Origin of the sequence: Nocardioides turkmenicus (assembly GCF_011045035.1) — a bacterium.
Taxonomy (GTDB): Bacteria; Actinomycetota; Actinomycetes; order Propionibacteriales; family Nocardioidaceae; genus Nocardioides; species Nocardioides turkmenicus.
This window is the reverse complement of the sequence record NZ_JAALAA010000031.1, coordinates 1-48,640: the sequence shown is the minus strand read 5'-3', so window position 1 is coordinate 48,640 and position 48,640 is coordinate 1. Positions and strand designations below refer to the sequence as shown.

Sequence of the window (48,640 nt, the reverse complement as noted above, 5' to 3'; positions counted from 1 at the left end):
GCTCCGCCCCCTGCCCACGAGCCCCTCCCCCGGCCTCTCGATCACCCACCTACGCCAGGAGAACCTGCTGGTGGCGATGCCGCAGGACCACCGGTTCGCCGGCCGTCGCCGCGTACGCATCCCCGACCTCGACGGCGAGGGCCTCGTCATCCACGCCGGCAGCGGGCGCTCGGCGATGAACACGATGATCCAGGACCTCTTCGACTCCGCCGGGATCCGCACCCACATCGCCCACGAGGTCGCCGAGACCTCGACTCTGGTCACCTTCGTCGCCGCCGGCCTGGGGGTCGCCATCGTCCCCGAGCCCACCGCTGCCCTCGCCGTCCCGGGTGTCGTGTACGTCCCGCTCTCGGGAACCCCCGGCGTCGAGCTGGTCGCTGCCACCCGGGCCGGTGACGACAGCCCTCTGCTCACCCGGGCGCTGGCCATCCTCGCCGAGTCGGCGCGAACTGACGAGAACTGACGCCGAGTCGGCCCGTCTTGACGGGCCGACTCGGCAGGTCGAGGTCAGCGGCAGCGCAGCGTCTGCGACGGCGTGACGCCGTACGCCTGCCGGTAGGCGGCGGCGAAGCGGCCGAGGTGGGTGAAACCCCAGCGGTAGGCGATCTCGGCGACCGTGTCGCCACGGCTGGCGAGCAGGTCGGCGTGGACGCGTTCGAGGCGGATCTCCTGCAGCTTCTGGGTCGGGGTGCGGCCGAGGTAGCGCTGGAAGCCCTGCTGGAGGCGGCGGATGCCGACGTCGGCCTCGCGGGCCAGGTCTGAGACGGCCCACTCGCGCGCCGGGTCGGCCTCCATGGCTTCCACGACACGCGAGACGATGCGGGGCTGGACGCTCCCGACGGCCGGCTCGGAGGGAAAACAGGCGGCGACGAAGGCGGCGGTCAACGTCCCTGCCAGCCGGTGACGTACCCGTTCGTCGCCCACCAGGGCCGGGTTGCGCATGGCCTCGGTGCCGAGGGAGCCGAGCAGGCCGATCCAGGCGCGGGCGCCGTCAGCGCGCAGGTCGAGCTGGGCGGGCAGCCGGTCGGTGTGCAGGCCGACCAGGGCAGCGACCTCGTCGACCAGGTAGTCGCGGTCGACCCGCATGCCGACGATCGAGCAGTCGGCCGACCAGCGGGTCATCTTCGTCGGCCGGTCGGGAGGGCACACGGTCGCCTGACCGTCGAGCGAGAGCACATGGGCGCCGCCGACGTTGGCCTCGAGCACACCGCTGCGCGGGACGTTCACGGCCCAGGCGCCGGGATGGTCGGACTCCACCGACACCTCCGCACCCCAGCCGATCCGGGTCAGCCGGACAGGGCCGAGGTCGACCGCTCGTAGCTCGGCGGGGCGGGCGGGCCGGCCACGCATGGTCAGGGCATGCGGGAAGTAGGCCCGGGAGACCTGGTCGGAGAAGGTCTCCATGTCGCCGGACGATCCGGACGACCCCGACGAAACGGTGAGAGTGCCGGTCACGCTCATCTGCCACCCCCTAGTGACGTCCTTCACATTAACAGCGCATCCGCGCGTCGCCGAGAGCCTCCGAGAATCGTCCACAAACCGGGTGCGCAATCCGGACAGCCCCTTCGCCCAGCGGATCGCCGCCCTCGCGATCCGGATCTAGCGTCGTCCTCCGACGTGACCGCCGCCACACCACCCGCGGCCCCGACGAAGGAGGAGCTCCATGGACCCACGCACCCTGCGGTCGACCTTCGGCCGCTTCGCGACCGGCGTCACCGTGATCACCTGCCGCACCCCGGACGGCGCCCACCACGGCGCCACGGTGACGGCGTTCACCCCGATCTCGCTCGACCCGCCGCTGGTGCAGGTGGCCCTGACGCGTACGTCCAAGGCGGCTGCCTATCTCGACGGCGCCGCCTTCGCGGTCAACGTGCTCGCGGCCGACCAGAGCGACGTCGCCATGCACTTCGCCGGCCGCCCGTGCGGCGACCCGCTCCCCTGGCGCGAGGGCGCGACGGCACCGCGTCTCGGAGGGACGGCCGCGACGCTGGTGTGCCGCCCGTGGCGTACCGACGACGGCGGCGACCACCTGCTGTTCCTCGGCGAGGTCGTCGAGGTGATCACCACCGACCGCAAGCCGCTGCTCTTCCACGACAGCGCCTTCCACCAGATCGGCAACCCGTCCTCGGAGGTCGTCTGGCTCGGCTGCCAGGACGACCCGCACACCGGCTGGTTCGACGCGACCGCGTCGTTCACCGCCGTCGAGACTCCCGCGATCCCGCGATCCACCCACTACTGATCAGACCAAGGAGAGACACCATGACCGACACCCTCGCCCCCGAGTCCCAGACCGACGGCCCGCCGACCGTCAACCCGGCGGCCGAGTCGCCCGCCAACAGGCAGACCAACTTCGCCTCTCGGCCGATGACCGGCGACGAGTACATCGAGAGCCTGCGCGACGGCCGCGAGATCTACCTGCACGGCGAGCGGGTCGAGGACGTCACCACCCACCCGGCCTTCCGCAACCCGGTGCGGATGACCGCGCGCCTCTACGACGCCCTGCACACCGGCCCGCACGTCGACGAGCTCACCGTGCCGACGGACACCGGCAACGGCGGCGTCACGATGCCGTTCTTCAAGACCCCGACCTCCTCGGCCGACCTGCTCAAGGAGCGCGACGCGATCGCGCGCTGGGCGAAGATGACGTACGGCTGGATGGGCCGCTCCCCCGACTACAAGGCCAGCTTCCTCGGCACCCTGCACGCCAACAAGGAGCTGTACGCCCCGTTCCAGGACAACGCCGAGCGCTGGTATCGCGAGTCCCAGGAGAAGGTCCTCTACTGGAACCACGCGATCATCAACCCGCCGGTCGACCGCCAGCTGCCGCCGGACGAGGTCGGCGACGTCTACATGAAGGTCGAGAAGGAGACCGACGCCGGCCTGATCGTCTCCGGGGCCAAGGTCGTCGCGACGGGTTCGGCGATCACCAACTACAACTTCATCGCCCACTACGGCCTGCCGATCCGCAAGAAGCAGTTCGCGCTGATCTGCACGGTCCCGATGGACGCCCCCGGCATCAAGCTGATCTGCCGCTCCTCCTACACCGAGCAGGCTGCCCGGAACGGCGAGCCGTTCGACTACCCGCTGTCGAGCCGGATGGACGAGAACGACACCATCTTCATCTTCGACAAGGTGCTGGTGCCCTGGGAGAACGTCTTCATGTACGGCGACGTCGACCGGATCAACGCGTTCTTCCCCCAGTCGGGGTTCCTGCCCCGGTTCACCTTCCAGGGCTGCACCCGTCTGGCGGTCAAGCTCGACTTCATCGCCGGTCTGCTGATGAAGGCGCTCGACGCCACCGGCTCGGGCGGCTTCCGCGGCGTACAGACGCGGGTCGGCGAGGTCATCGGCTGGCGCAACCTGTTCTGGTCGCTGACCGAGTCGATGGCCCGTGACCCCGAGCCGTGGGTCGGCGACGCGGTCATCCCGAAGCTGGAGTACGGCCTGACGTACCGGATGTTCATGATCCACGGCTACCCGCGGGTCAAGGAGATCATCGAGCAGGACGTCGCCTCCGGGCTGATCTACCTGCCCTCCGGCGCCGCCGACTTCAAGAGCCCCGAGGTGCGGCCGTACCTGGACAAGTACGTCCGTGGCTCCAACGGCATCACCGCCGTCGACCGGGTGAAGGTCATGAAGGCACTGTGGGACTCGATCGGCTCCGAGTTCGGCGGCCGTCACGAGCTCTACGAGCGCAACTACTCCGGCAACCACGAGAACGTGAAGGCCGAGCTCCTCTTCGCCGCCCAGAACCGCGGCGGCGCCGACGCGATGAAGGGGCTCGCCGACGAGTTCCTGGCCGAGTACGACCTCGACGGCTGGACCGTGCCGGACCTGTTCTGACCTGCCGTGTCAGCTGACAGGGCGGTGCGTCGATCCGGGCACCGCCCTGTCAGCGAAGGATGAGCCAGAGCCCCACCGCGGAGGGCACGAGGCCGAAGATCAGCCACGGCGTGAACGGCCTACGCCGATGGATGATGAAGCCGCCGGCCAGGCCCAGCACGCCGAATCCCGCGGCGATGACACACAGCCCGATCCGCGAACTCTGGTAGACGGGGTCGATCGCCACCGCCCCGATGACCAGCCCGACCACCAGGTGGGCGACGGTGAAGACGACGAGAACGGACGCGACCCACTGCTTCACGTGGGTGAGCGACTTGTCGTTGACCGGCCGGATCGGGTTGTCCGGGTCCATCAGGTGGCGCGGTCGTCGCGGTTGCTCGTTCACGGGCTCATACTTACCAGAGTAATTGTTTGTGCACAAATTATTGGTACGCTAACCAGCATGCCGACGAAGAAGGATCCTCTCGCGGAGATCGAGAACCCGCTGGCGCTCGATCAACAGGTCTGCTTCGGCCTCGCTGTCGCCGCGCGCAGCGTCATCGCCCTCTACCGCCCGCTCCTCGAGCCCATGGGCCTGACCCACCCGCAGTATCTGGTCATGCTCGCGCTCTGGGAGGAGGAGCCGCTCCGCGTCTCCGAGCTGAGCCGGAAGGTCCAGCTCGACCCCGGCACCCTCTCCCCCCTGCTCAAGCGGCTCGAGGCCCAGGACTACATCCGGCGCGAGCGCAACAAGCACGACGAGCGCTCGCTCGCCGTCGTACTGACCGAGCGCGGCCGCGCCCTCCGCGACGACGCCGAGAAGATCCCGCCCGCGATCGTCGAGCGCCTCGACATGAGCCTCGACGAGCTGATGGAGCTCCACCGCCGGCTGCTGGAGGTCATCGCCGCGGCGACCCGGTAGCCGTCAGGTGACGTCTCTGCCCACGGAGACGCGCGCGCCGACGATGACGAGAAGCAGGCCGTATCCCGTGAGCACGAGACCACCCAGCCATGGATCGAGGTAGTTCTGGGTGCTGAGCGACACCTGGGTGAGCGCTGCAGACGCGGAGCCAGGGAGGTAGGCCGTCCAGTCGGACAACGCCGGCACCGCAGTGACCATCGGCTCAGCCACGAAGCGGTAGACGAGAAGGCCGACCACGGTGGCGACCTGATTGCGGACCAACGCGCCCAGACCCACGCCCACCATCGCGAAGAGTGTCACGTCGGCGACAACACCCGCATAGGTGGAAGGAAGGCCTTCCCCGAGAAGTCCCAGGTCGATGCCCTTTGCACTCAGCCACGGCCAGGCGATCGATGCGACGACCACCAGGCACGCGATCGCATATCCAACCCCCGCCGCGACGTAGACCAGCAGCTTGGCAAGGACGACTCTTCGGCGGCGAGGCGTCGCGAGGAAGGTCGCGGTTGCCGTCCGGTGGCGGAACTCGCCGGTGACCCCGATCGCCGCCAGGACAGCCACGAGGGTGTTGGCACCGCCGGACGCGACAGCGAAGAGGGTCTGCTGACCAGCAGGGCTGTCCAGCGGCGCGGTCATGGTGTCGGGGTCGTCGCTGAATCCGATCAGCAGCGACGCATAGAGTGCGGCCAAAGCCATCGAGGCCAGAAGCAGCCAGAGCCAGAGTCGCGTGGAGAACAGCTTGTGGACCTCGGAGATGATGAGCGGCCTCATGGTCGGATCTCCTGGTTCGTGGTCAGCTCGAAGAAGGCGGTCTCGAGGTCGCCGTGGTCACCGGAGAGCTCCGCGAGTGTCGCCTCTCGGATCAGTCGGCCACGGTGGAGAATCACGACACGGTCGACCAGCTGCTGCATCTCGGTCAGCACATGGCTGGAGACGAGCACGCTCCGTCCCGCCTCGGCGTACTCCTTGAGGAACCGTCGCAACCAGACGATGCCTTCAGGATCGAGTCCGTTGGCCGGCTCATCGAGGATCAGTACGGCAGGGTCGCCGAGAAGCGCGGTTGCGAGGGCGAGACGCTGCCGCATGCCGAGCGAGTAGCCGCCGACCTTTCGGTTCCCGGCGTCACCGAGACCGACCACACCCAGCACCGTGGCGGCACGCGAGGACGGCAGAGCCGCCGCCGCGGCATAGATCCGCAGATGGTCGAGGCCGGTCCGCCCTGGGTGGAACCCGGTCGAGTCCAGCGCAGCCCCGACGATCTCGAGCGGCCTCGCCAGGTCGGCGTACCCGGCTCCACCGATGGTTGCCCGGCCTCGATCAGGACGGACGAGACCGAGGATCATCCGTAGCGTCGTGGTCTTGCCGGCGCCGTTGGGGCCGAGGAATCCGGTGACGGACCCGGGCTCGACGGTGAAGCTGACGTCATCGACGGCCGCGACCCCTCCGTAATGCTTGGTCAGTCCACGGACCTCGACGCGCGCATCGGCCGCACACGCCAACTCTCGGAATAAGTTAACTCGCATGTATACAACCGTAGATGTAAACTTCGAGATATACAAGAGAGGAGAGCGGCATGCCCCAGCCCGCAACCAAGACCCGGTTGCCCCGCGCAGAACGGCGGGCCCAGATCCTGACGGCCGCGACCCGCGCGTTCGCCAGACACGGGTTCGCCGACACCGGCCTGGACGAGATCGCCGAAGAAGCCGGCGTCACGCGTGTCGTGCTCTATCGCCACTTCGACTCCAAGGCCGAGCTCTATCGGACGATCCTGGACCAAGCGTGCGCGCGCCTGGCGGAACGCGTGGGCACCGACGACTTCGAGGACGATGCGATCCCGGCACTCCTCGCCGCAGCCAGCGAGGATCCCGATGCGTTTCGACTGCTCTTCCGCTTCGCCACTCGGGAGCGCGAGTTCAAAAACCTCACGGACAGCCTCTCCACGGCCGCGATCACGGTGGCACGTTCCAACCTCGCCAAGCAGATCCCGGACGGCCCCTGGTTGGACTGGGCCTCCCGGCTGATCCCGACCATGACGACCGACGCAGTGATCGCCTGGCTCGACAGCGGGCAGCCCGACCCGGAGACGGCAGCAGAACGGATCCGCACCGCGATCCACGGCATCAGCCAAGCCGCCGCGCAACCCCCGGATCACACCTGATCCGCGCCGCCATGACGGTAGACCCGGCAGAATCGGAGGCGTGGCCCCCGCCCCCGACACCCACTGGAACACCGTCTATGCGACCAAGGCCGCCGACGAGGTGAGCTGGTACGAGCCGGTTCCGACGGTCTCTCGTCGGCTCATCACACTGGCTGCAGCCTCAGGGCGAGTGATCGATGTCGGCGCGGGCGCCTCGAACCTCGCGGACGTGCTGGTGTCAGCAGGCTATGACGTGACTGTGCTGGACATCTCCTCGAACGCACTCGCACAGGTCCGCGAACGGCTGGGCCGGCAAGCGGCGTACGTCCTCGCCGATGTGCTGAGCTGGACACCCGCCGCCAGCTACGACGTCTGGCACGATCGTGCGGTCTTCCACTTCCTCACCGATCCGGACGATCAGGCTCGATACGTGGACCTGGCGGCGACAGCCGTCGGGACCGGCGGCGGGCTGGTGATGGGCACATTCGCACCCGCCGGCCCCGAGTCGTGCTCCGGCCTGCCCACCGCCCGCCATGACGCCGGCTCGCTCGCTCGGCTTTTTGCCGAGTCCTTCACGTTGGAACACTCGGAGACCGAGGAGCACGTGACCCCGTGGGGAGCGGTACAGCCGTTCACCTGGGCCGTGCTGCGACGCAGCTAGGGCCTGAGGACCGCCTTCATCGGGGCGACAGCGCGCCCGCGAGCGAGTCCAGGACACCGGGGACGATGGAGAAGTAGGCCCAGCGACCCCGCTGCTCGCGGGCGACCAGCCCTGCCTCGACCAGCAGCTTCATGTGATGGGAGACCGTCGGCTGGGTGAGCCCGACCGGCTCGGTGAGGTCGCAGACGCAGGCCTCCTGACCCTCGGAGGCCGCGATGATCGAGAGCAGCTTGACCCGGTTGGGATCACCGAGCGCCTTGAACATCCGCGCCAGCGCCTCGGCCTGACTGTCGTCGAGAACGCCCGCGGTGACCGGCGAGCAGCACGCGACAGCGGCGGACGGGAGCACAGGAAGAACGGTCATGAGGAGCAGTCTACCGAATGATATTGACGAACGTCGATGCGTCACCTAGGGTCGCCGACATATCGACGTTCTTGAATCTGAGGAGCATCATGACCGACCTTCCTGTTGCCGTCATCGGCGCCGGGCCCCAGGGCCTCGCAGCCGCAGCCCATCTCCTCGAGCGTGGTCTCACCCCGCTCGTCCTCGAGCAAGGAGCCGAACCAGCCGCGGCGGTCGCCGAGTGGGGCCACGTACGTCTCTTCTCGGCCTGGCCCGAGCTCGTCGACAAGGCCGCCGCCCGACTCCTCGAGCCGACCGGCTGGACCGCGCCGGAGAAGGGATATCCCACCGGAGCGCAGTGGCGGGAGCGCTATCTCGTCCCGCTCGCCGCCGCCCTCGGCGACCACGTCCGCTACGGCGCCGCCGTCACCGGTGTCTCCCGCAAGGGCCGTGACCGGCTGGTCGACGCCGGCCGCGCCGAGCAGCCCTTCGTGCTCCACGTGACCAGCGCCGACGGCACCGAGGCGCGCATCGAGGCGCGTGCCGTCATCGACGCCTCCGGCACCTGGCGCCGGCCCAACCCGGCCGGGGCCGACGGGCTCCCGGCCCTCGGCGAGCGCGCCGCCCACGCCGCCGGCAAGGTCGCGTACGCGGTGCCCGACCGGGGCGACGCCACGACCTACGCCGGCAAGCACACGGTCGTGATCGGCGCCGGCGACTCCGCCTTCAACGCCGTCAACGAGCTCACCGCCATCGCCAAGGACCACCCGGGAACGAGGATCACCTGGGCGATCCGCCGCGCGGTCTCGACGAACACCTTCGGCGGCGGCGAGGCCGACGAGCTCCCGGAGCGGGGCGCCCTCGGCATACGCGCGAAGAAGGCCGTCCAGGACGGCACGGTCGAGCTGGTGACCGGGTTTCGCACGGAGCGCGTGGACGGCGCCACGGTGACGGCCGAGGACGGCCGCGTCGTCGAGGCCGACCAGGTGGTGGTGCTGACCGGCTACCGCCCCGACCTGGGCTTCCTGAGCGAGATGCGGCTCGACCTCGACCCGACGCTGGAGGCGCCGCGCAACATCGCGGTCCAGATCGACCCCAACATCCACTCCTGCGGCTCGGTCAGCGCGACCGGGGCCAAGGACCTCGCCCAGCCCGAGCCCGACCTCTACCTGGTCGGGATGAAGTCCTACGGGCGAGCCCCGACGTTCCTGGCGATGACCGGCTACGAGCAGGTACGCAGCGTGGTGGCCGAGGTCGCCGGCGACCACGACGCGGCCGCCCGGGTCGAGCTGGAGCTCCCCGACACCGGCGTGTGCGGCGGCGCGGGAGTCTTCGACGACCCGGACAGCACCAAGAGCGGCGGCGGCTGCTGCGGTCCGGCAGCTCCGAGCGAGGAGCTGTTCACGATCAGCCGGGCGCCGATCACTCTCTCGTGATCGAGTTGACCGGGGTCACGCCGAGCTCATCGAGGAGGCCGAGCACGCGCTGCTCGATCTCGTCGCGGATGCCGCGTACGTGCTCGATGCCGCCGCCCTTCGGGTCGGTGACCTTCCAGTCCTCGTAGCGCTTGCCGGGGTAGAACGGGCAGGAGTCGCCGCAGCCCATGGTGATGACGACGTCGGCGCTGCGTACGACCTCGTCGGTCCACGGCTTCGGGAACTCGCCGGAGATGTCGATGCCGAGCTCGGCCATGGCCTCGACGGCGACCGGGTTGATGGCGGCGGCCGGCGCGGAGCCGCCGGACCAGCCGACGGCCCGGTCGCCGGCGTAGTGCTGGAAGAAGCCGAGCGCCATCTGGGAGCGGCCGGCGTTCTCGATGCAGAGGAACAGCACGGCCGGGGTGTCGTCGGCGGGGGTCGTGTCCATCAGGGTCTCTCCTTGCGCGGAACTTTTGTGAGGGTCAGGAGTCGAAGCGCGAGGCGAGCGCCCGGACGCGGTGCTCGAGCTCGACGTACGCAGCGTCGAAGGCCCCGGGGCCTTTGTCGACGGGGTCGGGGATCGACCAGTGCAGCTCACCGGGGACCTTCGGGGTCTCGTGAGCACGGTCGCAGACGGTGACGACCAGATCGTCCGGATCGAGGACGTCGTCGAGGTTGCGCGGCTCGACGACGGGGAGATCCAGGTCGTGGCGGGCGGCGGCGTCGATCGTCCCCGGATTGATGCGGTCGGCGGGGTGGGTGCCGGCCGAGGCGGCCGGAATCGTGCTGACCTGACGCCACAGCGCCGCGGCCAGGTGGGAGCGCGCGGAGTTGCCCGTGCAGACGAACAGGACACGCCTGGGCACCGCCACGGGGGACGCGGTGCCCAGGCTTTCGAGCGTGTCCTGCTCGAGGTGCAGGTACGTGCGCCTCCCGTCGCCCTCGGAATGATGACGGGACACGACGCCTGCGCTCACCAGAGCCTGAACGTGGTGAGCAAACAAGTTCGACGGGACAGACAGCATCCCGGCGAGCTCGGTGGGGGAGGCATCAGTGATCTGGAGGCTTTCGACGATGCGCAGCCGCACCGGATCGCCGAGCGCAGCGTGTATCTTGGCCCGACGTTCCAACCCGGCCTGTCTTTCAACCTCCATTGAGTCAATAATGACTGAGTAATCTCCGAAGGTCAAGACTCCGCACACCCGAACGGACACCCCGATGACCCCCGAGAAGACTCCCGCCCGCGACGTGATCCCGCTGCGGGAAGCGACGCGCGCCTGGTTCTCGATCTCCCTGCAGACCTTCGGCGGGCCCGCGGGCCAGATCGCGGTCATGCAGCACAAGCTGGTCGACGAGAAGCGCTGGATCGGCCAGCAGCGGTTCCTGCACGCCCTGAACTACTGCATGCTGCTCCCTGGCCCGGAGGCCCAGCAGCTGGCCATCTACGTCGGCTGGCTGCTCAACGGCACCCTCGGCGGGCTCATCGCCGGCATCCTGTTCGTGCTTCCCGGCGTCCTCGCCCTTCTCGCCCTCTCGGCGCTGTACGTCGGCGCCGGATCCACCGCCGTCGTGGCCGGGCTCTTCGCCGGCCTCGCGCCGGCCGTCATCGCGATCGTCGTCCAGGCCGTGCAGCGCGTCGGCAAGCGCGCCCTGCACCATCCGATCCTGGTGGCGATGGCAATCGCCTCGTTCCTCGCGCTGACCGTCTTCAAGGTCCCGTTCCCCGTCGTGATCCTCGTCGCGGGTCTGCTCGGCTGGCTGATCGGCACCCGGGTCCCTGCCTTCGCCCAGAGCAAGGACCACGGCAGCGCCGACGACGGTCCGGCACCGCTGATCAGCGACGACGCCCTCCATCACGACGCCCCCTCGAAGGTTCGCGGTCTGAAGATCCTCGTGCTCGGACTGGTGCTCTGGTTCGCTCCGGTGGCGCTGGCCGCGGTCGTGTTCAGCCGTGACAGCGTCTTCGTCGACATGGGTCTGTTCTTCTCCGGCGCCGCCGTGGTCACGTTCGGCGGTGCGTACGCGGTGCTGGCCTACGTCGCCCATCAGGCCGTCAACGTCTTCGGCTGGTTGAAGGCGGGCGAGATGGTCCGCGGCCTCGCGCTCGCCGAGACCACGCCCGGGCCGCTGATCATGGTGGTGCAGTTCGTCGCGTTCGTGGGTGCCTACCGCAACCCCGGCTCGCTCGACCCCTGGGTGGCCGCGGTGCTCGCGTCGCTGCTGGTGACCTGGGTGACCTTCGTGCCCTGCTTCCTGTTCATCTTCCTGGGCGCGCCCTACGTCGAGCGGCTGCGGAACAACCACCACCTCACCGCGGCGCTCACCGGGATCACCGCGGCGGTGGTCGGTGTGATCGCCAACCTTGCGCTGTTCTTCACGCTGCACACCCTCTTCGACCGCTCCCGCACCCTGGCCTGGGGCCCGGTCGACCTCGACCTCCCCGTCCTGTCCTCGTGGGATCCGGTCGCGTTCGCGATCACCGCGGTGGCGATCACGCTCGTGTTCTGGCGGCAGTGGTCCACGCTGCGCACCCTCGGCGTCTGCGCGGTGCTCGGGCTGGCCTCGACCCTCCTACCTCTCTGACCCCCGCAGCACTCCAGAAACAACGCGGAAACGTCGCCGCTCTATGGTGGAGCAGCCCGAGTTCAACGGACAGCAAGGCCTCTCGGCCGGGAAAGCGGACACCTCCGGGCACGACCGCCGTCTGCCCCGAGCAAGGAGAGCACCCCCGTGAGCGAGCACCAGCGAGCGAACCGTCCGAACATCACCTTCCACGTCCCCGCCGTCGACATCGCTGCGTACGTCCAGGGCGGAACGCCCGAGGAGAAGGCGGCGGTGGCCGCCGCGATCGACGCCGCGTGCCGTGAGGTCGGCTTCATCCAGATCCTCGGCCATGGCGTCCCGCCAGAGCTGGCCGAGGGGCTCGCCTCGGCGATGGACGACTTCTTCGCGCTGCCGCTGGAGGAGAAGTCCCGGTGGCGCCGTCCGGCCGCCGAGAACCGCGGCTACACCCCGCCCAAGTCGGAGACGCTCGCGCTCAGCGCCGGCGTGCAGTCCGAGACCCGGATGAAGGACTTCTTCGAGGCCTTCAACGTCGGCTCCTCGGTCTCCGACCACCCCGATGCCGCCCTCGTCGAGGGGCACTACGCGGAGAACACCTGGCCCGCGGTCGCCGGGTTCCAGGAGCGTGTCGACGCCTGGCGCGCCGAGTCCGCCCGGGTCGCGCGGACCATGGTCACCATCTTCGAGGACGCGCTCGACCTCGAGCGCGGCGCGATCTCGCGCCTCGCGACGCACCCGATCGAGGTCCTCCGGATGAACAACTACGCCCTGCCCGAGGGCACCCGCGTCGAGGTGGACGAGGACATGATCGGCATGGGCGAGCACACCGACTACGGCATCGTCACGATCCTGTGGGCCGACCGGGTCAAGGGCCTCCAGGTCCTCCACAGCGGACAGTGGCACGACGTCAGCCCGGCCGACGGGGCGCTGCTGATCAACCTCGGCGACCTCACGACCAGGCTCACCAACGAGCAGTGGCTCTCGACCCTGCACCGGGTCAAGCCACCGATCGTCGACGGCACCATCCAGCGGCGCCGGTCGGCTGCGTACTTCTTCGACGGTGACGCCGAGGCTCTGGTCGGCCCGTTGCCGGGGTTCGTCGACGACCAGCACCCTCGTCTCTACACCGACGTCACGGTGGATGCGCACATCGCCGCCAAGCTCGCCGGCTCGCGTGCGGGAGTGCTCAACGCCGCCGCCGACCGCGAGGCCGCCCGGGTCCTCACCGCCGGTTCCTGACCTCGTCGGCCGTTCCCTCCCCGGACTCGAGCCGCTCGGTCTGGGCCCTGTGTCCTGGCGCGTAACCTCGGTCCGGTGGCACTGAACAAGGCTCGACGCCCCCGCGTCGTGATGATGTGCGGGCCAGGCGGTGCGGGCAAGACCACCTACGCCAAGCGGCTGGAGCGCGAGGGTTGGACGCGGCTGTCGTTCGAGGTGGAGTTCTGGGATCGCGGAGTCACCACGATGCCCTCCGCCGAACTGGTCGCCGAGGTCGCAGCGGACCTGAAGGCGCGCTTGCTGCGCCATGTCGCGGCGGGGAACGATGTCGTGCTCGACTTCGGATTCTGGTTCCGGCGACAACGCGATGAGTACCGCGCGCTGCTCGCACCGCAGGGCATCGTGCCGGAGACCGTCTACATCGCGACGAGCCTCGAGACCATCCTGGCCCGGGTCGGTGACCGACACGGCAGGCGGGCGGACGACTGGCCGCTCACCGAGCAGACGGCGACGGAGTACTTCGAGCAGTTCGAGCCGCCGACACCCGACGAGGGGCCGCTCGAGGTGGTCCGCCAGACCGTGTGACTCAGCGCCCGAGCACCGCGCGGAGCCGGTCCACCTGGGCGGTGCGCTCGGCGAGGCGCTGCTCGTCGAGACTCCGGCTCGACGCGGCCGACAGGAGCTCGTGCGTACGCCGCACCGCGGTCGCATCGTGGGCGACGAGCGAGGAGACCAGTCCGCTGAGCGTGACGTCCAGGTCGACAGCCGGCACCACGCTCTGCGCGAGGCCGATCCGCTCCGCCTCGGCGGCGCCCACCTTGCGCGCGGTGGCACAGATCTCGAGCGCGCGGGCGTAGCCCACGGCCTCGACCAACGGCTTGGTGCCGGCCAGGTCGGGAACCAGCCCCAGCGCGGGCTCCTTCATGCAGACCCAGGCGTCCTCGGCCATGATCCGCAGATCGCACGCCAGCGCCATCTGGAAACCTGCGCCGATCGCGTACCCGTCGACGACGGCGATCGAGATGAACCTCGGGTCGGCGAGCGCCACGAACGGCCGCTGATACTCGCCGATCAGGTCGACGACCTCCTGGTCGCTACGCCCCAGCGTCGCGACCAGACTGCCGTCCACGTCCGTCTGCCCCGGGTCGACCAGGGACAGGTCCAGCCCGGCGGAGAACGTCCCGCCGGCCCCGCGCACCACCACGACCCGGACCTCCTCCGGCAACGACTCGAGGAACGACGCGATCGCCGCCCACATCGCCGGATGCTGGGCGTTGCGTACGTCGGGACGGTCCAGCAGCACGGTCGCCACCACACCGTCGATGCTCAGCGTGACACCCGGCTCGTTCGAGTTCATGTCCTCATCCCTTCAGGCAGGAGCGCCGACCGACGCGTCAGGCCAACGTAGAGGACACCTGGCCGGGTCCGCCTCCCGCGGGGCGGTCTTGAAGGAGCCCATGGGCGACGACGTCGGTCGCGACCCGCAGGAGCTCCCTGAGCCCGTCGAGGTCCCGCCCGAGCGCGTCGTTGCGCCAGCCGAGGCTGATGATGCCGTTCCAGGCGGCCCACAGCACCGTGGCGACGTCGTCGGGATCGATCGCCCGGAAGGAGCCGTCGGCGACGCCGCGCCGCAGCTCAGCCACCATCCGGGCGTTCTGCTCGCGGACCGAGGTCGCGAGTCGGTCCGCGAGCTCGCGACCGGCAGGGTAGGCGGTCGAACCGCTCGGGAAGGCCAGGGTGCGGAAGTAGTCGGGGTTGGCGGCGTAGAAGTCGAGGTAGGCGTCGGCGGCGGCGTAGAGCCGCTCCACGGCCGATCCGTCCTGGGTGTAGGCCCGGTCCATGAACCGGCGGTCGGCGTCGACGGCGCGCTGCACGACTGCGGCGTGCAGCCCGGCCTTGGAGCCGAAGTGGTTGTAGACCGACCCGACCGCCACGCCGGCGGCGGTAGCGATCTCGTCGAGGGTGACATCGTCGACCGATCGCCGCGCGAACAGCTGCTCGGCCGCGGTGAGCAGCGCCTCGATGGTGCGGCGCGCACGAGGATCCACGGCCCTCCTCCGACTTCTTGTGATCGTTGCAACAGTTTCGTGGCAAAGCTACCGTGACCTCATGACAGTTCTTGCAATGGTTACAACAGTGCGCTGATGGATGCCACCGACTGGGACTCCGTCCATCGCCGCACCGTCGACAGCTTTCGCACCGGATGGGACGAGGCGGGGCCGTCGGCGTGGGACGACTTCATCGGCGAGCGGAGCGAGATGGTGCAGCCGATGCTCGAGAACGGCGTCGGCGCACGGTTCTGGGCCGGCGAGATCAGCCGAGCCCTCCGAGTGATGCCGGACCTGCGCGCCGACGTGCTCGACTGGAGCGGTCGCGACGACCGCCTCTTCATCCACCTGAGGTTTCAGGCGACCGTCGGCGGCCGAGACCTGACCTGGGACGCCGTCGACCTCCTGCACCTGCGCCCCGACGGGAGCCTGGTCCGCCGGGAGTCGTTCTTCGACTCCGCGCCCGTCGCCGGTGCGCTCGCGACCCGCCCGCGCACCTGGTGGGCCTGGTGGTGGTCCGGTCTGTGGCCGTTGGCCGGACGCCGGAGGCTGCTCGACCGCCTCTCCCCCGGACGTCGACCGTGACGGCGCCGACCGACGCCTTCTGGCGCGACCCCCGGCTCGGGACGCCCGAGCGTGTCGACCTGTCGGCGGGCACCCTCGACTACCACTCCCACGGCTACGGCCCCACCCTGCTCTTCGTCCACGGCTACCTCGTCAACGCCAACATCTGGCGCACGCTCGTCCCCCTGCTGGGCGACCGCTACCGGTGCATCACCCCCGACTGGCCGCTCGGCTCCCACCGCACCGCACTGAACCCCGGCGCCGACCTGTCCCCGCGGGGCATGGGCGACCTCATCGCCGAGTTCGTCGAACGTACGGGTCTGGACGACGTCACCCTGATCGGCAACGACTCGGGCGGTGCCTATGCCCAGGTCGCCGCCGCGCAGCATCCGGACCGATTCGTACGCCTCGTCCTCAACAGCTGCGAGACACCCCGGTGCTCCTGGCCGCCGAACCCCGGCGGATTCGGTCTGCTCAAGCGCGCCGCCGCGCACCCCGTCACCCACCGGGCGCTCTACCAGCCGCTGCGCCTGCCGCAGACCTGGCGCTGGCCCAACACCTACGGCTGGCTCGCGAAGAATCCCATCGAGCATGCGGTCATGAGGACGTACGTCGGTCCCGTGCTCGCCGACCGGGCCATCCGTCGCGACGGCCGCGCCGCGATCAGCACCGTGAGCGCCGACCACGTCCGCCGCGCGGCCGACCTGCTGGCCCGACGAGACACCCTCCCCATCCACCTGCTCTGGGCCGAGGACGACCGCGTCTTCCCGCTCGAGCACGCCGTCGCGTACGCCGAACGCCTGGGTGCCGAGCTCGCGACCATCCCCGAGAGTTACACCTACACCGCCGAGGACCAGCCCGAACGGATGGCCGAGGCACTCGACAGGTGGCTTTCGTCCAGCGCCTGAGCGCAGAGGGCACGGCTCACAAGACGATCTCGGGCCTCACCCGTTTAGGAGTCCAGACCCGCTGCCGACGGGCACCGTAGGCGGTCAGCAGCAGGGCTCCGACGAGGAAGGCGGCGAGGACCAGGACGTCCGAGACGACCCGGCCGGACAGCCCGCCGTACATCAGCTGCCGGAGCCCGTCGACGGCGTAGCTCATCGGCAGTACGTGGTGGAGCGGGTGCAACGGCTCGGGGATCGTCTGCCAGGGGAACGTGCCGCCCGCGGTGACCAGCTGGACCACCATCAGGACCAGACCGAGGAACTGGCCCGGCGCCCCGAGGAGCGCGTTGAGCATGTGCACGATCGCGATGAAGGTCGCGGAGGTGAGCAGCAGGAACCCCAACGTACCCAGCCAGTTCACCGGGGTGATGTCGACGGCGAGACCGACGACGACGAGCACGACGACCATCTGCGCGGCGCCGATGAGCGCCGGAGTGAGCCAGCCACCGAGGGCAATCCGCACGGGCGTCTGGTTGGCCGCCAGCGCGCGGGTCGAGATCGGACGCACGAGCAGGAAGAGGACGTACCCGCCGATCCACGCGCCCAGGGCGAGGAAGAACGGTGCCAGACCGGCGCCGTAGGAGGACGCCTTCGCCTCGGAGACGGAGTCGATCGCGACCGGGTCGGCGATCGTCGAGGCGATCTGGTCACGGAGCTCCTCGTTGGTGGCCGGCGCCTGCTCGACGCCGTTCTGCAGTCCCTTCTTCAGGTCGCCGGCTCCGGTGGCGAGCTTTCCGGCACCCGCACCGAGCTTCGCCGCGCCGGCGCGAAGCTCGCCGGCACCGTCGGCGGCCTGGGAGATCCCGGCCACCAGACCGGGCATCGCGGTGGCCAGCTGCTCGTTGCCGTCGGCGACCTGGTCCGCACCGGTGGCGAGCTCGTTCAGCTGGCCGGAGACGTCCCCGACGCGCTGGTCGACCCGGTCGAGCGGTGCGGACCCGCGGTCATAGATGGCCAGCACCTCGGCTCTCTGCTGCTCGTCCAGCCCCTGCGCCTCGAGCCGGGCGTCGAGGTCCGCACGGTTCGACTCGTAGGCGGCGACCGCGTCGTCGACGGCGGCCGATGCCCGTTGCCCCACCGCGGCGATCTCACCGTTCGCGTCGGCGACCTTGCGGGCGCCGGTGGCGAGCTCACGCGTCTTGCCGGGCAGGTCGGCGACCTTGTCCTCGATCGTGTCCAGGCCCTCCTCGAGATCGCCCGCTCCGGCGGCCAGCTTCCCGGCGCCGTCGCGGACCGTGACCGCTCCCTTCTCCAGCTTCGCTGCGCCGTCGGCCGCCTTCACCAGCCCCGAGCGGAGGTCGGAGATGCCGAGCAGGAAGCTGGCCGCGGCCTGCTCCGAGACCTCGCTGGCGATGGCGTCGCGCACCTTGTCGGTGACGTTGGTCGCGATCGTCGTCGACAGGTAGGAGTTGGCGTCGTTGGTGATGACCTGGATCTGCGCCTGCTTCGGGTCGAGCCGCTCCGCGCCGGTCAGCGTCCGGGAGAACCCCTCCGGGATCCGCAGCGCGAAGTAGTAGTGGCCCTCGCGGATGTCCTCCTCGGCTTCGGCCGCCGAGGTCTCCGACCAGTCGAAGTCGCCCGACTTCAGGAGCTTGTCGGCGACATCGCGCCCGGCGTCGATCCTCGTGCCGTCGGTCGTGGTGGCACCGGTGTCCTCGACGACGAGAGCCGCCGGAAGCTCGTCGAAGTGCGCGTAGGGATCGTGGTTGGCGTACAGGTAGAGCCCGGCGTAGAGCGTGGGCACGATCACGAGCGCCACGATGACGAGCTTCGCCAGCCGTCCGGCCGTGATCCGGCGCAGCTCGGTCAAGGCGATACGCAGCGAGTTCATGCTTCCTCCGTCGGGCCGATGGTGAACGTAGGAACCCCGGTCGGGATCACCGCAGCGCGGCTGGCGGTGACCAGGACGCCGGGTCGCGGCCCGGCCCCGGCGAGGTCGTACGCGACCTTCAGCCAGTCCCCGACGGGCAGGCCGAGCCGCTCCGGGTAGGTGAGCACGAGGAAGCGGGTGCCGGGCCGCAGCGACGCCATCCGCCCGAGGATCTCCAGGCGCGGCCGGGGCGGGACGGCCTCCGTGGTGAGGTCGGGCGCGAGGTCGTACTCCCCCAGCCAGCGGTCGATCGCCGCGGCGCGCGGCTTGTGCTTCGCCATCGCGAGCTCCTCGCCGAGGATCGTACGGAACGGCACCATCTCGTCCGGTTCGGAGACCCCTGGCACGTCGACGAGCGCCACCGCGGCCTGCAGGGCGCGCGGCGACGCGTCCCCGTCCAGATCGATCCGACCCGCGTCGAGCCGGAGCCGCCCGGCCAGCGCGAGGGCCAACGACGTGTGCCCGCCTCCGGGCGGCCCGACGGCCACGGCGACCTCTCCCCCACGCAGCGTCAGCGACGTGGTGGGCAGCAGATCCCGAGCCCGCTGCCGAGCACGTACGCCGAGCGCCCGTAACGTCGGGGCCTCCTCTTCGACCGCGTCTTCACTCATGGCCGAAACCTTGTCACCAAATGCGCCCGATCACGGTCAGACACAGCGATCCAGAGGCATCCGGACGCGTCACCGGCTCAGGCCTCGAGGATCTCCTTGAGCCTGGCGAGGTCCTTGGTCGTCGCCCGCCGCATCGCGCGCTCCATCGCCGGCCCGGCGATCCGGGCGAAGCCGGACGGGTTGCCGCGGTTGCGCAGCGTCATCCGGGTCCCTTCACCGTCCTCCGGCTCCCAGGTGTAGCTGGTCTCCATCGGAAACGGCCCGTCCGCCGTACGCATCACCAGCCGCTCCCCCGGCACCCACTCGACCACCTCGTAGGTGTAGGCCAGCCGGCGCCCGAGGAACTGAGCCACGAAGTCCATCTGCGACCCCACCCGCATCGGAGGCTCCGTACGCCACTCGACGGAGCGGATGTTGGCGTACCAGGTCGGAGCGTTACTGGGGTCTCCGGCGTACGCGGACACCTCGGCAGGCGAACGCCGGATCGTCGTCTCCACCAGCACGTCGACACCCATGTCGCCATCCTCCCCCCGCGCCGCCGGCGTCCGCCACCGGCGCTTGCGCGTCGGGCACTGTTCGCCCCGAAGACGCCTCGACGGAGGCCCTGATCCCTAGCGTATGTCGCGCACATTTCCATCTGCCGAGACTCCAGAAGGGCTCCATCATGGATCGTCGCAACTTCCTCCGTGCCGCCGTCGCCGGCGCTGGAACCGTCGCCTTCGGGTTCAGCGTCACCCGCCCCGCCATCGCCTACCCCGCCAAGACCGGACCGAGCCCGTACGGCGCTCTCCAGGCCGCCGACGCCAACGGCATCATGCTGCCCGCCGGGTTCACCAGCCGGGTGATCGCCCGCTCGACCAGGACGGTCGCGAGCACCGGCTACACCTGGCACAGCGCTCCCGACGGCGGAGTGTGCTTCGCCGACGGAACCGGCTGGATCTACGTCTCCAACTCGGAGATGAGCAGCGGCGCCGGCGGCGTGAGCGCCATCAAGTTCGACAGCAACGCCAACATCACCAGCGCCTACCGCATCCTCGGCAACACCACCCGCAACTGCGCGGGCGGGCCGACGCCGTGGAACACCTGGATCTCCTGCGAGGAGCACGACACCGGATACAGCTGGGAGACCGACCCGTGGGGCGTCAAGCCTGCCGTACGCCGCGCCGCGATGGGCCGCTTCACCCACGAGGCCGCGGCCTGCGACCCGGTGCGCAAGGTCGTCTACCAGACCGAGGACAAGAGCGACGGCGGCTTCTACCGCTTCGTCCCGACCACCTGGGGCGACCTGTCCGCCGGCAAACTGCAGGTGCTCACCACCAACCTGACCTGGGCCGACGTCCCCGACCCCGACGGCTCGCCCACACCCACGCGCGACCAGGTGTCGAGCATGAAGCTGTTCAACGGCGGTGAAGGTGCCTACTACCGCAACGACATCTGCTACTTCACGACCAAGGGCGACAACAAGGTGTGGGCCTACAACGCCGCCGCCAACACCCTCGACGTCGTCTACGACGACAACTCGACCAGCAACCCGCCGCTCACCGGCGTCGACAACATCACCGGCGCCTCCGCCGGAGACCTGTACGTCGCCGAGGACGGCGGCAACATGGAGATCTGCATCATCACCCCCGACGACGTCGTCGCCCCGTTCCTCCGGGTCACCGGCCAGAGCTCGTCCGAGCTGTGCGGGGTGGCGTTCAACCCCGCAGGCAACCGCATGTACTTCTCCTCCCAGCGGGGCACCACCGGCTCCTCCAGCGGCGGTATCACCTACGAGATCAGCGGTCCCTTCCGCGCGTAGCCCACCGAGCGTCACGTCCTGGCGCGGAAATCACGAAGGCCCGGACCTTTCGGTCCGGGCCTTCGTTTCGGAGTAGCGGGGACAGGATTTGAACCTGTGACCTCTGGGTTATGAGCCCAGCGAGCTACCGAGCTGCTCCACCCCGCGTCGCAAGAAGAACATTACACGTGGGGTGAACGGAACCCAAATCGGGGAGGTCCTCAGCCGCCCGAGATCAGGTCAGCGGCCTGCTCGACCTTCTCCTGCGCCTCGGCGATGAGCCGCTCGCGCTCGGCGTAGTCGCCGGACTTGCCGGCCTCGTCGGCCTGGGCGAAGAGGGCGCGGGCGTCCTCGAGGAGCTGGCCGACCTCGCCCGGGGAGTTGCCGGAGGTGGGCGGGGTCTCTGCCGGTTCCTCGTCGGGATCCGAGGTCGCCGGCGGCGTCGGTTCGGCGCCGGTGAGCGCGACCTCGAGGGCCTCGCTCAGCGTCGACCCGTAGCCGACCCGTCCGTCGTAGGAGACCAGCACGAAGGCGAGCTGGGCGTAGCCGGACGTGGACGCTGTCGCTCGGCGGGCGTAGATCGGCTCGACGTACAGGATGCCGTTCTTCGCCGTCGGGTACGTGATGACCTGGCCCCACACCGGCGCCGAGCCGGAGCGGTTGAACGAGGCGACCTCGTCGGCGATCGCCTTGTCCGTACGGAACTCGTTGGAGACCATGCCGGGGCCCTGGGTGTCGTCGGGGAAGCCGGTGGTGATCCGGATCTTCCCGTAGTCGTCCGAGGTGGCGTCGGAGTCCACCGACATCATCGCCGCGAGGTTGGGGCGGTTGTAGGGCACGAAGGTCGAGGTCAGCGACCAGCGCGGAGTCCCCTCGCTGTCGGAGAGGAACATCCGGTAGGGAGTCTGCTGGTGGTTGTCATCGTTCGGGTCCTCGGGTACGGCCCAGCGCTCGTTGCCGGAGAAGAAGACGTCCGGGTCGGAGACGTGGTAGCGCGCCAGCTGGTAGCGCTGCACCTTGTAGAGGTCCTCGGGGTAGCGAAGGTGCTCCATCAGCTCCTTCGGGATCGACGACTTCGGCATCACGGTGCCCGGGAAGGCCGCCTGCCAGGTCTGCAGGATCGGGTCGGCCTCGTCCCACTCGTAGAGCGTGACCGTGCCGTCGTAGGCGTCCACGGTCGCCTTCACCGCGTTGCGCATGTAGTTGATCTCGTCGGTGGGCAGCGTCTGCACGCCGGCCGAGGTCTGGGTGGCGTCGTCGGTCATCGCGGCGAACGAGTCACGCGCGGCCTGCGGGTAGCGGTCGGTGGTGGTGTAGCCGTCGACGACCCACTGGATCCGCCCGCCCACGATCACCGGGTAGACGTCGTCGTCGAGCGTCAGCCACGGCGCGACCTTCTGCACCCGCTCCTTCGGGGAGCGGTCGTAGAGGATCTCGGAGTTCTCGTTGACCCGCGAGGAGAGCAGGAAGTTCGTGGAGCCGAACTGGATGGCGTACATCAGCTGGCGGAAGTTGTTCCCGATCGGGACACCGCCGGCACCTTCGTACGTCGTCCGGGTCTCGCCGTCCTCGGAGTTGTAGTCGAGCTCGACCGCGGCGCCGTCGGGGGCCTTCCCGACGATCGAGTATTCCGGGGAGTCCTCGCCGAAGTAGACCTTGTCCTGGAACTTGCCCTGGCCCGAGGTCAGGTCGTGCTGACCGGTGCGGTCGCCCTCGGCCCACTGCATCTGGCTCGACTCGGACTTGTCGTCGGCGCCGCGCATGTTGGCGTAGGAGGCGATCACGCCGTTGGAGTGGGTGTAGACCGTGTGCAGGTTGGTCCAGGTGCGGTCGGAGTCGGAGATACCGGCCTGGTTGAGCTCGCGTACGCCGAGCACGACCGCCCGCTCCTTGCCACCGACCTCGTAGGTCGAGATGTCCAGCGGCTCGTGGACCGAGTAGTAGGAGCGACCCTGCTGGACCTGCTCGAACTCACGGTGGACGACCGCGGGGTCGACGATCGGCAGCGAGGAGGCGGTCTCGTCGAGCTGCTCGGGCGAGGCCCCGTCGGCCTCGGCCTGCGAGGTGTATTCGGTCACCTCGAGGTTGTCCTTGGAGATGCCGTAGGCGTCCTGGGTGGCCTTGATGTTGGCCGCCAGGTAGGGCTTCTCCTTGTCCTGCTCGCTCGGTCGGACCTGGAAGCCCTGCACGATCGCGGGCCAGATCATCCCGATCAGCAGCACCGAGATCGCGAACAGCGAGATCCCGATCGACGGCAGCTGCCACGAGCGCCGCCACATGTTGAGGATGAACAGCACGCCGCAGATCACCGCGATCGCGAGCAGGATCTGGTTGGCCGGAAGGACTGCGTGCTGGTCGGTGTAGGTCATTCCGTCCAGGCGCGGGCCGGAGCCGTTGACGAGGTCGTAGCGGTCGACCCAGTAGTCGAGCCCCTTGACCAGCAGGATCAGCCCGACCATCGCGCTGAGCTGGATCTGCGCCGAGCGGGTGAACCGGTCGCGCTGCGCGGTGAGCCGGATCCCGCCGTAGACGTAGTGGACGATCAGCGCGCCGATGGTGCCGAGGATCAGTCCGGTCAGCGCGAAGTTGACCAGGTAGTGCCACCACGGCAGGTCGAAGACGTAGAAGCCGATGTCCTTCTTGAAGAACTCGTCGGTCTTGTCGAAGTCGCGCCCGTGGCGCCACATCAGATAGGTGCGCCAGTGACCCGCGCCCGAGAATCCGGCGAAGATCCCGGACACCCCCGCGATGCCGACGAGCAGCCACGTGCGGATCGGGGCGATCGCGTCGCGGTAGCGGTCCAGGCCGCCGATGTCGTCGGCCGGGTGGAAGTAGGGACGGGTGCGGTAGGCGAGCGCCGCCGGCAGCCCGATCATGATCGCCATCAGCACACCGAAGATGACGAAGAGTGCCGTACGCGTCCAGAAGACCGTGCCGAAGACGCTGCTGAAATCGATGGCGTCGTACCACAGCGCGTCGGTGTAGACCGCCGCGAAGGCACTGATGCCGAAGAAGAGCACGATGACCGAGACGGCCGCGATCGCCAGCCAGCGGTTGCGGCCGGTGCTCTGGCTGCGGGCCGGCGCCTGCGCCGGGTCGTCGTCGTCGAACAGACTCATGCTTCGTCCTCGGGGGTCTCTTCAAGAGTGACACGCAGCAGCTCGAGGAGCTCGGGCACCAGGTCGACGCCACCGATGACCGACTGGTCGTCGTCGTGGGCCTTCAACCGCAGAGCACAGTACGTCGCACCAGCACGTGTCGCGCCGGCCACGATGCGTACCTCCTGACGGTCGGGGTGCGCCTTGGCGAACTCCGCGGCCGCCTCGGCGTCCTCGGGGATCTTGCCGTCGGCGTCGGGCGGCAGCACGAGACGCTCGACGACCGCGGCACAGCCGGTGACCCCCTCGGGCCAGGCGGTCGTCTGGAGGACCTCCTCCAGCTGGGTCGTGACCGGCACCTGATCCTGCTCGATCGGGGTCAGCGACCCCTCCTGGTCAGGGTTGTCGAGGCCCATCATCGTGGCGAGCGCGGGCTCGGCCTTGACCAGCGCGGCGGTGTCGACGAGCGCGAAGAGCCTCGCCGGACCGTCCCAGCCCTCGCTCGCGACGTGGGCCTCGATCTCGAGGACCGCCGCGGCCAGCGCCGGGTCGGTCTCCAGGTCGAGTCCGCGGCTGAGCTCAGGGGTGGGCCCGGGCAGGGGCTCAGGGGTGTCGTTCACTTCGGGCTCCCACAGGTCGGCAGCTTGGCATTCGGGTCCTCGGTCCAGGTCTCGATGGCCTTGATGGCGTCATCGAGGGTCTCCACTCGGGTCAGGCGCATGTCGCCGTTCGCGGCGCCCTCGACGTCTTGGCAGTTGCCGGCGGGCACCAGGAAGAGCTGGGCCCCGTCCCTGGCCGCACCCGGGATCTTCTGCTGGATGCCACCGATCGGCCCGACGTTGCCGGAGCCGTCGATGGTGCCGGTGCCGGCGATCTTCTTGTTGTCGGTCAGCGGTCCCTCGGTGAGGGTGTCGTAGACCGAGAGGGCCATCATCAGCCCGGCGCTCGGTCCGCCGATGGCGGGGTCGAGGGTGATCTTGATGTCGTAAGGGAAGTCGTAGGTCGCCCCCAGCGAGACACCGATGAACGCCTTGCCTTCCTTCTCACCGGTCTTGATCGCCCGGGTCAGCGTCTTGTCCTTGCGCTCGACGGTCAGCTGAATCGTCTCGCCGGGCTTCGCCTTCTGCACCTCGTCGACGACCTCCTGCGGGGTGTCGACCGCCGTGTCGCCGACCTTGGTGACCACGTCGTCCGGCTTCAGCTTGCCCGCGGCCGGCGCGCCCTTGCTCACCTCCGCGACCGAGACCTCGTCGACGTCCTCGCCGAGCTTGGTCAGCGCCGCCGCGATCGCCGCGTCCTGAGCGCTCGCCATCTGCACCTGGCCGGCCTCGCGGTCGTCCTCGACGGTGCCCTGGTCGGGGTAGGCGACCTCGCGCGGGTAGACCGCCTCGGTGTCGCTCATCCACGCGCCCAGCAGGGTCCACAGGCCGAGCCGCGCCTCACGGGTCGTCTCGGAGACCGTGGTCATCCGCAGCTGGGCCTTCTTGCCGTTGCGGTAGACCTCATGCCCCTCGACCTGGACGATGTCCTTGCCGTCGAACTCGCCCAGGACGTTGACCGTCGGGCCGGGGCTGTAGATCGTGAACGGCAGCGGAACCACCCAGGCGATCACGATCAGGGCGACCACGAGCGGCAGGGCGACAAGTCCTGCCAAGGTGCGCTGTGTCATAGCGTCACCTTCTCATTCGGGACAAACAGGCGAACGCGGGCGGGTCTCGACAAGCTCGACCACCAGGAACTAAGAGGCATCGCGGTTGACGCGGACCGCGACGCCGGTCGACCTGTCGGGCGGCGGCTGGGGCGCGGCATACCTTCTCGAGCGCTCGCGGGTCTTCTCCTTCTCGAGCGCGATGCCGAGGCGGCGTACGACCTCTTCGCGGTCCTCCACCCGCCCCTCGCGGCCGAGGAACGCGACCCACCCCATCGCCAGCACGGTGATGACCGCCGACGGTACGAGCCAGAGCAGGATGTCCACGTACGAAAGCCTATTGGTGACCCCAACACCGCGCACCATGGCGCGCCGACCTCAGGAGCCGCCAGCGCTGCGCGAATTGCGAAGCAATCGCCATGTCACGGCGCGCCGACCCACTCATCCGTGCCGTCGGTGAAGACCTGGTGCTTCCAGATGGGCACCTCGGCCTTGAGGGTGTCGATGAGGTCGCGGGAGGCGGCGAAGGCCTCGCCACGGTGGCCGGAGGCGGTGGCGACGATGACGGCGATGTCGCCGATGTCGAGGTGGCCGGTGCGGTGGACTGCGGCGACACCCGCGACACCGTGGTCGGCGGCGACCTTCTCGGCGACCTCGGTCAGACGCGCGAGGGCGGTGGGATGGGCCTGGTAGTCGAGGCCGGTCACACCCTTGCCCCCGTCGTGGTCACGTACGCGGCCGACGAAGAGAGTCACCCCACCGGACGCGTCGTCGTCGAGAGCGTCCATCACCTCGGTGACATCGAGAGGGGTCTCCCGGATGTCGAGGAGCTTGACGGCGCCTTTCTTCGGTTCAGCCATGGGACCAGCCTAGTGCTTGCTGACGGTGGGCTTCCGTAACCGCGTAGGCTGGACACATGAGTCAGACCCCAGGTGGCCCCGACGAGCCGGAGGAGCCGGAGAACCCCTTCAAGGGCACGCCCTTCGAAGCGTTCTTCGGTGGGTTCCCCATCGGCGGAGTCGGTGGTGGCCCCGGCGGCATGCCTGACCTGAGCCAGATCTTCGGTCAGATCCAGTCGCTGCTACAGCCCTATGACGGCCCGCTGAACTGGGACGTCGCGATGGACCTCGCCCGGAAGGTCGCTGCATCGACGCCCGACCCGACGCCTTCTCAGAAGCAGAAGGACGCGGTCGCCGACGCGATCCAGCTGGCCGACCACTGGCTGGAGGACACCACCTCGTTCCCGGCCGGCGTGAAGTCCGCCACCGCCTGGTCCAAGGCGGAGTGGCTGGTCAACACCGTCGATGCGTGGAAGCCGCTGATCGAGCCGGTCGCGGCCTCGACCGCGGCCGCGATGAGCGGACAGCTCCCCGAGGACATGAAGGCGCAGATGGGCCCGATGATCGGGTTCGTCGGCAAGGCGATGGGCGCGTTGTACGCGAACCAGGCCGGCACCGGCCTCGGTCATCTCGCCGGCGAGGTCATCTCGGTCTCCGACATCGGCATCCCGCTGGCCGAGGCTGGCCAGGCCGCACTGCTCCCGGTCAACGTCGAGCCCTTCGCCGAGGGCCTCGGCGTCAGCACCGACGACGTGCTGCTCTACCTGGCCCTGCGCGAGGCGGCCCACCAGCGCCTCTTCGCCGGCGTGCCGTGGCTGCGTGACCACGTGGTCACCGCCGTCACCGACTACGCGCAGGGCGTGGAGCTCAACATGGAGGCCATGCAGCAGCGGATCGAGGAGCAGATGCGCGGCCTCGACCTCTCCGCGATGCAGGACCCCTCGCAGCTGCAGAACCTGTTCGAGGAGGGCATGTTCGAGGTGCCCGACTCGCAGGTGCAGAAGGCCGCCCTGGAGCGGCTCGAGATCGTGCTGGCGCTCGTGGAGGGCTGGGTCGACGAGGTCGTCGCCCTGGCCACCGCCGAGAAGATGCCGGTCGCGGGGCAGCTGCAGGAGGCCGTACGCCGCCGCCGTGCTGCCGGCGGTCCGGCCGAGCAGACCTTCGCGACCCTGGTCGGCCTCGAGCTCCGTCCGCGGCGTCTGCGCGATGCGGCCGCGCTGTGGGGCTCGCTGCGCACCCGGCAGGGCATCGAGGCCCGCGACGGCGTCTGGATGTCGCCGGCGCTGCTGCCGACCTCGGCGGATCTCGACGACCCGCTCGGCTTCCGCGAGGGTGCCGAGGCTCCCGATGTCGAGTCGATCGACTTCGACGCGGAGCTCAAGAAGCTGCTCGGCGGAGAATCCGAGGAGTGAGCCTTCACGCTGACGCGCTCGCAGCCCTGCGGGCGTGGGACGCTCCGTCGGCTCCGCAGGAGGCCTTGCGGCAGCGCTATGTCACCCACCTCGAGACCGAGCCGGCCGGGGTCTTCAAGTCGTGCGTCCCCGACCACCTGACGGCCTCGTGCGTCGTGCTCTCCGACGACGGCTCCTCGGTGCTGCTGACCCATCACCGCAAGGCGCGGCGCTGGTTCCAGTTCGGTGGTCATCTCGAGCAGGGCGACGCGACGCTGTGGGCGGCCGCCGCGCGCGAGCTGCGTGAGGAGTCCGGCGTGCCCGACCTGGAGCCGCTTCCAGGGCTGGTGCAGCTCTCCGAGCATCCGGTGCCCTTCTGCGCTCCGTCCGGGGACGTCCACCACCTCGATGTCCGCTTCATGGCGGTCGCTCCGACCGGTGTCGTTCCAGAGGTGAGCGAGGAGTCGCTGGACGTACGGTGGTGGCCGGTCGACGGCGTCCCCGATCCCGAGGACGACCTGATCGAGCTCATCAAGCTCGCGCAGGGGCGGCTCTAGCTCACACGCGAGCCGGCCGGGGTGGTCCCGAGCGCGGTGTGAGCGGTCGGGCGACGGCTGGCGGCGAGAGCGGCCGGAGGTTCACCGGCGTACCTGACGGTGTCTCGGGTCAGGTGGCTCTGGTCGGCGTACCCGTGGCGAGCCGCGACCTCGGCCACGGGCAGACGGCCGAGGTCGGCGGCGGCCCGCTCGAAACGTACGACGCCTGCGGCCGCCTTCGGGGTGAGCCCGACGGTGCGCTGGAAGCTGGTCGTGACGTAGCGGTGGCTCCAGCCGGTCTCCGCCACCAGGTCGCGGATGCGCGCCCGTCCCCCGGACCCGGTGATCCGGTCCCACAACCAGGACACCAGCGGGTCGGGCGGGTCGCCGGCTCGCGTCAGCAGGGCGGACTGGACCAGGTCGAACCGCTGCCGCCAGGTACCGGCCTCGGCGAGCTGCCCCGAGAACGACGTCCCGAGCTCGGGGACCAGGTCGTCGACCGCCACGACGCTGGCCGCGACCTCCCGGCCCGGGAGGCCGAGCAGCCGGGTGACGCCGAGCGGTGTCAGGTAGACCTGCACGCACGCATGGCTGCGGCCGGACCGGGTCGAGGCCGGTCCGGGCATGAAGCCGGAGAGGAACGATCCGTACGTCCCCTCCCCCTGCCCCGCGGCGACCTCGACGACCTCGAACGGGTCGCCGAAGGAGAGCACCAGCGGCAGCAGCGTCCCGGCGGGCTGGCGCCGCTCGAGTGGTGTGTCCGACTGCTCACGGAAACCGACGACACCCGCCACCAGGCCCTGCAGGCCGGGATGGGTGGGCAGACGTACGAGCTCGCGGGTCACACCCGTCATGGACCGATCATCGCCGGTCGATTTCTTTCAAGCCAGCGGATTCGGTCGAAGCGCAGGCTGAAGGCATGCGAAGACTTGCGATCGTGGAGTTCCTGAGCGTCGACGGAGTCATGCAGGGGCTGGGCTCCCCTGACGAGGACCGGGACGGTGGTTTCGAGCACGGCGGCTGGGGTGCGCCGTTCGGCGCGGCCCTCGGAGAGGTCCTCTCCCCCGACATCGGCGCGCAGACGTCTGCCTACCTGTTCGGTCGGCGGACCTACGAGAAGATGGCCGCCTTCTGGCCGAACCAGTCCGACACCGACCCGATGGCGGCGAGCCTCAACGCGACCCCGAAGTACGTCGCGACCCGCACGCTCCGCGACCTGGACTGGGCCGGCGCGACCGTGCTTGAGGGCGATGTCCTCGATGCGGTGGGCAGGCTCAAGGCCGACGGCTCGGGAGCCGTCGTCGTGCTCGGTAGCGGCGACCTCGTCCGTCAGCTGATGAGCGCCGGGCTGGTCGACGAGCTGCGGCTGTTCGTGCATCCGCTGCTGCTCGGCACCGGCAAGCGGCTCTTCGGCGACCTGCCCTCGCCGGGGTCGCTGCGGCTCGAGGACATCGCCTCGACGAGTCTCGGGACCGTGGCGCTCACCTACTCGGTGGGCCGGCCGGCCTCCTCGGACTCCCCCGTGACGAGCGCGCAGGCCTCAGCCGTGTGACCGGGCGCGGGGCCGGTCGCCTTGCTGAGCAGGCGGCGCAGCGTGGCGCGCTCGTCGCCGTCGAGCCGGCCCAGCAGGTCGTCCTCGGCGGCGTCGACGCGGCGGCACAGCTCGGCGACCGCTCGGGCGCCACGCTCGGTGGCGACGACCTGGCGCTGGCGACGATCTGCCGGGTTGGGGCGGCGCTCGACCAGACCGGCCTCGACGAGGTCGTCGACCAGATAGGTCATCACCGTCTTGTCGATGCCGAGGTCGCGGGCCAGCGCCAGCTGGCTGGGGTGGTCGCCGCCGACCACCGCACACATCGTCTGGTAGCCGCGCGCCCCGTGCGGGAAGTCGCCGATCGCGTCGGTGACCCGCCGACGGTAACCGCGCAGCAGCGCACCGAGGCCCCAGCCGAGGTCGTCGACGCCCGCGGCCTGTCCGGTCTCGGCCTGCGTTTCGGTTCTCGTGGTCACGGGAACATCCTAGCAAATCGTTCTGTTGAACCAATCGTCTGTGTCGCATACGATCTTGTGACGAACGATCTTTGGAGGAACGATCTCGATGACTCTCGAGCTGGGCGTTGTGCTCGACCCGGCGCTTCCACCCGCCACGATGGCGGCTCTCGCGCAGCGTGCCGAGGAGGCCGGTCTCGACATGGTGGTGACCAACCCCGGTGACCTGGACCCCTGGACCACCGCGACCTGGCTGCTGGGCAGCACCAAGTCCATCCCGATCGGCGTCGCGCTGGCGCCTGTCGCCACACCCGACCCGCGAGACCCGGAGGCCGGCTACCCGAGCGTCGCCGGCCGGGCCCGTGACAGCCTCGACCTGCTGGCCGGTGCGCGCCTGATCACCGACCCGAGCGCGTGGACGCTCGCCCCTGCCGATCCCTCGCCCGCCGACCTCGAGCGCGCGGCAGCGGCGAACCTCCCGGTGGTCGTCCCGGCCTCGACCGAGGCCGAGGTGGACCGGCTGGCTCGCCTGCTGATCGAGCACCGAGGTCCGCGGCCGACGGGGCCGCGGCGTACGTCCTCGGTGCGGGCGAAGCGGCTCCCGGGCATCGCCTACGACGAGGTGCCCGCCTCGCTCGCCGAGACGGCCGTCGAGCCCGGCGACCCGGCCTACCGGACGGTTCGCTCGACCTACCTGCGCGGCGGACGCCCCGGCCTCGTGCTGCGGCCGACGACCCCGCCCCAGGTGGCCGACGCGCTGGCCTTCGCCGACCGCCACCGGCATCTGCCGCTCGGCATCCGCAGCGGCGGACACGGCGTCAGCGGCCGGTCGACGAACAACGGCGGGCTGGTCATCGACGTGGGCGGGATGAACACGATCGAGGTCCTCGACACGGCCACGCGCCGCGTACGCATCGGGCCGGGGGCCACCTGGAAGCAGGTGGCGGCAGCACTGGATCCGTACGGCTGGGCGCTCGGCTCGGGCGACTACGGCGGCGTCGGGGTCGGTGGGCTCGCGACCGCGGGCGGGATCGGCTACCTCTCGCGCAAGCACGGTCTCACCATCGACCACCTGGTCGCCGTCGAGATGGTGCTCGCCGACGGGTCGATCGTGCGCGCCGACCGCGAGGAGAACCCCGACCTGTTCTGGGGCGTACGCGGGGCGGGCGCCAACCTGGGGGTCGTGACCGCGTTCGAGTTCGAGGTGTACGAGGTCGCCGAGGTCGGTTCCGCCCAGCTCACGCTGGTGGTCCCCGACATCGAGGAGGCGCTGCTCCGGTTCGGGGAGATGGCAGCCGAGGCACCGCGGGACACCACCGTCTTCCTGGTGACCGGTCGCCCGCGGCCGGAGGGCTCGGTGATCCAGCTCTACGGCCTGGTCGACTCACCGGACCCGGAGGTGATCGTGGAGCGGCTGACCCCGTTCGCCTCCCTCGGGGCGCTGGTGCAGCAGCAGGTGATCCTCGCCCACTACACCGACGTGATGAACCAGGCCCACGACATCGGCCCCGACGGCCACCACGGCCATGGCGAGCCGCACGCGCGCTCCGGGCTGATCCCGGGCCTGACCAGCGAGTTCGCTCGCGACGCAGCGCAGCTGCTGCGTACCGGCGACGTCTACTTCTTCCAGCTGCGCACCATGGGCGGCGCGATCGCCGACGTGGATCCCACCGCCACCGCCTTCGCCCACCGCAACGCCGCGTTCCAGATCACGGCGATGGGCGGGGGCACGGAAGCGCTGGATACGGCATGGTCTCTGGTGCAGCCCCATCTCGAGGGGCTCTACCTCAGCTTCGAGACCACCCGATCCCCCGAGCGGGTCGCGGACGCGTTCCCGCCCGCGACCCTGACCCGACTGCGCGAGCTCAAGCAGCGTTTCGACCCGACCAACCTGTTCCGCGACAACTTCAACATCGACCTTTCGGAGATGAACCGATGACCGACTACGGCCACGACCTGCTGTTCGGCACCTTCGTCACCCCGTCCGCCCAGTCCCCGCAGAAGGTGGTCGACCTCGCCGTCACCGCCGACCGCGCGGGCCTGGACCTGGTGACCTTCCAGGACCACCCCTACCAGCCCGCGTTCCTCGACACCTGGACCCTGATCTCGTACGCCGCCGCCCGCACCTCACGCGTCCACCTGGCCGGCAACGTCCACTCGCTCCCGCTGCGGCCGCCCGCGATGCTCGCCCGCGCCGTCGCCTCCCTCGACCGGCTCTCCGACGGCCGGATCGAGCTCGGCATCGGCGCCGGCGCGTTCTGGGACGGCATCGAGGCGATGGGCGGGCGGCGGCTCACCGCCGCTCAAGGCGTGACGGCGCTGCGCGAGGCGATCGGCATCATCCGCGAGGTCTGGGACGTCTCGACCCGCGGCGGCATCCACCTCGACGGCGAGTTCTACCAGGTCGACGGGGCCAAGCGCGGCCCCGAGCCGGCCCACGACGTCCCGATCTGGGTCGGCTCCTACAAGCCGAAGATGCTGGAGCTCACCGGAGCGTACGCCGACGGCTGGCTGCCGACGCTGGAGTACATCGAGGGCGGGCTGGACTCGGTGCCGGGCATCAACGGCCGCATCGACGAGGCGGCCGCCGCGGCCGGGCGATCGCCCGGTGACGTACGTCGCCTGCTCAACCTCATGAACGTCTCGTTCCAGCCCACCAGCCGGGCGCTCCTCAACGGACCGGTGGACCAGTGGGTCGAGGACCTCGCCGGGCTGGTCCTGGAGTACGGGTTCTCGACCTTCCTGATCGGCGGCGACGACCCCGCGGTGGCCGAGCGGTTCGCTGCCGAGGTCGCGCCGCAGGTGCGCGAGCTGGTCGCCCGGGAGCGCTAGTCGACGCCGTCGTCCTCCTCGCCCGGAGGGGCGGGGAGCTTGGCGGCGGCCGACCAGCCGGCCAGGTAGCCCTTGGCGCGCTCGGCCTGGGGGTAGCGGTCGACCCAGGCCCAGAAGGCGTCGTTGTGCTTGGCCTCGAAGAGGTGGGCGAGCTCGTGGACGAGCACGTAGTCGATGACCCAGCTCGGCATGCCGCGCAGCCGGTCGCTGAGCCGGATCGACCGGTCGCCAGGCGTGCAGGAGCCCCAGCGGCTGTTCTGGTTGTCGACCCAGCGGACCGAGTCCGGCTTGGCCAGACCGCCGAAGTACTGGTCGCTCAGGGCGGCCGAGCGCCGCATCAGGTCGTCGTCGCTGGGCTTGCGGCGCCGCTCGGCCTTCTCCAGCCGGGCGACCATCTGCTCGACCCATTCGGCCTCCTCCCGCTGCGACATCGCCGCGGGGATCATCACGATGATGCGGTCGCCGTCACGGTAGGCAGAGACCGTACGCCGACGCCGCTTGCTGCGCCGTACCTCGATCTCCGGGCCGTCCATAGGTCAAGAAACTACCTGTTCGCCCAGGCCAGCAGGCGGTCCCGCGGCCAGGTGTTGATGATCCGTTCCTCTTCGATACCCGCCGCTTCGGCTCGTTCGCAGCCCAGGACGAGGAAGTCGAGCTGCCCAGGAGCGTGTGCGTCCGAGTCGATCGAGAAGAGGCAACCGACGTCGCGAGCGAGCTCGAGAAGCTTGGTCGGCGGGTCCCTCCGCTCCGGCCTGGAGTTGATCTCGACCGCGACGCCGTGCTCCGCACAGGCCTCGAAGACCTTGCGCGCGTCGAACTGGCTGCCGGGCCGGGTGCCGCGGTTTCCGGTGACGAGCCGACCGGTGCAGTGACCGAGCACGTTCATCCGGGTCGTGGACACCGCGGTGACCATCCGCCGGGTCATCTGGTCCTTGTCCATCTTGAGCTTGGAGTGGACGCTGGCGACCCGGAGCTCGAGCTTGGCGAGCATCTCGTCGGTCTGGTCGAGGCTGCCGTCATCGAGGATGTCGACCTCGATCCCCTTCAGCAGGGTGAACCCGTGGCCGGCTAGGTGATCGTTGACCGCGTCGACCACGCCGAGCTGACGCTCCAGGCGGGCCGCGCTGAGCCCGTTGGCGACGGTCAGGCGCGGGCTGTGGTCGGTGAGCACGAGGTAGTCGTGGCCCAGCTCGATCGCGGTGAACGCCATCTCCTCGATCGGCGAGCCGCCGTCCGACCAGTCGGAGTGGCTGTGCAGGTCGCCCCGGAGCCTGCTCCGGAGCCTCTCTCCCGCACCGGCCTCGGTCAGCGGACCGCCGTGGACCCGCTCGGTGTCCTGCAGCCGCTGCGGCACCTCGCCGCGCGCGGCCTCGGTGATGACCTTGGCCGTGCTGGCGCCGACCCCGCTCAGCTCCGTCAGGGTGCCCTCGGCTGCCCGGCGGCGTACCTCGTCCTCGGGGATGGGCAGGATCGCCGCTGCCGCGGTGCGGAACGCCTTCACCTTGTAGGTGTCCTCGCGGCCGCGCTCGAGCAGGAAAGCGATCCGACGCAGGGCCGCTACGGGGGACAACGCCTCGCCTACCAAATCTTCCTCCAACTATTTTCTCCTCCACAGGCGGTGGAGAACGCTTTTCGCAGGTCACCGTCGTTATTCAACCGATCATTCCCCATCCGCTCACCCTGGTTACCCACAGGAACGGGCGTGTCTTCCACCGGCTTTCCCCAAGAAAAGCGGTGTTGTCCACATCTTGTCCACAAGGATCACGGAGTGGGACGTTGACGGGCTCCCACATCCTCTTTAAGTTCGATGTCAGTGGGACCCCCGGCGCCGCCGGACGGCCTTCGCAAGGGGAAGGCGAAGGACGATCCAGGCACCGGGGGTCCCTCCAATTTTCCCAGGCGACGCAACCGCGGCGAGGACCTTCGATGCGTCCTCGAAACCCCCGAATCGCCCGGTATGACGCCAACACGCCGACACTCGCTTGGTAGCCCATGTTGCCGCCGGGAGCGCCGTGTGTCGTAGGGTCGAGACGGCTCGTCATGACGAGCTTCCGACGGGCTTCCCTGACAACCCCGTCGCGACGACCAGTTACACATAGGCAAGGAGGCCGTCATGGCGGAGACCTGGAGCGGCGAGTTCTACTGCGTGAAGTGCAAGGAGAAGCGCGAGGCGACCGGTGAGATCCGGGTGAACGACAAGGGCACCAAGATGGCCAAGGCCGTCTGCCCCGTCTGCAGCACCAACCTCAACCGCATCTTGGGCAAGGCCTGAGCCTGCGACTCCGCGACGAAGGAGCGGAGCCGCAACGCGAAGGGATCGAGCGAGCGCAGCGGGTGAGCCTGCGAACCCGCGAAGCGGGTCGAGATCCACGCTTCCCGTAGCAGTGAGCCAGCGCAGCTCGAGACCCTACCAGCGCACAACTCGCGGCGGCGTCCCCGGCAAGCCCGGCGGCGCCGCTGCCACGTTTTGCCGAGGCGTCGGCCCCGCCGGCCGAAGCGTCAGCCCCGTCGGCCGAAGCGTCACCCGGGTGCCGACTCGACCGACGTAGGTGACGTCTCGGCAGTTATCCACAGGGCCTGTGGATTGTCGCTGCAGGAAATCTCGGGCGGTGTGAGACTCCCCGGCATGAGCAACCGCTACCGGATTCGGCCGGGGTATGTGGCCGTACGACGTGATGAGACCCGACTCCAGATCGGCATCGACCCGCCTCGGCGGGCGATCGTGCAGGACGGCGTGGAGGTACGCCGCCTGCTGACCGACCTCGCCGCCGGCCGCGCGGTCGAGCCCGACCACCTGCCCGGCCGGCATGCGATGCAGCAGCTCGGCAACGCCGGCCTGCTGGTCGACGCCGAGCGCAGCGAGCCGCCACCACGGATCGGCTTCGACGGACCTCCGGCGATGGTCTCCGCCGCTCGGGCGCTGATCGGACCGGACCTCGCCGCGCCGACCGCGCCGAACCTCGTCGTACTCCTCTCCGACGGGCCGCTGGACCGCGAGCGGACCGACGAGATGCTGCGCGTCGGCCGGGCTCACCTCGTCGTCGAGAGCGGCCCCGACACGTGGACGGTGGGCCCTTTGGTCGTCCCCGGCGTCACCGCGTGCCTGCGCTGTGTCGACGCGACCCTCGCTGAGGAGGACGACCGGCGCGCGGTGGTGGTGAGCCAGCTCGTCGGCAACGAGGTGCCCAGCGACGCGCTGCTGCAGTCGCTGGCGCTCTCCTGGGCCGTACGCGACGCCCGCACCTACCTCGCCGGGCGCACTCCCGCCTCGTGGTCGGCGTCGGTGATCCTCACCCGCGACGACAAGCCCACGGTCCGGCCGTGGCTGCGGCATCCCTACTGCGGCTGCGCCTGGGACCTGATCGCCTCGGCCAGGGCCGACGGGAGCGAACCGGCTTGACCGACGCCGACACGTCCAGGCACCCTTGCGGACATGGTCACGAAGAGCGCGCTGCGACGACGAGGCATGGGTCTCTGACCCCGCCTTCGCGTCAGCCTGCCCTCTTCACCCTCTAGGACCACTCTCGTGCACGAGCACACCCTCGCCCTGTCCGCACACCTCCAGGACGCCGTCGTCGCCTGCTTCGGCGAGTCCTTCGCCGGCATCGACCCCGAGCTGCGCCCGGCCACCCGGCCCGAGTTCGGGCACCTCCAGTCCAACCTCCCGCTGCGGCTGGCCGGCCCGCTCGGCCTGCCGCCGCGGGAGATCGGCGCCCGCCTCGTCGATGCCCTCGACATCTCGACAGGCTCGATACAGCGTCTCGGCGAGCTCGGCACCGTCGAGCTCGCCGGCGCCGGGTTCCTCAACCTCACCTGGTCCCCCGACGTCCTCGGCCGGGCCGTCGGCGGCCTGCTGACCGACCCGCACCTCGGCGTGCCCATCCCGGTGACCACGAAGCGGGTCGTCGTCGACTACTCCTCCCCCAACGTCGCCAAGCAGATGCACGTCGGCCACCTGCGCTCCACGGTCATCGGCGACGCCCTGGCCAGAGTGCTGGCCTACGCCGGCCACGACGTCGTGCGGCAGAACCATCTCGGCGACTGGGGCACACAGTTCGGCATGCTGGTCGAGGAGCTGCTCGGCGAGGATCTCGACGACCCGGCGGCCGTCGCCGACCTGGACATGAGCGAGCTGCTCGCGCTCTACCAGCGGGCGAAGGCACGCTTCGACGACGACGCGGACTTCGCCGACGCCGCCCGGCGCCGGGTGGTGGCGCTGCAGTCCGGCGACCCGGCCACGTTGGCTCTGTGGCAGGCGCTCGTCGACGCCTCGATGGCAGAGTTCGACGCCACCTACAGCCGACTCGGCGTACTCCTGACCGACGACGACTTCGACGGCGAGAGCCGCTACAACCCGCAGCTTCCGGGCGTCGTCGAGGACCTTCGGGCCCTGGGTCTGCTGACCGAGTCGGCCGGCGCCCAGGTCGTCTATCCCGACGCCTTCACCGGCCGGGACGGCGCGCCGCTGCCGCTGATCGTGCAGAAGGCCGACGGCGGGTTCGGGTACGCCGCGACCGATCTAGCCACGATCCGGCACCGCGTCGACGACCTGGCCGTCGACCGGGTCGTCTACGTCGTCGACCACCGGCAGAGCCAGCACTTCGAGATGGTCTTCGCGGTCGCTCGCGCCGCCGGCTGGCTGCCTGACTCCGTGGAGGTCCAGCACATCGGGTTCGGCACGGTGCTCGGCCCCGACGGCCGGCCATTCAAGACCCGGTCGGGCGAGACGGTCACGCTGACCGCGCTGCTGGACGCCGCCGAGGAGGCCGCCGCGTCCACCTATGCCACGCCCGAGGTCGTACGCATGGTCGCCAACGCCGCGGTGAAGTACGCGGACCTCTCCAACCACCTGGCACGCGACTACGTCTTCGACATCGCCCGGATGTCGGCCACCACCGGCGAGACCGGCCCGTACCTGCAGTACGCCCATGCGCGGGTGTGCAGCATCCTCGCGCAGGCACCGCAGCAGACGTACCACGTCCACACCCTGTCCCACGCGGCCGAACAGCGGCTCGCGCTGGAGCTGACCGGCTTCGCGCCGGTGGTCGCCAAGGTCGCCGACACCTTGGAGCCGCATCACCTCACGGCGTACCTCTACGGTCTGGCGACCGCGCTGACCGCGTTCTACGAGAACTGCCCCGTGCTCAAGGCGGAGGGCGAGGTCAGGCAGACCCGGCTCGCATTGTGCGAGGCGACCCGGCGAGTGCTGTCAGAGGGACTCAGGCTCCTCGGCATCGAGGCGCCACAACGGATGTAGCAGTGGGACTCAGGCCCACCAGTCGGAGTCGAGCTTGGCTTCCATGGAGCGTACGTGTCGGCGCGAGCAGGCCTCGCAGAACGACTTCGCACGCCCACGCTCAACCGCGGTGGTCCATGCGAGGAGGCGGTGTGGGTCGGCCTCGTAGCATCCGCAGAAATCGCAGGTCTTCATGGATCAACGATAGGTCGAAATCCTGCGGCTCCGAGGGCGCAACACCGAAATTCTGCATGACCTGGATGTCAGGCCCGTGTTACCTCTGGGAGGGCAGCATGCAGGCGCTGTCGAGGCCCAGGACGTGGTTGAGCCGGCCGAACGCGAGCCACGATCCGAGGCACATGCTCAGCTCGACGATCTCGGCGTCGGTGTAGTGGGCCGACATCCGGTCCCAGAAGGCCTGGTCGATGCCGTGGTGGTCGCTCGCGTAGCGTTCCGCGTACTCCGCGGCGAGCCGGGTGCGGTCGTCGAATGCGTCCGTCGTACGCCATTCCTCGACCGCCTCGGCGAAGGACTCCTCGACCTTCTCGCCGCCTCGCTCGGTGCGCCAGTCGAGGCAGAAGACGCACCCGTTGATCTGCGCGATCCGCAGCCGAGCGGCCTCGAACTCGCGCAGCCCGAGCGTGGTGTGCTCGTAGACCGCGAGCGAGAGGCCGGCCGCGGCCGGGCCGATCCCGGGGACCATCTCACCCCAGACGTACGCGATCGGGTCCTTGCCGTCGGGGACATCGATGATCATGCGGTCACACCTTCCTGGGCGGCCTTTGCCGCACCGAGCTTGCCGATCGCCGGGCGCAACGGGACGTCCAGCGCGTCGTAGAGGCCGGGAGCCGAGTCGACGAGCCACTCGATCGCACCGACGAGCCGCCCGACCGCCGTGGCATTGCCACCAGCCGCCCGGTTGCCGGACTGATCCGTCGCCTCGACCGTCACCTCGATCCGCGGGTCGCCCTCGATGACCACCCGGTGTGCGCCATCGCCGTCCGGCGGCGTCGGCCAGTGCGGGGCGCAGGAGGGATGGATACGGGTCACGTGCTCGACGACGATGAGCGGCTCGCCGCCGACGATCCCCTGGACCTCGAAGCGCACCGCCCCCTGGGTGCCCTTCTCGAAGTCACCCATCGACGTGGTGGTCACGGTCTCGTCCAGCGGCAGCCGCTCGACGGTCTCCCTGATCTCGTCCAGCTCGACCTCGAGTCCGCGGGCGATCAGCCGGACCTGGCCGCCCCACACCATGGTCGGCACGCTCTCCATGAGCATCGGGGCGTCGTAGTCCATCGGCTGGCCCATCCCGACCAGGTAGCGGACGGAGTCGGGCTGGTCGTAGGTGGAGTAGTCGAAGATCTCCTGGCACCGGACGACGTCCACGGTGCTGCCCAGGCCGCTGACCAGCAACGGCAGCACGTCGTTGGCCCACCCCGGGTCGACGCCGGACACGAACAGCGACCCGCCGCCCTCGGCGATCGCGGCGAGCACCGGCTCGCGCATCTCGGGCGGCGCGTTGCGCTGGTCGTACAGCGCGTAGAGGGCGGGCGTGACGACGACGGCTCCGGCCCCGAGCGCGCGGACGATGTCGGCGAGCGCGTCGTCCGGGCGGATGTCGCCGGACGCGGCGTACACGATCGCCTGCGGTCGTGCGGCGAGCACCGCGTCGATGTCGTCGGTGGCGGCAACCCCGAGATCACGGCCGAGTCCGCCGAGATCGCCCGCGTCCCGGCCGACCTTGGCGGGGTCGTGGACGAGCACACCGGTGAGCTCGAGTCGTGGATGTGCCTCGACCGCCCGGATGGCGAGCTGGCCGATGTTGCCCGTGCCCCACACGCATGCGGTGATCATGCGACCTCCCTGTTGCCCCGCTGAAGTTTGCGAAAACCGTGACACCCCCCTGGGGATACTAGAACATGTTCTAGCAATCAGTGATGGAAAAGGGAGGACATCATGAGCACCACGGAACGAGAAGACAGGCCATCGACCGGATCGCGGGGGCTGTCGCGCAGGGGTTTCATGCTCGGCGCGGGCTCACTGGCGGGCGTCGGAGTGCTGGGGGGAGCACTCGGCGCCGGCCCGACCTGGGCAGCAGCGGCGCCGTCGTCGATCGGCAACGGCGCGCAGGTGCCGGTGCTGGTCATCGGCACCGGGTACGGCGGCTCGGTCGCCGCCCTGCGACTGGCCCAGGCGGGCATCAACGTCCACATGGTCGAGATGGGCCAGGACTGGTCCACGGTCGCCCCGGGGCCGGACGGCAAGATCCACCCGAAGGTGACCAGCCCGGACTACCGCTCCTTCTGGATGCGTACCCGGACCAAACAGCCGCTCAGCAACTTCCTCGGGTTCCCCATCGACAAGGACGTCCCGAAGTACGCCGGCATCCTCGATGCCGAGGACTTCGCCGGCATCTCCGTCTACCAGGGGCGTGGCGTCGGCGGCGGCTCGCTCGTCAACGGCGGCATGGCCGTCACCCCGAAGCGCGCCAACTTCGCCAGCATCCTGCCTTCGGTGGATGCCGCCGAGATGTACGCCACCTACTACCCCCGTGCCAACGCCGCCCTCGGCGTCGGCCTGGTCGACCCCGACTGGTTCGAGCGGACCTCGTACTACCAGTACTCCCGCGTGGGCCGGAAGCACGCTCAGCGCTCGGGGTTCGCGTGGACGTTCGTGCCGGACGTGTACGACTGGGACTACATGGAGGCCGAGGACAACGGCAGCGTCCCCAAGTCGGCGCTGGCCCAGGAGATCCTCTACGGGAACAACTACGGCAAGAGGACCCTGCCGAAGACGTACCTCGCCCAGGCAGCTGCCACCGGGAAGGTCACGATCTCCTCCCTGCATCGGGCCACGTCGGTCCGGCCGGGGGCGGCGGGCGGTTACGACGTCGTCCTCGAGCAGATCAACACCGCCGGCGACGTGGTGACCACGAAGACGGTCAACGCGGGCAAGGTGTTCTTCGCCGCCGGCAGCGTCGGCACGAGCAAGCTGCTGGTGATGCTGAAGGCGACCGGCGCGCTGCCCGCGCTGAACAGCGAGGTCGGCCAGGGCTGGGGCGACAACGGCAACGTGATGGTCGGACGCGCCAACCACATGTGGGACCCGACCGGTGACGTCCAGTCGACGATCCCGTGCTCGGGCATCGACAACTGGGACGCCGGCGGCGCGTTCGCCGAGGTCGCACCGCTGCCGGCCGGCCTGGAGACGTTCGCATCCTTCTACCTGGCGATCACCAAGACCCAGCGCCGGGCCGCGTTCAGCTACAACTCGGCCACCGGCAAGGTCGACCTGTCGTGGCAGACCGCGTGGAAGCAGGACTCCATCACGATGGCGAAGACGATCTTCGACAAGATCAACAGGACGGAAGGGACGATCTACCGGACCGACCTGTTCGGCACCAACAAGATCTGGGGCGACCACCTGACCTACCACCCGCTGGGCGGTGCGGTCCTCAACAAGGCCACGGACAACTACGGCCGGCTGCACGGATACGACGGTCTGTACGTCATCGACGGCGCGCTCATCCCCGGCAACACGAGCGTCAACCCGTTCGTCACGATCACCGCCCTCGCGGAGCGGAACATCGAGCGGATCATCGCCACCGACCTCTGACCTGTCGGGCAGACGTCGGAACAGATGTAGGACCGGCCGGTCCGAGGGTTTCTCGGACCGGCCGGCCATCTTCCACACCCGCGATCAGAGGGGTGAGGTCTGGTGTCCCATGGGGGACTTACAGCGCGCGGGCAAGAGCCAGCTTCGCCTGGACGGCGGCTCGCTCGGCCTTGCGGCTCAGGCGAGCAGCCTTGACGAGGGCGTGGCCTCGTCGCAGTTCACGCGCCTCTCCCAGGCGCGCGGACATTTGCGCGCGCGCCAGGTCTTCGTAAAGCAAGTTCATCTGAGTGCTCCGTACTCGGTTGGTGTTCATGTCTGTGGGTTCTCCTGCTGGTCAGCGGGCTCCGGCGCCCATGGTCATCACGATCGTGTTCATTGCTGTCGCCCTTCGTCGTTGAAACGCTGATGGTGCTTCGGTGCTGTTCGGTCGATCAGGCGGCGTCCTTGCGGGGCCGGCCACGGGGCCGCTTGCGGGGGATCACCTTCCCCTGCAGGAGCAGCTGGCCGCCCCAGACGCCCCAGGGCTCACGCCGGTCGAGGGCGCCGGCGAGGCAGAGCGGCTGCACGGGGCAGGTCGCGCAGAGCGCCTTGGCGAACTCGACGTCGGCCGGAGACTCGGCGAACCACAGCTCTGGGTTGTTGGCCCGGCAGGGAAGCAGGTCTTCGTCGTAGCGGTTGGCGCGGTCGTGGAGTACGCCGAGAGTGGTCTCGACGGGCTCGACCACCGAGGGCTCGAGAGTGCTGGTCATATGTACACCTCCTTTGTGACTGATCGCGGGTTTTGAGAAACAGAAAGGCCGCGGATCCCGGGTTTCGGGTTCCGCGGCCTGGAGGCTGCTGTGACTACGTGGTTCTACGTAGCCGGACAGCTCCAGGCTCGAATCCCGTGGGACTTGACCTTGATGGCATCCGCCTGCGGGGACACGAGTCCCTTGACGCGCATGCCGTAACCGGCGCCCATAAAGGCACCGGCAGCCGGGGTGGCCCAGGTCGGGCTGGACAGCTCGGGGTGGCCGCACGCGGACATGGCGATGCCATTGATCGGCGTCTGAATCGTGTTGATCTTCACTGGGGCCACCTCCTTCGGGGCTGTCGGGCGCGCTCAACAGGCGCGCGGGCTTTACTTGATGAAAGAACAGTAACCGGCCGGGATGGTCGGCCGCAAACGATTAAACCAGTTGATTTCGAGGAATTTCTCTGAAGGGTTTTCAGGCATCAGCGGCGATCACGTCAAGGACTTCCGAGCCGTACGCCTCGACCTTGCCGCGGCCGATACCGGCGATGCGCTGCAGATCCTGGAGCGTGCTCGGCTTCTGCTCGGCGATCTGCTCCAGGGTGGCGTCGGTGAAGACCACGAACGCGGGCTTGCGGATCGCCTCGGCGGTCTCCTTGCGCCACTGCTTCAGCCGGCCGTAGAGTTCCTCGTCGTAGGGCGCGTCGCAGCCCTCGTGGCGGCCCAACCGCTTCTCGGCCGCCGAGCCGAGCGGACCGCCGCAGGCCTTGCACATCCGCGCCTTGCCGGAGCCGGGGCGCCGCGTCGGCGTGGTGGAGCGCGCAGGTCGCAGCGAGTCGAGGAAGCGGGACGGCCGGCGCCGGGCGGCCTGGCCCGGCTGGCGCGCCAGCGCCCAGGACAGGGTCAGGTCGACCCGCGCCCGGGTGAGGCCGACGTAGAGCAGCCGGCGCTCCTCCTCGATCTCGGCCGGGGTCGGCTCCTCGCCGCGCAGGATGAACGGCATCGTGCCGTCCTGGAGACCGACCAGGAACACCGAGTCCCACTCCAGTCCCTTGGCCGCGTGGAAGGTCGCCAGGGTCACTCCCGAGGGCACCGGCGCGTGCTGCTCGGCGGCGCGGCGGTCGAGCTCGGCGACGAGGCCGGCCAGGTCGCCGCCGGCCGCCGCGAAGGCGCGGGCCTGGTCGATCAGCGCCTGCCACGACTCCCAGCGGTCGCGGGTCTGGCCGCGGCCGTCGGGCGGCTCCGAGGTCCAGCCCATCCCGGCCAGGATCCCGTGGACCGACTCCAGCAGCTCGTCGCCGATCACGGCGCCCTGGCCGCCGCGCGCGGCGCCCCGGATTCGGGTCACCGCCTCGCGGACCTCGGGCCGGTCGAAGAACCTGGCGGCGCCGCGTACGACATAAGGGATCCGGCGCGCGGTCAGGGCGTCCTCGTAGGCCTCCGACTGGGCGTTGATCCGGAACAGGATCGCCATCTCGTTGTAGGGCTTGCCGGACTGGTGCAGGCGCAGGATCTCCGCGGCGACGCCCTCGGCCTCGGCGACCTCGTCGGGCTGCTCGACGTGCTCGACGGCCGGTCCGGCTTCGCGCTGCGCCTGCAGCTGGACACCGGCGCTGGGAGTGCCTTCGAGGATCCGGTTGGCCACCTTCACCACCTGCGGTGAGGAGCGGTAGTTGCGGACCAGTTCCACCGAGGTGGCCCCGGGGTGCTTCTTCGGGAAGTCGCGCAGGTAGGTCGCGTCGGCGCCGGCGAAGGTGTAGATCGTCTGAGCGGGGTCACCGACCACGCAGATCTCGTTGCGTCCGCCCAGCCACAGGTCGAGCAGCGCCGACTGGAGCGGCGAGACGTCCTGGAACTCGTCGACGGTGAACCACTTGTATTGCCGCCTGACCTGCGCCGCGACCCGCTCGTCGTGCTCGAGGAGCCCGGCGGTCAGCAGCAGCACGTCCTCCATGTCCATGCGCGCCTGGGTGTGCTTGACGTCCTCGTAGGCGGCGTAGATGTGTCCCACCATCGACGGCGTCAGCCCGCCTACCTCCCGGCCGCGGGCCTCGGCCGACTTCGGGTAGTCGTCGGGGTGGACGTTGGAGACCTTCGACCACTCGATCTCCGAGGCCAGGTCGCGCGCCTGGGCCTGGTCGACGTTGATCCGCTGGCGCTGGGCGGCCGCGCGGATGAGCGGGATCTTCGACTCGGTCAGGGTGGGCAGCTCGGTGCCGTAGACCTTGGGCCAGAAGAACCGCAGCTGCCGCAGCGCAGCCGAGTGGAACGTACGCGCCTGGACCGCGCCGGCGCCCATCGCGCGCAGCCGCTGCCGCATCTCCCCTGCCGCCCGGGTGGTGAAGGTGACCGCGAGGACCTCCTGCGGCGCGTAGACGCCGGTGGCGACGCCGTAGGCGATCCGGTGGGTGATCGCCCGGGTCTTGCCCGTCCCGGCACCCGCCAGCACCCGGACCGGACCGCGCAGCGCCTCGGCCACCCGTCGTTGCTCGGGGTCGAGAGCGGCGAGGAGGGACTCGGGGGTCATGGGTGGGAAGAACTCCTCGGGGTGGGATCGTTATGGGCTGCGGGTCAACACTATTGGCTCGCACCGACAGTTCAGATGAGGAGAGTCCCGATGAGCAGCTTCACCATGTACACCACCCCCTGGTGCGGATACTGCCAGCGGCTCAAGGGACAGCTCGGCCGCGAGGGCATCACCTTCGACGAGGTCGACATCGAGCAGGTCCCCGAAGCCGCCCAGATCGTCGAGCAGGTCAACGACGGCAACCAGACCGTCCCCACGCTCGTCTACTCCGACGGCACCGCGATGACCAACCCGTCGATCGCTCAGGTCAAGGCGAAGATCGCCGAGCTGGCCTGATCCCTCCTCGGGTCACCACGACCCGGGCAGCTCGCCGCCGTACCAGGCCTCGACCAGCGACCGGCTGATCGAGATGCCGCTGGGCAGCTTGATCTCGCCACTCTCCGCGACCGCGGCGAGCTCGGCACGGGTGAACCAGCGCGCCTCGCGGATCTCGTCCTCGTCGACCGTGATCTCGGTCGACGTCGCGCGCGCGAAGAAACCGAGCATCAGGCTCGCCGGCAGCGGCCAGGGCTGGTTGCCGAAGTAGTCGACCTGCCCGACACGTACGCCGACCTCCTCGGCGACCTCCCGACGGACCGCGTCGTCGAGCGACTCCCCCGGCTCGACGAAGCCGGCGAGCGTGGAGAAGTTGGGCGCGGGCCAGCGGGTGTGGTTGCCGAGCAGGCAACGCTCCTCGGCGGTCCCGGGCTCTCCCGAGGTCACCAGCATGATCACCGCGGGGTCGGTGCGCGGGAAGGTCAGGTGGCCCTCGGCACAGGCCAGCTCGTGACCGGCCGCGCGAGGCATCAAGGCGCCGCCGCACCGCGCGCAGAACCGAGTCGCCCGGTGCCACTCGGCCATGCCGATCGCATGCATCAGGAAGCTCGCCTCGGTCGTGTCGGCGAGCAGCGCCGGGAAGAGTCCACGCAGGTCGCGCCAGGTCGCGCCGGCCTCCTCGCGACCGGTGAGCACCGCGAACCTGGCGCCGTCGGCGGTGTCGCCCAGGAGCAGCCGGATCCCCTCCGGAGAGGAATCCGGCGTACGCCACCTCACCCCTGTCTCCCCCTCCGGCTCGACTCTGTTGCCCGCGACCACGAGGACCCTCGTGGTCTCCTCGGACCAAGCCTTCTCGACCCAGCCGTCGTCGGCACGCAGATGGCCGGAGCGGTCGTGAGGATCCTGGGTGATTCGCAGATGGATGGGCAGCTTCGGGGAGTCCACCCGTCAGAGCCTATGAGGTGGGTATATGTTCCGCGGCGTGGATCGGTTATGGCGCATCGCCGCTGTCGTCTCCGTCGTGGTCGCGCTCGCGGTCAACGTCTACATCGCCTGGGGCTCGAACCTCTCGTTCATGTACGACGAGATCGGCACCGTCATCCATGGACGCACCGTTCTCGGACTCGACTCGCCACAGCTCAACACCCCCGGCTACTACCCCGGCTGGGGCGTGCTGCTGGCGCCGTTGTGGCTGATCACCTCCAACGTCTTCACCTTCTACCAGCTGGCGATCGTCGTCGGCCTGGCGATCAGCATGCTCACGATCTGGCCCCTGGCGCGTGTCGCCGTTCGGCTCAGTGGCGTCACCCCGGCGCAGGGTGTGGTCGCCGGCGCCATCGTGACCGCCCTGCCGCCGCGCGCGATCCAGGCCGACTACGTCCTCTCCGAGCGGCTGATCACGCTCCTCGTCGTCGTGGCGACCCTGGTCGCGTTCCGGGTCTGGGACCGGCCGAGCTATCGCGGCGTACTCCTGCTCAGCCTGCTCACCGGCCTCGCACTCTTCTCCCACGCCCGGATGCAGGTCTTCGTCGCCGCGGTCGCGCTGTGGCTGATCTTCTTCCTCGTACGCAAGCGGCAGGTCGCCCTGGTCGGGCTGGTCGCCACCGGCGTGCTCGCGGTGGTGGCCAACAAGGCCGCGCTCTGGTTCCACGCCCAGCTGGTGCCGTGGAAGTTCATCCAGGCGCAGGGCTTCTTCGAGGAGGTCTCGCAGGCCAACCCGCGGTTCTGGGTCAACACCTTCGCCGGCGAGGCCTGGACGCAGATGGTCGGCAGCTTCGGCGTCGTGGTCGTCGGCCTGGTCGTGGTGACCGCGATGTCCTGGAAGGAGCTCCGCTCGCGGCAGGTGGGGCCGGCTGGGTTCGTGCTGATCGCGGCCGGCTCCATGTATGTCCTGAGCTGCCTGAACTGGGGCAACGAGTACTCGCTGTTCACCATGGAGTGGCGGCGCTTCGACTACTGGATCTATGGGCGGTACATCGATCCGGTCTTCGCGGTCCTCGTGCTGGCCGGGGTGTGCGCGGCGATCCAGGCCGTACGCTCCCGCGCGGTCTTCGTCTGGACCTGGGTGATCGTCGCCGGGATCTCGCTGGTGACCATCCTCGTCGTCGCGCCCGACGCACCCACCTGGGCCTACACCACCCCCGCGCACATCCCGGGCGCGATCCCGTGGTGGTGGGCGCTTCCGGACGGACAGTTCCCTCAGCCCGGACCGATCCCGTCGTTCACCAACGACAACCGCTTCTGGCTGATCGCGACGCTGTGCGCCCTCGTGCCGCTGGCGATCTGGACCCTCCTCTCGGCCCTTCCGCTACGCCGGCTGGGGCCCGAGCTGGCCGACCGGGTGCGTGCCGTGGTCGTCACCGCACTCGTCCTGGTCGTCGGCACCGCCGGCTCGGCCGTCGCCGACGTGGCCTCCGACAGGTTCCACGACCGCTTCGACCACGCCGGCCCGATCGTGGACGACCTGCGCTCGATCCTCGCCGAGCACCCCGACGCGGTCGTCGCCTACGACAAGAACTGCCCCCGTCGCCCTTCGGCGATGAACTCCGAGCGCAACTGGCTGATGTGGTGGATGCTCCCCACGATCGTCGAGCGCGAGTGGGAGTGGGGCGACGACATCGTCTTCTCGTGCCCAAACGGCGAACCGGCGTACGTCACCGGCGCGGTGATGCTGCGCGAGCGGCCGTTCCCGTATGCGACTGTCTGGATCCTTCCTGGCGATCTGCTCGACTCGCTGCGGGAGTCCGGGGAACTGCCGGAGGTTGCTCGGACGGTGCAGTGAACTTTGGCTGAGGTGGGCCGCGGGACACTCGCTCCACGGGAGGTAGACGCTCCACCGCGAACGAAAATTCATTCACCCGCGGCGGCCGAACGAATTTTCATTCACCCTGCCCCGCCGAACGAATTTTCGTTCACCCCGCCATTCCAACTGGTCCTCTCGGCGCGAACGAAAATTCGTTCGCCACCGATCCCAAGCCCCT

At 69.6% G+C, this 48,640-nt stretch carries 53 protein-coding genes and 1 tRNA gene; 24 read left to right on the top strand and 30 right to left on the bottom strand.

The genetic code is table 11. From position 1 onward, the window contains the following. Nucleotides 1-463, top strand: a 463-nt coding sequence (locus G5C66_RS24330; RefSeq protein WP_165114052.1) for a LysR family substrate-binding domain-containing protein, incomplete at its 5' end; no start/stop codon positions are given. Between the two features lie 44 nt (nt 464-507). Here the strand turns inward: G5C66_RS24330 and G5C66_RS24325 are convergent. After that, nucleotides 508-1,461: an AraC family transcriptional regulator gene (locus tag G5C66_RS24325; protein ID WP_165114050.1), complete on the bottom strand. Its 954-nt coding sequence runs from the start codon at nt 1,459-1,461 to the stop codon at nt 508-510. Between the two features lie 202 nt (nt 1,462-1,663). On the opposite strand from G5C66_RS24325, the gene G5C66_RS24320 reads away from it, so the two are divergent. After that, nucleotides 1,664-2,239 carry a flavin reductase family protein gene (locus tag G5C66_RS24320; protein ID WP_165114048.1) on the top strand — a complete coding sequence of 192 codons (576 nt, stop codon included), beginning with the start codon at nt 1,664-1,666 and terminating at the stop codon, nt 2,237-2,239. A gap of 20 nt (nt 2,240-2,259) precedes the next feature. Then, a complete protein-coding gene (locus tag G5C66_RS24315; protein ID WP_165114046.1) occupies nt 2,260-3,843 on the top strand; it encodes a 4-hydroxyphenylacetate 3-hydroxylase family protein in 1,584 nt (527 codons plus the stop codon). 49 nt (nt 3,844-3,892) lie between these two features. Here G5C66_RS24315 and G5C66_RS24310 read toward each other — a convergent pair whose 3' ends face one another. After that, nucleotides 3,893-4,228, bottom strand: a complete 336-nt coding sequence (locus tag G5C66_RS24310; RefSeq protein ID WP_165114044.1) for a hypothetical protein — start codon at nt 4,226-4,228, stop codon at nt 3,893-3,895. 57 nt (nt 4,229-4,285) lie between these two features. Here G5C66_RS24310 and G5C66_RS24305 point away from each other — a divergent pair, with 57 nt between their 5' ends. After that, nucleotides 4,286-4,744 (top strand): MarR family winged helix-turn-helix transcriptional regulator, encoded by a 459-nt coding sequence (locus G5C66_RS24305; protein ID WP_165114042.1) that lies wholly within the window; start codon nt 4,286-4,288, stop codon nt 4,742-4,744. A 3-nt stretch (nt 4,745-4,747) separates the two neighbouring features. On the opposite strand, the gene G5C66_RS24300 is transcribed toward G5C66_RS24305, so the two are convergent. Next, entirely contained in the window at nt 4,748-5,512 is a 765-nt protein-coding gene (locus G5C66_RS24300) for an ABC transporter permease (protein WP_165114040.1), read from the bottom strand. Continuing rightward, nucleotides 5,509-6,264: an ABC transporter ATP-binding protein gene (locus G5C66_RS24295; protein WP_165114037.1), complete on the bottom strand. Its 756-nt coding sequence runs from the start codon at nt 6,262-6,264 to the stop codon at nt 5,509-5,511. The genes G5C66_RS24300 and G5C66_RS24295 overlap by 4 nt, the downstream gene beginning before the upstream one ends. Nucleotides 6,265-6,314: 50 nt before the next feature. Between G5C66_RS24295 and G5C66_RS24290 the strand changes: the two genes are divergently transcribed. Both G5C66_RS24290 and G5C66_RS24285 read left to right on the top strand, forming a co-directional pair. Next, a complete protein-coding gene (locus G5C66_RS24290; protein ID WP_165114034.1) occupies nt 6,315-6,899 on the top strand; it encodes a TetR/AcrR family transcriptional regulator in 585 nt (194 codons plus the stop codon). Between the two features lie 40 nt (nt 6,900-6,939). Then, nucleotides 6,940-7,539: a methyltransferase domain-containing protein gene (locus G5C66_RS24285; protein ID WP_165114032.1), complete on the top strand. Its 600-nt coding sequence runs from the start codon at nt 6,940-6,942 to the stop codon at nt 7,537-7,539. A 16-nt stretch (nt 7,540-7,555) separates the two neighbouring features. Here G5C66_RS24285 and G5C66_RS24280 read toward each other — a convergent pair whose 3' ends face one another. After that, the gene (locus G5C66_RS24280) at nt 7,556-7,903 is read right to left on the bottom strand and encodes an ArsR/SmtB family transcription factor (RefSeq protein ID WP_165114030.1); all 348 of its coding nucleotides are present in this window, start codon (nt 7,901-7,903) and stop codon (nt 7,556-7,558) included. Between the two features lie 89 nt (nt 7,904-7,992). Between G5C66_RS24280 and G5C66_RS24275 the strand changes: the two genes are divergently transcribed. Then, entirely contained in the window at nt 7,993-9,318 is a 1,326-nt protein-coding gene (locus G5C66_RS24275) for an NAD(P)-binding domain-containing protein (RefSeq protein ID WP_165114027.1), read from the top strand. Here G5C66_RS24275 and G5C66_RS24270 read toward each other — a convergent pair. Both G5C66_RS24270 and G5C66_RS24265 read right to left on the bottom strand, forming a co-directional pair. Then, a complete protein-coding gene (locus G5C66_RS24270) occupies nt 9,305-9,748 on the bottom strand; it encodes an arsenate reductase ArsC (protein ID WP_165114025.1) in 444 nt (147 codons plus the stop codon). The two genes, G5C66_RS24275 and G5C66_RS24270, sit on opposite strands and share 14 nt — an antisense overlap. A 34-nt stretch (nt 9,749-9,782) precedes the next feature. Then, entirely contained in the window at nt 9,783-10,262 is a 480-nt protein-coding gene (locus G5C66_RS24265; protein ID WP_338144304.1) for an arsenate-mycothiol transferase ArsC, read from the bottom strand. A gap of 256 nt (nt 10,263-10,518) precedes the next feature. Here G5C66_RS24265 and chrA point away from each other — a divergent pair, with 256 nt between their 5' ends. The 3 genes from chrA to G5C66_RS24250 all read left to right on the top strand — a co-directional run bounded on the left by chrA (nt 10,519) and on the right by G5C66_RS24250 (nt 13,665). Next, complete coding sequence (gene chrA / locus G5C66_RS24260) at nt 10,519-11,883, top strand: chromate efflux transporter (protein WP_165114022.1); 1,365 nt, start codon at nt 10,519-10,521, stop codon at nt 11,881-11,883. Nucleotides 11,884-12,030: 147 nt separating this feature from the next. Further along, entirely contained in the window at nt 12,031-13,101 is a 1,071-nt protein-coding gene (locus G5C66_RS26995; RefSeq protein WP_338144303.1) for an isopenicillin N synthase family dioxygenase, read from the top strand. A gap of 75 nt (nt 13,102-13,176) precedes the next feature. Further along, nucleotides 13,177-13,665: an AAA family ATPase gene (locus tag G5C66_RS24250; protein ID WP_206444506.1), complete on the top strand. Its 489-nt coding sequence runs from the start codon at nt 13,177-13,179 to the stop codon at nt 13,663-13,665. Nucleotide 13,666: 1 nt separating this feature from the next. Here the strand turns inward: G5C66_RS24250 and G5C66_RS24245 are convergent, their stop codons facing one another. Further along, a complete protein-coding gene (locus G5C66_RS24245; RefSeq protein WP_165114019.1) occupies nt 13,667-14,437 on the bottom strand; it encodes an enoyl-CoA hydratase/isomerase family protein in 771 nt (256 codons plus the stop codon). A 37-nt stretch (nt 14,438-14,474) separates the two neighbouring features. Further along, nucleotides 14,475-15,128, bottom strand: coding sequence for a TetR family transcriptional regulator (locus G5C66_RS24240; protein ID WP_165114016.1), 654 nt, complete (start codon nt 15,126-15,128; stop codon nt 14,475-14,477). Nucleotides 15,129-15,224: 96 nt separating this feature from the next. On the opposite strand from G5C66_RS24240, the gene G5C66_RS24235 reads away from it, so the two are divergent. Both G5C66_RS24235 and G5C66_RS24230 read left to right on the top strand, forming a co-directional pair. Beyond that, nucleotides 15,225-15,713 (top strand): ester cyclase, encoded by a 489-nt coding sequence (locus tag G5C66_RS24235; RefSeq protein WP_165114013.1) that lies wholly within the window; start codon nt 15,225-15,227, stop codon nt 15,711-15,713. After that, entirely contained in the window at nt 15,710-16,600 is an 891-nt protein-coding gene (locus G5C66_RS24230) for an alpha/beta fold hydrolase (RefSeq protein WP_165114011.1), read from the top strand. The genes G5C66_RS24235 and G5C66_RS24230 overlap by 4 nt, the downstream gene beginning before the upstream one ends. Before the next feature lie 16 nt (nt 16,601-16,616). Here the strand turns inward: G5C66_RS24230 and G5C66_RS24225 are convergent, their stop codons facing one another. The 3 genes from G5C66_RS24225 to G5C66_RS24215 form a co-directional block, all read right to left on the bottom strand. Further along, nucleotides 16,617-18,470: a YhgE/Pip domain-containing protein gene (locus G5C66_RS24225; RefSeq protein WP_165114009.1), complete on the bottom strand. Its 1,854-nt coding sequence runs from the start codon at nt 18,468-18,470 to the stop codon at nt 16,617-16,619. Beyond that, nucleotides 18,467-19,120 (bottom strand): ATP-binding cassette domain-containing protein, encoded by a 654-nt coding sequence (locus tag G5C66_RS24220; protein ID WP_165114007.1) that lies wholly within the window; start codon nt 19,118-19,120, stop codon nt 18,467-18,469. The genes G5C66_RS24225 and G5C66_RS24220 overlap by 4 nt, the downstream gene beginning before the upstream one ends. A gap of 77 nt (nt 19,121-19,197) precedes the next feature. After that, complete coding sequence (locus G5C66_RS24215; RefSeq protein ID WP_165114005.1) at nt 19,198-19,635, bottom strand: SRPBCC family protein; 438 nt, start codon at nt 19,633-19,635, stop codon at nt 19,198-19,200. A 149-nt stretch (nt 19,636-19,784) separates the two neighbouring features. Between G5C66_RS24215 and G5C66_RS24210 the strand changes: the two genes are divergently transcribed. Then, entirely contained in the window at nt 19,785-20,921 is a 1,137-nt protein-coding gene (locus G5C66_RS24210) for an alkaline phosphatase PhoX (protein ID WP_165114002.1), read from the top strand. A gap of 73 nt (nt 20,922-20,994) precedes the next feature. Here G5C66_RS24210 and G5C66_RS24205 read toward each other — a convergent pair. The 6 genes from G5C66_RS24205 to G5C66_RS24180 form a co-directional block, all read right to left on the bottom strand. Beyond that, a tRNA-Met gene (locus G5C66_RS24205) sits at nt 20,995-21,068 on the bottom strand. A gap of 53 nt (nt 21,069-21,121) precedes the next feature. Further along, on the bottom strand, nt 21,122-24,019 hold the full coding sequence (locus G5C66_RS24200) for a UPF0182 family membrane protein (protein ID WP_165114000.1): 2,898 nt from the start codon (nt 24,017-24,019) through the stop codon (nt 21,122-21,124). After that, entirely contained in the window at nt 24,016-24,618 is a 603-nt protein-coding gene (locus tag G5C66_RS24195) for a PPA1309 family protein (protein WP_338144302.1), read from the bottom strand. The genes G5C66_RS24200 and G5C66_RS24195 overlap by 4 nt, the downstream gene beginning before the upstream one ends. Then, complete coding sequence (locus G5C66_RS24190) at nt 24,615-25,667, bottom strand: YlbL family protein (protein ID WP_165113997.1); 1,053 nt, start codon at nt 25,665-25,667, stop codon at nt 24,615-24,617. The genes G5C66_RS24195 and G5C66_RS24190 overlap by 4 nt, the downstream gene beginning before the upstream one ends. A 69-nt stretch (nt 25,668-25,736) precedes the next feature. Then, nucleotides 25,737-25,973 (bottom strand): hypothetical protein, encoded by a 237-nt coding sequence (locus G5C66_RS24185; RefSeq protein WP_165113995.1) that lies wholly within the window; start codon nt 25,971-25,973, stop codon nt 25,737-25,739. Between the two features lie 95 nt (nt 25,974-26,068). Continuing rightward, entirely contained in the window at nt 26,069-26,506 is a 438-nt protein-coding gene (locus tag G5C66_RS24180) for a molybdenum cofactor biosynthesis protein MoaE (RefSeq protein WP_165113993.1), read from the bottom strand. A gap of 56 nt (nt 26,507-26,562) precedes the next feature. Here G5C66_RS24180 and G5C66_RS24175 point away from each other — a divergent pair, with 56 nt between their 5' ends. Together G5C66_RS24175 and G5C66_RS24170 are read left to right on the top strand one after the other, a co-directional pair. Beyond that, complete coding sequence (locus G5C66_RS24175) at nt 26,563-27,897, top strand: zinc-dependent metalloprotease (protein ID WP_165113991.1); 1,335 nt, start codon at nt 26,563-26,565, stop codon at nt 27,895-27,897. Further along, nucleotides 27,894-28,433 carry an NUDIX hydrolase gene (locus tag G5C66_RS24170; RefSeq protein ID WP_338144301.1) on the top strand — a complete coding sequence of 180 codons (540 nt, stop codon included), beginning with the start codon at nt 27,894-27,896 and terminating at the stop codon, nt 28,431-28,433. Before G5C66_RS24175 ends, G5C66_RS24170 begins: the two co-directional genes overlap by 4 nt. Here the strand turns inward: G5C66_RS24170 and G5C66_RS24165 are convergent. After that, nucleotides 28,430-29,266 carry a helix-turn-helix domain-containing protein gene (locus G5C66_RS24165; RefSeq protein WP_165113989.1) on the bottom strand — a complete coding sequence of 279 codons (837 nt, stop codon included), beginning with the start codon at nt 29,264-29,266 and terminating at the stop codon, nt 28,430-28,432. The two genes, G5C66_RS24170 and G5C66_RS24165, sit on opposite strands and share 4 nt — an antisense overlap. Nucleotides 29,267-29,331: 65 nt before the next feature. Here G5C66_RS24165 and G5C66_RS24160 point away from each other — a divergent pair, with 65 nt between their 5' ends. Next, complete coding sequence (locus G5C66_RS24160; RefSeq protein ID WP_165113987.1) at nt 29,332-29,964, top strand: dihydrofolate reductase family protein; 633 nt, start codon at nt 29,332-29,334, stop codon at nt 29,962-29,964. Here the strand turns inward: G5C66_RS24160 and G5C66_RS24155 are convergent. Further along, entirely contained in the window at nt 29,898-30,422 is a 525-nt protein-coding gene (locus G5C66_RS24155) for a MarR family transcriptional regulator (RefSeq protein ID WP_165113985.1), read from the bottom strand. The genes G5C66_RS24160 and G5C66_RS24155 overlap by 67 nt on opposite strands. 88 nt (nt 30,423-30,510) lie before the next feature. Between G5C66_RS24155 and G5C66_RS24150 the strand changes: the two genes are divergently transcribed. Together G5C66_RS24150 and G5C66_RS24145 are read left to right on the top strand one after the other, a co-directional pair. Next, nucleotides 30,511-32,340, top strand: a complete 1,830-nt coding sequence (locus G5C66_RS24150) for an FAD-binding protein (RefSeq protein WP_165113983.1) — start codon at nt 30,511-30,513, stop codon at nt 32,338-32,340. Beyond that, nucleotides 32,337-33,233, top strand: a complete 897-nt coding sequence (locus tag G5C66_RS24145) for an LLM class flavin-dependent oxidoreductase (protein WP_165113982.1) — start codon at nt 32,337-32,339, stop codon at nt 33,231-33,233. Before G5C66_RS24150 ends, G5C66_RS24145 begins: the two co-directional genes overlap by 4 nt. Here G5C66_RS24145 and G5C66_RS24140 read toward each other — a convergent pair. Beyond that, the gene (locus G5C66_RS24140) at nt 33,230-33,766 is read right to left on the bottom strand and encodes a M48 metallopeptidase family protein (RefSeq protein ID WP_165113981.1); all 537 of its coding nucleotides are present in this window, start codon (nt 33,764-33,766) and stop codon (nt 33,230-33,232) included. The genes G5C66_RS24145 and G5C66_RS24140 overlap by 4 nt on opposite strands. An 11-nt stretch (nt 33,767-33,777) precedes the next feature. Further along, nucleotides 33,778-34,803: a PHP domain-containing protein gene (locus tag G5C66_RS24135; RefSeq protein WP_165113979.1), complete on the bottom strand. Its 1,026-nt coding sequence runs from the start codon at nt 34,801-34,803 to the stop codon at nt 33,778-33,780. 543 nt (nt 34,804-35,346) lie between these two features. On the opposite strand from G5C66_RS24135, the gene G5C66_RS24130 reads away from it, so the two are divergent. The 3 genes from G5C66_RS24130 (at nt 35,347) to argS (ending at nt 38,490) form a co-directional block, all read left to right on the top strand. After that, complete coding sequence (locus G5C66_RS24130) at nt 35,347-35,505, top strand: DUF5679 domain-containing protein (RefSeq protein ID WP_091051197.1); 159 nt, start codon at nt 35,347-35,349, stop codon at nt 35,503-35,505. Nucleotides 35,506-35,859: 354 nt separating this feature from the next. Further along, on the top strand, nt 35,860-36,633 hold the full coding sequence (locus G5C66_RS24125; protein ID WP_165113978.1) for a hypothetical protein: 774 nt from the start codon (nt 35,860-35,862) through the stop codon (nt 36,631-36,633). A gap of 147 nt (nt 36,634-36,780) precedes the next feature. Further along, nucleotides 36,781-38,490, top strand: a complete 1,710-nt coding sequence (argS, locus tag G5C66_RS24120) for an arginine--tRNA ligase (protein ID WP_206444509.1) — start codon at nt 36,781-36,783, stop codon at nt 38,488-38,490. 9 nt (nt 38,491-38,499) lie between these two features. Here the strand turns inward: argS and G5C66_RS24115 are convergent, their stop codons facing one another. The 3 genes from G5C66_RS24115 to G5C66_RS24105 all read right to left on the bottom strand — a co-directional run bounded on the left by G5C66_RS24115 (nt 38,500) and on the right by G5C66_RS24105 (nt 40,323). Beyond that, nucleotides 38,500-38,664 (bottom strand): hypothetical protein, encoded by a 165-nt coding sequence (locus tag G5C66_RS24115; protein WP_165113975.1) that lies wholly within the window; start codon nt 38,662-38,664, stop codon nt 38,500-38,502. 79 nt (nt 38,665-38,743) lie between these two features. Continuing rightward, nucleotides 38,744-39,226, bottom strand: coding sequence for a carboxymuconolactone decarboxylase family protein (locus G5C66_RS24110; RefSeq protein WP_165113974.1), 483 nt, complete (start codon nt 39,224-39,226; stop codon nt 38,744-38,746). Further along, nucleotides 39,223-40,323, bottom strand: coding sequence for an NAD(P)H-dependent amine dehydrogenase family protein (locus G5C66_RS24105; protein WP_165113967.1), 1,101 nt, complete (start codon nt 40,321-40,323; stop codon nt 39,223-39,225). The genes G5C66_RS24110 and G5C66_RS24105 overlap by 4 nt, the downstream gene beginning before the upstream one ends. Nucleotides 40,324-40,425: 102 nt before the next feature. Between G5C66_RS24105 and G5C66_RS24100 the strand changes: the two genes are divergently transcribed. After that, the gene (locus G5C66_RS24100) at nt 40,426-42,084 is read left to right on the top strand and encodes a GMC oxidoreductase (RefSeq protein ID WP_165113964.1); all 1,659 of its coding nucleotides are present in this window, start codon (nt 40,426-40,428) and stop codon (nt 42,082-42,084) included. Between the two features lie 118 nt (nt 42,085-42,202). Here the strand turns inward: G5C66_RS24100 and G5C66_RS24095 are convergent, their stop codons facing one another. From G5C66_RS24095 to G5C66_RS24080, 4 genes are all read right to left on the bottom strand, one after another. Beyond that, a complete protein-coding gene (locus G5C66_RS24095) occupies nt 42,203-42,367 on the bottom strand; it encodes a hypothetical protein (protein WP_241248816.1) in 165 nt (54 codons plus the stop codon). A 148-nt stretch (nt 42,368-42,515) separates the two neighbouring features. Then, nucleotides 42,516-42,833: a WhiB family transcriptional regulator gene (locus G5C66_RS24090; RefSeq protein ID WP_165113958.1), complete on the bottom strand. Its 318-nt coding sequence runs from the start codon at nt 42,831-42,833 to the stop codon at nt 42,516-42,518. Between the two features lie 104 nt (nt 42,834-42,937). Then, complete coding sequence (locus tag G5C66_RS24085) at nt 42,938-43,153, bottom strand: hypothetical protein (RefSeq protein WP_165113955.1); 216 nt, start codon at nt 43,151-43,153, stop codon at nt 42,938-42,940. A 139-nt stretch (nt 43,154-43,292) separates the two neighbouring features. Further along, on the bottom strand, nt 43,293-45,344 hold the full coding sequence (locus tag G5C66_RS24080) for an ATP-dependent DNA helicase UvrD2 (RefSeq protein WP_165113952.1): 2,052 nt from the start codon (nt 45,342-45,344) through the stop codon (nt 43,293-43,295). Between the two features lie 90 nt (nt 45,345-45,434). Between G5C66_RS24080 and G5C66_RS24075 the strand changes: the two genes are divergently transcribed. Then, complete coding sequence (locus tag G5C66_RS24075; protein ID WP_165113950.1) at nt 45,435-45,680, top strand: mycoredoxin; 246 nt, start codon at nt 45,435-45,437, stop codon at nt 45,678-45,680. A 12-nt stretch (nt 45,681-45,692) separates the two neighbouring features. Here G5C66_RS24075 and nudC read toward each other — a convergent pair whose 3' ends face one another. Further along, nucleotides 45,693-46,604 (bottom strand): NAD(+) diphosphatase, encoded by a 912-nt coding sequence (gene nudC, locus G5C66_RS24070; protein WP_165113948.1) that lies wholly within the window; start codon nt 46,602-46,604, stop codon nt 45,693-45,695. Between the two features lie 37 nt (nt 46,605-46,641). Here nudC and G5C66_RS24065 point away from each other — a divergent pair, with 37 nt between their 5' ends. Further along, nucleotides 46,642-48,441, top strand: a complete 1,800-nt coding sequence (locus G5C66_RS24065) for a hypothetical protein (RefSeq protein WP_165113945.1) — start codon at nt 46,642-46,644, stop codon at nt 48,439-48,441. The last annotated feature ends 199 nt before the right edge of the window (nt 48,442-48,640 follow it).

Bases quoted from the DNA above. Each gene is read 5' to 3' on its own strand.
- G5C66_RS24145 (WP_165113982.1), top strand. From the start codon at position 32,337: ATGACCGACTACGGCCACGACCTGCTGTTCGGCACCTTCGTCACCCCG.
- G5C66_RS24160 (WP_165113987.1), top strand. From the start codon at position 29,332: ATGCGAAGACTTGCGATCGTGGAGTTCCTGAGCGTCGACGGAGTCATG.
- G5C66_RS24130 (WP_091051197.1), top strand. From the start codon at position 35,347: ATGGCGGAGACCTGGAGCGGCGAGTTCTACTGCGTGAAGTGCAAGGAG.
- G5C66_RS24105 (WP_165113967.1), bottom strand. From the start codon at position 40,323: ATGATCACCGCATGCGTGTGGGGCACGGGCAACATCGGCCAGCTCGCC.
- G5C66_RS24245 (WP_165114019.1), bottom strand. From the start codon at position 14,437: ATGAACTCGAACGAGCCGGGTGTCACGCTGAGCATCGACGGTGTGGTG.
- G5C66_RS24280 (WP_165114030.1), bottom strand. From the start codon at position 7,903: ATGACCGTTCTTCCTGTGCTCCCGTCCGCCGCTGTCGCGTGCTGCTCG.
- G5C66_RS24140 (WP_165113981.1), bottom strand. From the start codon at position 33,766: ATGGACGGCCCGGAGATCGAGGTACGGCGCAGCAAGCGGCGTCGGCGT.
- G5C66_RS24300 (WP_165114040.1), bottom strand. From the start codon at position 5,512: ATGAGGCCGCTCATCATCTCCGAGGTCCACAAGCTGTTCTCCACGCGA.
- G5C66_RS24090 (WP_165113958.1), bottom strand. From the start codon at position 42,833: ATGACCAGCACTCTCGAGCCCTCGGTGGTCGAGCCCGTCGAGACCACT.
- G5C66_RS24315 (WP_165114046.1), top strand. From the start codon at position 2,260: ATGACCGACACCCTCGCCCCCGAGTCCCAGACCGACGGCCCGCCGACC.
- G5C66_RS24305 (WP_165114042.1), top strand. From the start codon at position 4,286: ATGCCGACGAAGAAGGATCCTCTCGCGGAGATCGAGAACCCGCTGGCG.
- G5C66_RS24200 (WP_165114000.1), bottom strand. From the start codon at position 24,019: ATGAGTCTGTTCGACGACGACGACCCGGCGCAGGCGCCGGCCCGCAGC.
- G5C66_RS24095 (WP_241248816.1), bottom strand. From the start codon at position 42,367: ATGAACTTGCTTTACGAAGACCTGGCGCGCGCGCAAATGTCCGCGCGC.
- G5C66_RS24295 (WP_165114037.1), bottom strand. From the start codon at position 6,264: ATGCGAGTTAACTTATTCCGAGAGTTGGCGTGTGCGGCCGATGCGCGC.
- G5C66_RS24075 (WP_165113950.1), top strand. From the start codon at position 45,435: ATGAGCAGCTTCACCATGTACACCACCCCCTGGTGCGGATACTGCCAG.
- G5C66_RS24150 (WP_165113983.1), top strand. From the start codon at position 30,511: ATGACTCTCGAGCTGGGCGTTGTGCTCGACCCGGCGCTTCCACCCGCC.
- G5C66_RS24180 (WP_165113993.1), bottom strand. From the start codon at position 26,506: ATGGCTGAACCGAAGAAAGGCGCCGTCAAGCTCCTCGACATCCGGGAG.
- G5C66_RS24290 (WP_165114034.1), top strand. From the start codon at position 6,315: ATGCCCCAGCCCGCAACCAAGACCCGGTTGCCCCGCGCAGAACGGCGG.
- G5C66_RS24225 (WP_165114009.1), bottom strand. From the start codon at position 18,470: ATGAACTCGCTGCGTATCGCCTTGACCGAGCTGCGCCGGATCACGGCC.
- G5C66_RS24115 (WP_165113975.1), bottom strand. From the start codon at position 38,664: ATGAAGACCTGCGATTTCTGCGGATGCTACGAGGCCGACCCACACCGC.
- G5C66_RS24220 (WP_165114007.1), bottom strand. From the start codon at position 19,120: ATGAGTGAAGACGCGGTCGAAGAGGAGGCCCCGACGTTACGGGCGCTC.
- G5C66_RS24165 (WP_165113989.1), bottom strand. From the start codon at position 29,266: ATGACGGGTGTGACCCGCGAGCTCGTACGTCTGCCCACCCATCCCGGC.
- chrA (WP_165114022.1), top strand. From the start codon at position 10,519: ATGACCCCCGAGAAGACTCCCGCCCGCGACGTGATCCCGCTGCGGGAA.
- G5C66_RS24270 (WP_165114025.1), bottom strand. From the start codon at position 9,748: ATGGACACGACCCCCGCCGACGACACCCCGGCCGTGCTGTTCCTCTGC.
- G5C66_RS24110 (WP_165113974.1), bottom strand. From the start codon at position 39,226: ATGATCATCGATGTCCCCGACGGCAAGGACCCGATCGCGTACGTCTGG.
- G5C66_RS24235 (WP_165114013.1), top strand. From the start codon at position 15,225: ATGGATGCCACCGACTGGGACTCCGTCCATCGCCGCACCGTCGACAGC.
- G5C66_RS24100 (WP_165113964.1), top strand. From the start codon at position 40,426: ATGAGCACCACGGAACGAGAAGACAGGCCATCGACCGGATCGCGGGGG.
- G5C66_RS24320 (WP_165114048.1), top strand. From the start codon at position 1,664: ATGGACCCACGCACCCTGCGGTCGACCTTCGGCCGCTTCGCGACCGGC.
- G5C66_RS24080 (WP_165113952.1), bottom strand. From the start codon at position 45,344: ATGACCCCCGAGTCCCTCCTCGCCGCTCTCGACCCCGAGCAACGACGG.
- G5C66_RS24275 (WP_165114027.1), top strand. From the start codon at position 7,993: ATGACCGACCTTCCTGTTGCCGTCATCGGCGCCGGGCCCCAGGGCCTC.
- G5C66_RS24215 (WP_165114005.1), bottom strand. From the start codon at position 19,635: ATGGGTGTCGACGTGCTGGTGGAGACGACGATCCGGCGTTCGCCTGCC.
- G5C66_RS24325 (WP_165114050.1), bottom strand. From the start codon at position 1,461: ATGAGCGTGACCGGCACTCTCACCGTTTCGTCGGGGTCGTCCGGATCG.
- G5C66_RS24210 (WP_165114002.1), top strand. From the start codon at position 19,785: ATGGATCGTCGCAACTTCCTCCGTGCCGCCGTCGCCGGCGCTGGAACC.
- G5C66_RS24125 (WP_165113978.1), top strand. From the start codon at position 35,860: ATGAGCAACCGCTACCGGATTCGGCCGGGGTATGTGGCCGTACGACGT.
- G5C66_RS24175 (WP_165113991.1), top strand. From the start codon at position 26,563: ATGAGTCAGACCCCAGGTGGCCCCGACGAGCCGGAGGAGCCGGAGAAC.
- G5C66_RS24190 (WP_165113997.1), bottom strand. From the start codon at position 25,667: ATGACACAGCGCACCTTGGCAGGACTTGTCGCCCTGCCGCTCGTGGTC.